Genomic DNA, 55913 nt, shown 5'->3' on the forward strand with positions numbered 1-55913 from the left:
CCTACTGGCTGCTCGGCGAGCTCCTGAAGAACCCGGTGCTTCCCCGGGGACTGCGCCCCGCGGCGTACGAGGCGCTGGCCCTTGTGCCCGGCGTCAAGACGATCCCGGGAGTGAAGGACTCCGCCGGGCGGACCGGGGTGGGGATCGCCCATACCGAGCGCGGATCGTCCGAAGGCAGGTACCTGATCTTCGACCCGGCGTCGTATGAATTCCTGGGCTTCCGCGACGAGCGGACCTCGGCTTCCGGGAAGAAGAAGTACACCCAGCTGTCGCACGTGGTGGACTGGGGGATCGTCGACCGGGTGAAGCAGCGCCCGTAGGCCGCCGTCCCGCGGCCGGGACCCGCAGGGCCGCCGGCACCGGCATATCTCGCCGGCGGCCCTGGGGGTTGCCTCCGGGAGGTCGGTGGGGATGCCGCAGCCGAGGACCTCGCCGCCCGCGTCGCGAACGCCGCGTCGATACGGCGGTCCGGGGTTGAAACGGCATGTCGCTGACGCTGTCAGGGACGAAGAGCCCCAGCTCGGCACGGCAAGGGAATGCGAGGGGGGGCCAGCGCGGCCGGCGCGGCTATATTCCATGCGTGGACGACGATCACGGGCAACTCCTCGCGGGTCGCTACCGGTTGAGCCGACTGCTCGGCCAAGGTGGCATGGGCGCCGTCTGGCAGGCCCACGATGAACAGTTGGGGCGGGACGTCGCCGTCAAGGAGTTGCGGCTGCCCGAGCATCTGGGCGAGGCCGAGCGGCAGAACTGGATCGCCCGGCTCGACCGCGAGGCCCGCGCCGCCGCACGGCTGAAGCATCCGGGGATCATCACCGTTCATGACCGGATATCCGGCCCCGACGGACGGCCCTGGATCGTCATGGAGCTGGTGAACGGCGGGTCCCTGGCCGACCTCATCGAGGCACAGGGCGCGCTCACGCCCCAGCGGGCCGTCGACGTCGGGCGGCAAGTGGCGGCTGCGCTGGGTGCCGCGCACCGGATGGGGATCACCCACCGCGACATCAAGCCCGCCAACATCCTCCTGGAAGAGGACCGGGTCGTCCTGACCGACTTCGGGATCGCCGCCCTCGAGGGAGACGCCACCCTCACCGCCACCGGCATGATCATGGGCACGCCCGCGTTCATGGCGCCCGAGCAGGTCCGTGGCCTGCCCGCGACGGCCGAGTCCGATCTGTGGTCGTTGGGTGCGACGCTGTACGCCGCGGTGGAGGGCCGCCCGCCGTTCGCGGGGACGGCACCCAGCGCGGTCCTGGTCGCGGTCGTGACGGAGGAACCCGCCCCGGCGGTGCGGGCGGGGGCCCTCGGCCCCGTACTCGACGGACTGCTGCACAAGGATCCGGCCGCGCGCCTCACCATGGAGCAGTTGCAGGCCCGGCTGAACGAGGCCGCCGGCATGGCGGCGGCCCCCGCCATGGCGGGGGCCGCCGCGTTCCCAACCCCCACGATGCCGGCACGGAGCCCCGCTGTGCAGCAGCCGGCGGCGCGGCCCACCGCCGGCCCGGGGCCCGCACGGCGCCGACGTCTCCCCCCGTGGGCCAAGCTGGGCGTGACGGTACTGGTGATCGCGCTGGTCTCGTATGCCGGGTACTTCCTCGACCAGCGGCCCGGCAACAGCACGTACGAGTCCAACCGGAGTGTGGCCGACGCGCTGACCGCCCCCACGGGCTTCTCCCGGCAGAGCACGACCCGCATCGACCAGGACCGGGCACAAGTGACCTACACGTGGCCCGACCCGTGCGTCGATCACTGCGCCGACCAGGTCGCCCTGGTCGAAGAGTGGATGATGCAGCAGCCGGGCGTCGCCCGGGTCGACACCCTCGGGGCCGAACTCGGCGGCTGCCTCGACGACGAGCATGGCTGCCCCCTCCTTGTCGAGCCGGTGCCGTCGTACAAGGACCCGACCCTTCAGGGCGCCGCAGTCCAGACGGAGGGCGACCGGCTCTCCTTCCGGGTCAACGTGGGCTGACAGCCGCCGCCCGCTTGTCCTCCTGACGGAGGGTGCCTCAGTGGGGTCTGTTCAATCGAGCGGACCCGTCGCACTTCGGTGGTCTTCCGCGGCTTCGGACCGGGACGCGACGCCGGGTGACGACGATCCGGGGTTCGTCAACGGCACCCCACCCTTCCGCGGGGACCGCACACCCCTCGCCTCCGGCCAGGGCCCAGTACCCCGAAGCCCGGCAGGACGTCCTGCGGGCGGCCGGCCGCGAGAAAGCCTCACCGGCAAGGCATCCGGCAAGCCCGCTCGCCGCCCCGAGCCGGAACCTTGGGCCGGACCGGCCGCGGGGCCCACCACGGAGCAACCGGAGTGACCCACTCCGATAGGCGGTGCCTATCCTGTGCGGGTGCAACTGCATCAGCTCCGCTATTTCACCGCGGTCGCGGACACCCGGCACTTCACCCGCGCCGCGGAACTGCTGCACATCGCCCAGCCCTCCCTCTCCCAGCAGATCCGCACCCTCGAACGGGAGCTGGGCGCCGAGCTGTTCCACCGCGCCCGCGGCCACATCACCCTCACCGACGCCGGCGAGGCCCTGCTGCCGCTGGCCCGGCAGATCCTCGCCGACACCGAGACCGCGCACCGCGAGGTGCAGGAGGTCGCCCAGCTGCGCCGCGGCCGGGTCCGGCTCGGGGCGCCGCCCAGTCTCTGCGCCAGCCTGGTCCCCGATGTGCTGCGCGCCTTCCACCACCGCTACCCCGGCATCGAACTCCTCGTCGACGAGGGCGGTTCCAAGGACCTGGTGCGCACCCTGGCCGCGGGGGGCCTGGACCTTGCGCTGATCATCACCCCGCTCGCGGGCGGCGCCCCGGCGCTGGCCACCACGGAACTGCTGGGCGAGGACCTGGTGGTGGTGTCCGCGCCGAACGCCCCCGCCCCGGTGCGCCGCACCCGGATCCGGGTGACGGACCTGGAGGGGCGGCCCATCGTGATGTTCCGGCGCGGCTACGACCTCCGCGAGTTCACCATCGCCGCCTGCCAGGCCGCGGGCTTCGAGCCCGCCTTCACCGTGCAGGGCGGGGAGATGGACGCGGTGCTGGGGTTCGTCCGGGCCGGGCTGGGGCTCGCCGTGGTGCCCGGCATGGTGGCGGCCCGCTCAGGGCTGCGGGTCACCCCGTTCGCCGCTGACCAGGGCATGCGGCGCACCATCGCGATCGCGCACCGCAAGGACGTGGCCCCGACCCGGGCCGCCCGCGAGCTGCGGCGGGTGCTGCTGCACCACCTGGGCGCGGGCGAGGACTGACCGCGGACCGAGCCGGGCGCGGCCCCGGGCGCGGTTCAGCCCCAGAGCGCACGGGCCAGCTCCGTCCCCGCGAAGGCCGCGCCCAGCCCGGCCAGCACACTGCCCAGCACATTCGCGGCAGCGAACACCCGGGCCCCGCTCTCGGCCAGCCGCAGGGTCTCGTAGGAGAAGGTGGAGTACGTGGTGAGCGCTCCGCACAGTCCGCTGCCGAGCAGCAGCTGAACCCGGGACGAGGCCGCCCCGGCGGCCACCGCGCCCGTCACCAGGCCCAGCACCAGACTGCCCGCCACGTTGACGACGAAGGTGCCCCAGGGGAAGACGGAGTCGTGGCGGCGCTGCACGGCGCGGTCGGCGAGGTACCGCAGCGGGGCGCCGGCCATTCCGCCGAGGACCACCAGCAGCCAGTTCACGAGGCGTCGCCCGGGTCGCCGGGTGGCGTCCGCGGGTCGGCTGGCGGGTCTTCGTTCGCTGGTGCGCGATCGCGACCGTCCCGGTGCCGGCCCTCGGCGCCCCGGACGATCTCCACCGGGTCGAGGGTGATCAGACCGTCGTCGACGAGACCGGTCACCTCCGGCAGGAACGCCCGTACGGCCTCCTCGGTGTCCACGATCACCACCGCCACCGGCAGGTCCTCGGCCAGCGACAGCAGCCGCGCGGTGTGGATGCGGGAGGACGCCCCGAAGCCCTCGATGCCGCGGAACACGCTGGCCCCGGCCAGCCCGGCACGGTGCGCGCGGTGCACGATCTCGCTGTACAGCGGACGGTGCCGCCGGACGTCGGCCGCGCCGAGCAGTACCGTCAGCCGCAGTCCGGGCCGGTGGGTCCCGGTCATGGCCGCCTCCCGCTCGCCGGTCCTTCGAGGGGCGCCGCCCGCCTGCCCGCGACGGCCCGCCGGGTGACCGCTGCCGCCAGCCACACGGCGGTCAGCGCGGCCACCACGGTGGCCGCCAGGTAGGCCAGCCCGGTACCGGCGCGCCCGGCCCGGGTCAGCCGCTCGATGTCCACCGCGTAGGTGGAAAAGGTCGTGAAGCCGCCGAGTACCCCGGTACCGAGGAACGGACGCAGCAGCGGATGGGCCGTGCCGGTCTCCGTGACGAGTACCAGCAGCACCCCGATCGCCGCGCAGCCGACGGCGTTGACGGTGAGGACGGTCCACGGGAAGGCGCCCGGCGGGTCGGGCCGGAGCAGGAGCGCGCCGTACCGCGCGGCCGTGCCGATCCCGCCGCCGACCGCCACCGCGATCACCGTCTGCGTCCGTACCGTCCCCATGACCGCCGTGTCCTGTGCTTCTGCCGTGGCAGTCCAGGCTATCTCCGCCCCCCCGACGGGGCCGGACGAGGCCTTATGGTTGATCCGGCTGCGGTGCGGAACGCCCCACAGCACCGGTCTCACAGCGGGGAGTACGAGATGGGGAAAGCCGGCGCGAAGGACCCCCACATCACCGGGCGGGGTCCGGACCCGAGGGCGGAGCGCAGCCGGGCCGCCGCGCTCGCGGCCGCCAGCGACCTGCTCATCGAGAGCGGCTGGGCCGGGGTGACCCATGTGTCCGTGGCGGCCCGCAGCGGGGTCGGCCGGACGACGCTGTACCGGCACTGGCCGGAGTCGGCGATGCTGATCCAGCAGCTGCTGGCCGACCTGTTCCAGGTGGAGCCGGTGGAGCGCACCGGTGAGCTGCGCGCGGACCTCATCGGTGAGCTGCGGCAGTTCCTCGGGCTGCTGCACAACCCCCAGTCGGAGCGGGCCCTGCGGGTGATCATCGACCAGGCGCCGCTCGACCCGCGCTACGCCGAGGTGCTCGGGGCGTGCAGCCGCAAGGGCACCGACGGGCTGCGGGAGATCGTGGACGGTGCCAAGGCGCGGGGTGAGCTGCCGGCGGACCTCGACACCGACGTCGCCATCGATCACCTGCTGGGCCCCCTGGTGTTCCGCAGGCTCATCTCGGGGACGGCGTTCGAGGACCGCTATGTGCCCGACCTGGTCGACGGCTTCCTGGCGGCGCGCGCCCCGCGGGCCTGACCGGCCCGCGCACCTGACCGGGCGGCGGGCCTGACCGGCCGACGGACCTGACCGTCCCGCGGGCCCGGCCGACCGGGGGACCTGACCGGCCGGCGGACCGGACACCGGAGCGGCGCGGCGGCCGCGGGGGCGGCGGCGCCGCGCCGGCCGGGCGTCACCGGTCCCGGTACACCGCGGCCTCCGCCATCGCCTGGAGCTCCGCCGCCCAACGGGGGGACAGCGACGCCGCGACCGCCTCGTTGGCGACCTTCAGCCGTTCCGCGATGACCCCTTCCACCCGGTCGCGGATGCCGGTCCGGATCAGCAGGGCGTGCAGTTCGTCGGGGTCGGTGCCGGGCAGGTCGTCGCCGACCAGGGCGCGCACCTCCGGCTCGTCGGCCAGCGCGAAGGACATCAGCAGCGTCATCTTGTGCTGCTTGAAGTCGAGCCGGGCGGGCTTGCCGGTGGTCTCGGCGCTCCCGAAGGCGTCGAGCAGGTCGTCACGGAGCTGGAACGCCTCCCCGAGGGCGAGGCCGTACTCCTCGAACGCCTCCTGCAACCCCGGGCCGCCCTCGGCCAGGGCGGCGCCGACGGCCAGCGGCCGCGCCACCGTGTAGCGGCCGGACTTGAACAGCGCGATCCACCGGGCGAGCCCCGGGTCGGGGCGGAACCGGGCGGCGGCCCGGACGTCGAGGAACTGCCCCACCATCAGCTCGGTGGACAGCTCCCCCCAGATCAGACGGCAGCGCTCGGTGCGGGCCGCGGCGGACATCAGCCGGTCCGCGTAGACCAGGGCCAGGTTGCCGGCGAGCACCGCGACGCTCTCCCCGTACCGCCGGGCCTCTCCGTGCCAGCCGCGGTCGGTGTGCAGCGTGGCGTGCCGGATGTGCGCGGTGGGCTCGTTCCGGCGCAGCTCGGAAGCGTCGAAGACGTCGTCGTGGAGGAGCGCGGAGGTGTGCAGCAGCTCCAGCGCCGCGGCGGCGTCGACCACCGCGGACGACTCGGGGTCACCGCCCGCGGCCAGGTACGCGGCGATGCAGAAGGACGGCCGCAGCCGCTTGCCGCCGCTGGCGACCATGTCCGCCACACAGTCCACCAGCTCCACCGCGTCGGGGTTGGACGCCGCCCAGATCCGGCGCTCCTCGGCGAGGAAGCCGGCCAGCCGCCGCTCGACCCGGGCCAGCAGTGCCGAGCGCTCGTCGTGCGGGCCGGCGGCCGTGGCCGGGCGGTACTCGTTCGCGGTCACTGCGGGCTCCCTGGCGTGGAAGTGGACGATGTCCTCGGTTGTGGTGGCGGTGGGGCCGGCGCGGCCGTCCCCTGGTCCCGCGCGCCGGGCCTCCCCGGTGCGGGGCTCCCCGGCCGCCGGCTCCGAGGGCCGGGCCGGCCGTGCGCCCGCCTCTCGGCCGGCTCCGGTCCGGTGCGGAGACGTCGTCGGCCGGGCGGTACCCGGTAGCGGGCCGGGTCGTCGGCTGCCGCCGTACGGCCGGATCACCGGGTGCCGGAGCCGAAGGCGCGGACCGGTCCGGCCACGCCGGCCGGCCACCCGGCCCCGTGTTCGGCCGGTTCCGGCCCGCACAGCATATGCCGTCCCGGCCGGCTCCCGGGCAGGGTCCCACGCCGCCCCGAGCGGACGGAACCGGCGGCTCCGGCAGCTGCCGGGAGCCGCGCCGCCGGGTGACCGGGGAGCGGGGGCCGGCGCCCGGGCAGGGGAGCAGGAGAGCGGACGGAGGGGAGCGGGCCGGTGCCGGCCGGGCCGGGGGGTACCGCCCAGGACGTGGCACGCCGGGAGGCGGGAGCGGGGCCGGAACGGGGCACCGGCCCCGGACGAGGCGCGCCGGCGGGGACGGGAACGAGGCGGGCCGGCGGGGACGGGAGCAGGGTCTGGAGCGGGTCGGTGCCGGCCGGGCCGGGGGAACCGCCCCGCACGCGGCACACGGGTGGGGACGGGAGCGGGGGCCGGACAGGCCACGGCACTGCCCCGCACGCGGCACGCCGGCCCGGACGGGCGTGTGCCTGTCCCGGCCGGTCGCGCGCCGCCCCGGACGGGTCCGGCGACCTTCCCGGACCCCGGGAGCCCGCCGATGGCGCGGCGGGTGCGGAGCCCGGGGTGACGATGGTCATGGGGACGCACGCGCCCCGGGGCGCCCGCCGGGCGGCCTCTTCCGGTGAACCGGCACCTGGCCGGTCAGACCACCACCGACCCGTCGTCGGTCGCCGCACCGGGAGAACACCGTATGGACCCCGTCCACAAGCTCCACCGCGCCCTGCTGATCCTGATCGTCGGGGGGCTGGTCACCTACCTGGCCTTCGTCAACCCGCTGCTCGGGGTCGCCCTCCTGGTCGGAGCCGGTGTCGCGACCCTTCTCCACCAGGTCCTCGGCTGACCGGCGGACCGGGTGGCGCCACCGGCCCGGGGCCTCGCCGGCCACCACGGCGGGGGCCCGCTCCGGGCGGCCGGCCGAAATAACCGGGCCCGGATGCGCCACCCGGGCCCGCTCCGCACGGCATGGCCGGGTGGGAGCCGTACAAGGTGGTGCTCCCAGTCGAGTCGGTCGAGTTACGGGAAGGACTGGTCCCCATGCGCAATGCCCCCGATGTCCGAGGGCCGACGGACCCACACGGCCGGGCGAGCACGACGCGGGGGCTGGTCCCCGCGGCGCGTACCTCGCCGGAGGCCGGGCCGCGGCGCCGTCTGACGGAGGAGCAGGTCGCCGAGTTACAGCGGCTGAAGCCGTTCCTCGAGGGCATGGTGCGCCGGGCGCGCATGGAGTACCTGATGGAGGACCTGGTGCAGAACGGGGTGCTCCAGCTGGTGCGCGCCTGGTCCAGGCCGGACTTCGTCCTGGACCGGCGGGACGGCGGGCGGGCCTTCGCCCGCAAGGTGATGCGGGACGTCATCGCCGACGCCGCACGGAGCAACGACCGGGACCTGTCGTCCACCGTGGACGAGTTCCCGGAGGTGTCGGTCGAACCCGACGAGGGCCTCCACGCCCGGGTCGACCGGCTCAGGTCCATCGACGCGTTCCTCGCCGCCGAACTCCCCGAGAAGCTGTACCAGGTCGCCCGGCTCGCGATCATCGAGGGCTTCAACCAGGCCGAGATCGCCCGCTGCCTGGGCATCGACCGGCACACCGTCGCCCGTCGCTACACGAAGGTGCGCGAGGTGCTGGAGCTCCACAAGGACAAGATCCATGACGAGGTGCTGGGTGACGTGACGAGCTAGTGCCGCGACTCGGACTCACGGGAGGAGGCCGGCAAGCCGCCTCCCGTGAGTCCAGGTTGGGTCCTAGTGACCCGTACGACAACGACAGCGCTTGAGGGTGCAACCGACAAGCGTCCACACGCACACGCACCGGGAGGGGCATACGGAATGTACGACACCTTCGAAGTACTCCGCCGCGCGGCGGAGGACAGCCGAGAGGCTGATCGGCAACTGCACGGCGGGATCGACCCCGTCGGCTGGGAAGCGCTTCTCGATCGAGTCGAGGATCAACTGGAAGGGGACGACCGGGAGGGCGACGCGGTCCCCGAGCCGCTCGCGCCCGCGTTACTGCGCTCCGGTGCGCGGCGGGAGCCCCTGCTGTCGCTCCTCGCGAACGGGCGACGATTCGCGGTCGGAGGAGGTGGCGTCACGGTCCTGTAGGGGCCGGCCGGCCGGAGCGCGTCACGCGCCCGGAGCGGCACCCGGGAATGCGGCCCGGACAGTGGCTGACACCGGGTCTTCACGGGGGGAGACCGGGCGTCCGGCGACAGGCGTGACCATCGCGGTCGGGTCCGGGTAGAGAGGCGCTGTCCCCTCGAACACGGGGACGAGGGGGCAGCGCGCGCGGCTCCGGTGGCCGACGGCCGGGGCGGCGGCGTGCGGAGAACCGGTGGCGAACCGCAGGCGCGGTGGCGCGCGGAACCGGCCGCCAACGGCCGGGCGGTGGCGCGCGGATCACCGTCACACGGGCCGACGGGGCGGAGCGCAAGGTTCCGGTGGCCTGGGCCCAGACGGGGACGATCGGAGCCGAAGCGGCCGGCCTGACGGCCCGGGGCCGAGGGACGGACGGATGGATGGAGGGGCCGGGGCCCGGGGGTCCGCCCGGCGCACCCAGGGCCACCCGGACGCGTCCCGCCGGCGCTCACCCCGCATCGCTTACGCCATCGCTACGCCGCACTCGCTAATGTCCCGCTGAACAGCAGAAACGCCCTCCCGGAAGGGAGGGCGCGCACACCGTACGGGCAGAGCGCCCCCGGCAGGACTCGAACCTGCGGCCAAGCGCTTAGAAGGCGCCTGCTCTATCCACTGAGCTACGGGGGCCGGTGGTGGTCAGGAACGGTAGCCCCCGGGTGCCCGCGGTTCCGACCGGGCCGGCCGGACAACCGATGGCCGGGCTCGGTGGATCCGTGACCTTGCCGGGGACAAGGATAGGGGCCCGTGCGCCTCGTCCCGGTTGCTTCACCTCCGTGGCACGTTGTGGAGGTTCGGTGAAGCGGTCCTGATAATCGCAGGCAGGTACGAATCCTGCATCGTTTTTCACGCCTCCCGGGACGGGTGTTGTGCACTCGTTATGCCCGGCCCCCCGCCGACCCTGCCGTTCTGTGCCCATGTGGGGTGATCCGGGTGGGTTTGATCGCCGCGTGTGGACGGGCATAAGCTTCAAAAAGCCACCAAAATTGTGCATTCTGCACACGTGGCGATCTTGGACGTACGGCCCCGACTGCTCGACACGCTGTCCGCACTGCGCGACCGCGTCGACGCCGCACGTTTTCCGCTCCCGCTCCCCGGCGTCGGCCGCGCCCGCCGGAACCGCGCCGAACTGCTCGCGCAGCTGGACGACTACCTGCTGCCCCGGCTCCGCTCGCCGGAGGCCCCGCTGCTCGCGGTCATCGGCGGATCCACCGGCGCAGGGAAGTCCACCCTGGTCAACTCGCTCGTCGGACGGCGGGTGACCGAGGCCGGCGTGCTCCGGCCCACCACCCGCACCCCGGTGCTGGTCTGCCACCCCGACGACCACCACTGGTTCGCCGGCCAGCGGGTGCTGCCCCGGCTCACCCGGGTGTGGGTCCCGGCCCAGGGCGACGCGGGTGAGCCGGGCTTCGAGGACTACCCGGACGAGGAGGCGGCGGAGGCGGCGTCCCGGCAGATCCGGATCGAGAGCGACGAAGCGCTGCCCCGTGGCCTGGCCCTCCTCGACGCCCCCGACATCGACTCCCTGGTGGCCCGCAACCGCGAACTCGCCGCCGAGCTGATCTGCGCCGCCGACATCTGGGTGCTCGTCACCACCGCCACCCGGTACGCCGACGCGGTGCCCTGGCACCTGCTGCGCACCGCCAAGGAACACGACGCGACCCTGGTCACCGTGCTGGACCGGGTGCCGCACCAGGTCGCCGCCGATGTGTCCCGGCAGTACGCGGCCCTGCTCGGCGCGGCCGGCCTCGGCGACGTCCCCCGCTTCACCATCCCCGAGCTCCCCGAGTCCGCGGGCGGCGGCAGCGGCCTGCTGCCCGCCACCGCCGTCGCCGCACTGCGCGGCTGGCTCACCCAGTGCGCCCGGGACCCGCAGCTGAGGGACTCGGCCGCGCAGCGCACCGCGGCCGGCACGATCGCCTCGCTGCGGTCCCGGGTCCCCGCCCTCGCCGCGGCCGCCGCCGCCCAGCACTCCGCCGCGGTACGGCTGGTGCAGCGCGTCGACAGCGCGTACCGGACGGCGGCCGAGCGGGTGCGGCGGGAGATCGGCGCGGGGGCGGCGCTGGCCGGCGGCGCCCTCACCCACTGGCACGGCTACCCGGAGGACAGCAGCGCCGACGAACTCCTCACCGGACTGACCGACGCGCTGGCCGTCCTGGTACGGAGCGCGGCGGCCGCCGCCGACGAGCAGATCGCGGCCGGCGGCGCCCGGGACTCCGCCGCCCGGGCCGGGCTGGCGCCGCGCGACGCCGCGGGCGCGGCCGACCGCATCGGGGTGGCCGCCCGCCGGTGGCGCCGGTGCGTCGAGGAGATCGCCGAGGAGGAGGCGCGGGAGGCCCGCACCTCCGAACGCGGCGGCATTCCCGACCCGGAGGGCATCGCGGCCCTGCTGGTCGCCGCGCTCCTCGGCGGACGCCGCGCCCGCGCGGCGGGCGAGACCCTCGCCGAGACGCTCGGCGTGCAGGGCGCGCTCCGGCTGCGCGACCGGGGCGGACAACTGCTCGACGACTACCTGGGACAGACGCTGGACACCGAACGGGACCGCCGGCTGGCGCCGCTCGACGCGCTCGACATCACCCCCGAGCACCAGGTTCAGCTGATCGCCGCGCTGTCCGTACTCCAGAAGGAGAAGGAGAGGTGAGCGAGGTGACCACCACCGACCCGTACCGCGGCGACCGGCCCGGCGGCCCGCTGCCGCCCGCCGGCCGGGCCGGCGACCACGAGGCCCAGCCGGGCGGACGGCCCGGTGACCACCCCGACGGCCAGGCCGGCGGCCACCCCGGTGACCGGGCGGCCGGCCGGCCCGGCGAGGGGACCGCGGTGCCCGCCCGGGCCGCGGAGCACGCCGGAGCGCACCTCGGCGACCGGGCCGCCGGCCGGGGCCGGGACGAAGCGGCGGGGGCGCCGGGCGACGGCCCGGACGGGCCGGCGGAGCCCGGCCCGCCGCCGGACGGAGCGGAGACCAGGACGCCGGGGCGGTCGGCCGCCGGGCGGGACGCGGAACCGCCCGCCGGGAGCCGTCCCGACCCCGGCGCGGGGTCGGCGCCGGGCGGGACCCCCCGCGAGGCATGGCCGCAGAGCGCGGCCCCCGGCGGCCCGGGGGCGAGGCAGGCATGGGACGACGGCCTGATCGCCCGGCGGGTCCACCCGCCCGAGGGGACGGCGTGGTCCGAGGAGACGGAAGGGGCCGGGGAGATCGAGGGGATGGCAGAAGGCCAGGAGGCGGAAGGGGCGAAGGAGACCACCGCGCCCGGACGGACCCCGGGGAAGGATCCGCAGGCCCCGAGAACCGCGGAGGCCTACCGGGCTGACGAGGCCCGCGAGGCCGAAGAGCCCGGTGAGGCCCGGGAGGTGGGCCGGAGCCCCGGAGGCCATGAGGCCGCGGAGGCGACCCCCGACCGGGCGACCGGCGGCCACCCGGTCGGCCCGGTCGCGGCCGGGCACCCGCACGGCGCGCCGCTCCCCGGCCGGATGCCGCTGCCCGGCCGGCCGCCGGGGCCGGCCCACCGCGGGAACGACGGGGAACTCCCCGCGCCGCGCGGCGCGGACGGAGCCGACGGCCCGGCGCCGGGAGCGGGCCGCACGGGCGGGCCGGGAACGGAACGGGTGGCCGGCCCGATGCCCGGGACCCCGCCCGTGGCGGCGGACCGCGGATACCCGGCGGCGTTCCCCGGCACCGGCCGGTACCCGGGCCGGGCCGGGGACACCGGGACGGCCGGGCGCCGGGAACGGGCCGCCGGCCCGGGGCCCGACGGCCCGTTCGGACCCCGCGGCGGCCCCGCCGGGCCCTCCGTCATCCCCGGCGGCACCACCGGGATGCGGGACGAGCCGCCCGGCGGCCACGACGAGAGCGCCTGGGAGGACGGGCCCGGCGGCGGCGGAGTGTTCGGCGGGTACGACCCGCACCCGCGGCCGGGCGGGGCCCGCACGCTCCGGCCGCGGCTGGACGCGCTGCGCGAGCTGATCGGACTCTCCCGCAGCCGGCTCGACCGGCGCGCCCTCGCCGAGGCCGGGCGGGTGCTGGACGAGGCGGCGGCCCGCGGCAGGTACTCGCTCGGGCACACCGTGGTGGCGCTCGCCGGGGCCACCGGCAGCGGGAAGTCCTCCCTGTTCAACGCGCTCGCCGGGGTGGAGATCTCGCGGGCCGGGGTACGGCGGCCGACGACCGCGGAACCGGTCTCCTGCGCCTGGACCGACCACGCGGACGGCCTGCTGGACCGGCTGGGCATCGCGCCGCGGGCCCGGCACCGTCCGGTCGACCCCTACGACCAGGCGCTGCGCGGGCTGGTCCTGCTGGACCTGCCCGACCACGACTCGGCGGCGGCCGGGCACCGCGAACGGGTGGACCGGCTGCTCGGGCTGGTCGACGCGGTGGTGTGGGTGGTGGACCCGGAGAAGTACGCGGACGCGGTGCTGCACGAGCGCTATCTGCGGCCGCTGGCCGGCTACGCGGAGGTGACCTTCGTCGTCCTCAACCAGGTGGACCGGCTGCCCGGCGACGCCGCCGACCAGGTGCTGGACGACCTGCGGCGGCTGCTGGACGAGGACGGCCTGGCCCTCGGCGAACACGGCGAACCCGGGGCGACGGTGATGTCGGTGTCCGCGCTCACCGGACGCGGGGTCGGCGAACTCCGCGAGACGCTGGGGCGCTTCGTGGGCGAATGCGGCGCCGCGGAGCGCCGGCTGTCGGCCGACGTGGACGGTGCGACCGGCCGGCTGCGGCCGTGCTACGTGGTGGACGGCGGCCGGGCGGGGCTGACCGAGCGGGCGCGCACCGACTTCGAGGACCGGCTGGCGGACGCGGCCGGCGCGGGAGCCGTCGGCCAGGCGGCGGAACGCGTCTGGCTGCGCGCGGCGCACCGCGCCTGCGGGCTGCCCTGGGGGAGGCTGCGGCCGCGGCGGGGCCGGCGCCGGTGGCGCGGCGGGGCCAAGGACCCGGGCGGAGCGATGGCCGTACCGCCGGTGACGGCCCGGTCCGCGGTGGACGAGGCGGTGCGCACCCTGGCGGACGAGGCGGCCACCGGGCTGCCGGGCCCCTGGGCGCAGGCGGTGCGCGACGCGGCGCGGCGGGGCGCCAGGGGACTGCCGGAGGCGGTGGACGAGGCGGTGGCGGCCGCGGCGCCGAACGGTCGCCCGGACCGGCCCGCCTGGTGGACCGTCGCCGCCTCGCTCCAGGTGACGCTGCTGGTGGTGCAACTGGTCGCGGTGGGCTGGCTGCTGGGTGTGGTGACCGGCGGGATGGACGGCGGGTGGTGGCTGCCCGCGCTGCTGTTCGCGGTGAGCGCGGCGGGCGGTCCGGCCGTGGCCTGGGGCTCGGCGCTGGCCGCCCGGGGACCGGCCCGGACGTACGGGGACACCGTGGAACGGCGGCTGCGGGACGCGGCCTCCGGGTGCGGACGGGCGCGCGTACTGGAGCCGGTGGCGGCGGAGTTGCTGCGCTACCGGGAGGTCCGGGAGAAGTACGCCGTCGCGGCGGCCGGGTGAGCCGTCCCGGCCCGGCGGGACGGGGACGGCGCCGCGCCCGGGGCCGTGCACCGGACGCCGGCCGTGCCGCGTTCGGCGCGGGCGGGCCGCCCGCGCGAACTCCGGGCGGTTCACCTCCGCGCCCGGGCGGCGGGGTGCCCCGTCACCCGGTCGGGCGGCCGGGTTTTCCCCAACCGCCGCCTCGTCCACAGGCCCCGGCCGGATCCGGCGGATGCGGTCACCATGGAGCCACATCAGCGGGGAGACCGACGAGAACGGGGAGGCGGTCCGGTGAACGACACCTTGGTGACCGTGGTGGGAAACGTGGCGACCCGGCCGGAGTACCGGCAGACGGCGACCGGGGCCTCGGTGGTCCGGTTCCGGCTGGCGGTGACGGCCCGGCGCTGGGACCGGGTGCGGGACGGCTGGGTCGACGGACCCACCAGCTTCTACACCGTCTGGGCGTGGCGGAGCCTCGCCGAGAACGTGGCGGCGTCCGTCAGCATCGGCGAACCGCTGGTGGTGCACGGCAAGTTGCGGGTCCGGGACGAGCGGCGCGACCGGGGGCCGGCGGGCGGGCAGCGGCCCGGGTCGGGCGGGCGGCGGGACGGCCCGGAGGCGGCGGCCGCGGAGGGCGGCACCACCGGAGCGAGCGCGGGCGGGGGCGGGGGCGCGGCGGAGGACCGCGACGGCACGGCCGGGGCGCGGGGCGGGAGCGGCGAGGGCGTCCGCTGGGTCTCGGCCGAGATCGACGCGGTGGCGGTCGGGCACGATCTGGCCCGCGGTACGGCGGCGTTCCGGCGGGTCTCGCACCTCAAACCCCAGCTGACCGGGGCAACAGCCTCATGATGCCCGGAGATTTATCGATATTGCCGGGCCGCGGATCGATCTTGGCGATAACGATTCCGATTCGGATCGGTTAGCCGTTCGGTTTCCTGGGGATCACGCTCGGCTCGCTCCTTAGGATCCCTGAGTGTCAACGGGGGTTTCGGAGCCTTGAGTTCGCCGGGAAGGCGCGCCGCGATGACCCGTGCTCGCCCGAAGGGGAAATCATGATCTCTGCCAGGAGGCGGGGCGCCGCCCGCCTTGCCGCCGTGGTGCTCGTCTCCGGGCTGGCCGGGGCGGGCGCCGTAGCGGGGGCCGGGGAGGCCGTCGCGGACGACGTCGTCCCCAATCCGGGTGGCGCCACCGCCACCCTGACCGGACTCACCGTCTCCGGGCAGGCGGTCGTCCAGAGCGACGGGACGCGGCAGCGGATCAGCGCCGGCCTCTTCCAGATGGCCGTGGACGGCGGCGGCACCCTCCAGACCTACTGCGTCGACCTCCACAACCCGACGCAGGACCAGGCGAAGTACCAGGAGGAGCCCTGGTCCGCGACCTCCCTGCACGGCAACGGCGACGCCGGGAAGATCCGCTGGATCCTGGGCAACTCCTACCCGCAGGTGAACGACCTGTCGGAGCTGGCCGCCACGGCCCGATCCGGTGAGCTCACCGAGGAGACCGCGGCGGCCGGGACCCAGGTCGCGATATGGCGGTTCTCCGACCGGGCGAAGGTCGAGGCGGTCGACCCGGCGGCCGAGAAGCTCGCCGACTACCTGGAGCGCAAGGCCCGCGACCTGCCGGAGCCCCGGGCGTCGCTGAGGCTCGAGCCGCCGGCGGCCTCCGGCAGGTCCGGCGAGCGGCTCGGCCCGGTCACGGTCCGCACCGGCGCCGGGAGCGTCACGGTCACCCCGGCCGGGGACTCCGTCACCTCCGGCGTGCGGGTCGTCGACACCTCCGGCAAGCCGGTCAGCAGCGCGGTCGACGGCAGCCGGCTCTACTTCGACGTCCCGGACGGCGCCCCGGACGGCGTCAGCTCGCTGACCGTCCAGGCCGCCACCAAGGTCCCGGTCGGCCGGGCGTTCACCAGCGAGACCACGAGCCAGACCCAGATCCTGGCGGGCTCCAGCGACAGCGCGGTCTCCGCGACGGCCACCGCGAACTGGGCCGAGCGGGGCCCGGTCCCGGCGCTGTCGGCCGAGGAGAACTGCGCCGAGGGCGGGGTGGACATCACCGCCGTGAACCGGGGCGACGCACCGTTCACCTTCGAGCTGGCGGGCACCCGGCACACCGTCGAGGCCGGCGGGTCGGAGACCATCACCGTGCCGGTCCGGGAGGACCAGCCGTACAGATTCACCATCACCGGCCCGAACGGGCTGGAGGAGACCTTCTCCGGAGTCCTGGACTGCCGGACCGCCGGCAGCGGTGCCGAGGCCCAGGACAACGCCCCGACCACCCGGCTCAGCCCGGCCTCGCTGGACGGCACCGTCGGCGGCGAGACCAGCGGTGGCGACCTCGCCGAGACGGGCGGCGGCGACAACACCCCGCTGATCGTCGTCATCGCCCTCGCGCTGGTCACGGTCGGCGGCGCGGCGGTCTTCGTCGTCCGCAGGAAGAAGGCGTCCGGCGACGAGTGACCACCGGGTCACGGCCCGGAACGGCCCACCGGCCGCGGCCCCGCCGTGGCCCGGCAGCACCCTCGCCGTGGCCCGGCAGCACCCTCGCCGTGGCCCGGCAGCACCCTCGCCGTGGCCCGGCAGCACCCCCACCGTGGCCCGGCAGCACCCCCACCGTGGCCTGGCAGCACCCCGCCGCGGCCCGGCCGCACCCCGGCCGCCGGGGCGGCCAGGCGTGATCGCCGCGGATGGCGGGTCTCCGCGCGCGGCGGTGACGAGACCGGACCGCGGGCCGGCGCCACCGCTACCGCAGGAATCGGGCTGCCATCCGTGGCGCCTCGGCCGCGTGCTGGGGCAGCATCTCCGCATGGTCGACTACGTGCCCTCCCCTGACGAGGTGGCCGCCGCGCGGACCCCCAACGGCGGCTGGTCGAAGAAGCAGCTTGCGGAATGGGGTGTCCCCTGGCCTCCGCCGACGGGCTGGCGCAAGCACCTGGAGGCGAAGTGGAGGGGCGAGGACGTCGGCCCGCTGCCTCGTGAGGAGCCGGACCAGGACACCCTGTTCTGACGGATCACCGGGATCACGGAGCGTCCAGGCGCACGATCCGACGCCAGGTTCCTCAGCCTCCGAACCGACCCTGGCCGGGTGTCGCGGTGGGCCGGCATGTGAGCGGAGTCGCCTGCCCACCTCACGGATACAGGGGGTGACGGGCGGGCGGCCGAACGGTTCCTCATGGTGATGGCCGGTACCCGGGGCGGAGCTCACCGCTGCCCCATCGGACCTGGTCAGCGGGCTGGGCGGCACGGCACCCGGGCCGTCTGCGGGCCGTCTGCCAGCCGTCTGCGGGCCGACCGAGACCGGCCGGCGAGGGCCGATGACGACCGGCAACGACCGATACCGGGGGGTAGCGGGCCCAGATGGATCGCTGGTCAGGGCCCCTCGCCCTATCCATTTCCGTCCCGGGCTTGTCGTGCGGCAAGATGGGGTGTTAATGGCCGTGCGCCCGGAAAATGGGCCCCTGACCTGCGGTGGAACAGGACCAGGGGCCCATTTCATGCAGCCTGGGCCGTCTGTGGGCCGTCAGGCTCCGCGCGGGCCGTGCGAAACACGCGGCTGATGGCCTTTCGGGCCCGCTCTTCGCTGTTGGGCATTAGGTGGGTGTACACGCGGAGCGTGAACCCGGGGTCGGAGTGACCAAGGTACTGACTCAGAGCCTTGATGTTCTCCCCCGCGTCGAGCAGAACGGACGCGTAGAAGTGCCTGAGCGCGTGCATACCGTCCTCCGGGGCCGCCGCGTACCGTTTGCCCCGGGTCCGCTGCGGGATGACGCCAGCGGACGCGAGAGCGGCTTTCCACACGTAGTCATCGAAGTAGCTGCGCCAGATGGCGCCGCCCTTCCGGGGCGTGGTGAAGACCAGCTTCCGGGTGACCGGTTTGCCGTCGGGCGTACGCCACGGCAGGGTCACATCGACCGGAGGGAATCGGCGAATGTGCTCCGCCAGGGCGGCGGCAACTTCGGGGTCCAACGGCACGTCCCGGAGCTTCCCGCGCTTGGGCGGGGCGAACACGAGTGAGCCCCCGACCCGCTTCACCTGCTGCCGCACGTGCAACCAGCCGGTGAGGAAACCGATCTCGTCCACCGGTAGGCCGAGGATTTCCCCCTGACGGAGCCCACAGCCGCCGCCTACGTCGACCATGGCGCGGTACCGTTCCGGCAACCCGGCCCGCACAGCGAAGACCCGTTCAGAAGTCCAGGGCCGCACCCGTGTGGGTTCCGGCTGCGGGGGCTTGACCGACCGGGCATGACACGGGTTCTTGGGCAGTTTCCTGTCGTCCACGGCGGCGTTGAGGACTGCGGAGACGCTGTCGTAGATGGCGCGCCGGTAGGTGGCGTTCGGTACGGCCTTTTCCAGGTCGCTGAGCCAAGCCCGGATGTGCTCAGGCTGGAACGAGCCCAGCGGCCGGGCGCCCAGGTGGGGGAATGCGTGCAGCCGGAGACGACCGGACACCGCGTCGCGGCTCACGGGGTCGGTGGTTAGCTCTTTGAGCCACTTCTCGGCGTACTGCCGGAAGGTCATCCGGCCGGCGGCCGGGTCAACGTACTGGCCCGTGTCCATGTCGGCCTTGATCTTGGTGAGCCATTTTTCGGCGCGGCGCTTCTCACCATCGGGGAACGATGCGCTCTTCTCGGTTCCGTCGGGGCCGACGTAGCGGGCACGGTAGCGCTTGCCGGTGCCGTGGCGGTCGGTCTTGACCCGTCGCTTCTTGCCGTCGGGGCCGGTCTCGGTCTTGTACCAGCGGTCTTGGATGTGGCCTGCCAAGGAGGGTCCTTTCAGGGACGCGGGCAGGGCTGCCGGAGGGGCGGCCCTGCCCGCGTGTGGCGGTGGTGCGGTACGAGGTGGTTGTCAGGCGGCCATGTCGATGGCCATGCGGTCGTTGGTCCAGCGGGCGACGGCGGCCGGGTCGTAGCGGAGGTGCTTGCCGACGCGGAAGCCTGGCGGGCCGGTGCGCTTGCGGCGCCACTGGTAGACGGTCTCCAGCGGGACGCCGAACAGTTCGGCGATGTCGTCCGGGGTGAGGTAGCGGTCCGGGAGTCCGGCCCGGAGCGTGGAGACGGCGGGTACCGATGCCATGGGCCCTCTCTCTGTTGAGTTGTTCGGGGACCCCCCTTCCGGCAAGTCCGCTACATCCGCCACGGCTGCTACGTCGCAGGTCAGGGGCGGGTTTTGCTGTAGCGGGTCGGCGGGGTGTAGCGGATGGGTCCGCTACAGGGGTGGGTGGCTGTAGCGGATCGGGGGGTGGTGTAGCGGGGGTGTAGCGGGTGCTGTGCGTAACACCCGCTACACCGTTGTTCCTGGTCAGGGCCGGTTTAGTCGGCGTCTGTGGCGGGTGTAGCGGCTTCGGCCGGGGCGGGGCAGTAGCGGCGCCATGCGTCGTGCAGGTCGGCGGCGTAGTAGCCCTTGACCACGCCGGTGCCGGTGCGGATGTTGCGAGCCTTGATGGGCTGGTTGTCGGCGGTGACGTACTCGCCGAGCCGCTTGGCGAGCTGCCGGGAGTCCAGGGGCTTGCCGCCCATGTCGGCCCAGGGTGCCTCGTCCATGGCGATGAGTCCGGCGATGATCTGCGCGGTGGGCATGCGGTCGGCCCCGTTGAACACCACATCGCGCAGGTCGGTCAGCAGCCGGATACCAAGCGATGCCTTGTCCCCAGCCGCCGCCGCGGCGACCAGTTCCACGCACGCGTCCCGGGCCCGCCGCGGCCACTCGCCCCCGGCAGCGTCCGCGACCGCCAACAGCGGCTCCCACACGTCCGCCGGCCGGTCGGAGACGCCTTCGGGCATCTCTGGGAACGCCCCTTCCACGCTGTCCCGCACGGTGTCGGCCCACGCGGCGAGGCGGTCGCGCAGCGCGTGGCCCTCAGGCTCGTGCAGGCGGCTGCGGAAGGCTTCCACGTGCTCGTTGGGGGCCCGGCGGCGCATGCGGATGACCACCGAGCGGGTCAGGATCGTGTCGGGCAGCCACCCGAGTCCGGCGACAGCCACAGCCGCGTACGAGGGGAAAGCCTGCACGGTCTGCTGCCCGCCATCCCCGACACACCGGTAGGACACCCCGGTCCGGCGATGCCCGGCGTTCAGCAGCCCGCGCAGTTCCTCGTTGTCCTTGGCCTTGGGGCCGAACACTGTGTCGATCTCATCGAACAGGATCGTTGGGCGGCCCGCCTCCATGCCGGAGACTGCCCGGAACAGGGCGGCGGGGGAGGCGTTGACGGCCACCATCGGGTGCGGGACGAGCGTCCCGCAGATCTCCAGTCCCCGGGTCTTGCCCGACCCCGGTTCCGGGGACAGGAACGCTAGACGCGGGGTGGACTCGAACGCGTCCAACAGGTGCGTGTGGGCGTTCCACAGCACGACGGCCACGTAAGCGGCTTCCGTCGGGAACGCGTTGAAGCGCCGGTGGAACGCCTCGATCTCGTCCAGCAGGGCGGCGCCGTCCTCGGCCGGTGTGGGGGTGTGCTGGGTGGTGGTCATGCGGCGTTCCTGCCTTCCTGGGCAGCGTGGTGCGGGGCGCGGTGGGGGCAGTGGCCGACGCGGACGCGGTCGGCGAGCTGGGTGACGGCGGCGCGGCCACGGGCTCGTTCGAAGTGCCCGCAGGCGCACAGCCAGTCGGCCTGCGGGATGCCGGTGGTGCGGATGGTCAGGCCCGGGGTGATGCCGCTGACGGCGACCCGGCGCAGGTCAGGGCGAAGGGCTGAAGGGACGCCTTCGGCGACGCCTTTCGGGGCGCCCACGCGCGGGTTGTGGCGCGGCCTGGATGGCGGCCTGCGGGCCGCTGGGTGCCTTGGTGGGGCATTCCAGGGGGTGGGGCGGCGGGGGCTCATACCGCCTCCCGGGGCCGGGCCGTGCGGGCGGACCAGTTCAGCGCGCTGCGCACGGTGGTGCGGCACTCGGGCGACGGCAGTCCGATCGACTCCCCCGCCCCCTGGAATGCCTCCTCCACCACGTGCCGGGGGAGGTCGCCCCACGCGACGAACCGCCCCACCTTGCAGGCGGACTTGTACAGCGTCGCGTTGCGCTGGCCCTCTGGAGCGGCCATGACCGCAGCACACTCCCGCTCCAGGGCCACCTGGGCACACCGTGACGCGTCCCGCGGCACCGCGATGACCGTCGCAGGTGCGGGCAGGGTCTCGGGCTGGAGCTGCTGGGCGAGCCAAGCGGGCAACTGAGCCACCGGGGCCGGGTCGGCGATCTCGTAGGAGCCGGCGGGGGTGGTGCTGCCCGGGGCGACGACGTAGCCGCCCCATGCCCGGGTGTCGATGCGGGTGCCGAGCGTCCCGGCGGTGTTCCTCAGCCGGATCCCGTCCGGGGCGGTGAAGTACAGGTGGGTCCCGCCGCTGGGGGTCCGCACCCGGTAGGTGTGGGGGACGGCCTGTCCGGCGCGCTCGCAGAGCGCCTTGAAGGTGGTTACGCCGTCAGGCGTTCCGATCAGGTCTTTGGGCTTGAGCGTGTCCAGGTCGACCACCACCAGGCGGGCCGGGCCAGTCGCGATGGCCACGTTGTAGGGCCGCTTGGACCATGCGGCCCGGATCAGGTCGGGGTCGGTGGTCGCCCGCTGTTCGGGGGTGCGGTGCCCGCCCGCACAGCGGCCCGTGCCGGGGCACCGGTCCTCAGCGTGTCCGGCAGGTCGCTTGCCACCGGGCCGGAGGGGGAAGACGGGCCACCCGCGCTCAGCGGCGTCCAGGGCGGCGGTCAGGAAGTCGGCGCTCATGCCGCCGTCACCGCCTGCGAGCGGGTCAGGAAGGTGCGCCCGATCCATTCGGAGTAGGCGGGCGGGATGGCTTCGCAGACGCCTCGGATGGTGGTGATCCAGGGGGTGCCCATGGCTTGGGCGGCGGCGTGCCGCCAGGCTCGGGAGTGGCGTCCTCCGGTGATCGTCATGAAGGGGCGTTCGGGGGTGGGGAGGTAGCCGTTGCGGGTGCACCGCGCGGTGTGGGCGGGGTGGTGGGGTGGGGTGAGGGGGAAGCTGGTCTCGAACAGGCGGTGGCGGTACATGCGCAGGCCGAACATGGGGCCGCACAGCATGATCGGGTCGACCATCTGATGCCGGGCGGCTTCGACGTTCTCGATCACGTACGGCCGGCCGGTGGACCGGATCGCATCCCGGGCGGGTGCGATGAGTTCGGGGTAGGTCTTGTGGTTGTAGGCGTTGAGCGGGGACCACGCCTGGCAGGGCGGGGAGGCGTGGATGAGGTCGAACTCCGTGCCGTGTGCGTGGACGTAATCGATGGCGTCGGCCTGGACGAAGGTGAAGGGGTAGTCGGGCTGGGGCTCGATGTCTACGCCGACGACGTCGAAGCCGGCGAGATGGAAGCCCATGCCCATGCCGCCCGCGCAGCAGAACAAATCCAGCAGACGCGGCCGGTAGGCCACTCGCCGGATGTCGGTGGGGTGGGTCATGCTGGAGACCTCCACAGGTCTATAGGTGGGCAGGTGGATGAGGGCGGCCCCGGTTCATTGGCGTGAGAGGGGGCCGCCCTTCGCCATCGCGGCGTGGCGATAGCCGCCCGCAGGCGCGGCGGGATCGTCAGTGGCTGTCTGTACGTTGACCCGAAAAAGTGGCCGCACCGGCCCGCGCTATCGCGCGGTGGTGAGGCGAACGGTGTTCGGGTGGTGTGAGGAATCAGATGACGGCTTGGCTGATGTACCTGGGTGAGGACCCCAAGCGCGTGGGCGGTGGATACGACGACAGCAGCTCCAGCCACTACAGCTGGGACAGCCGGGTCCCCAACGCCGCCCACGTCCAGGTCGGGGACGTGATCGTGCTGTGGGATGGTCAGACCCTGCTGGGCCTGTCGGTCATCGAGGACATCGAGACCGGCAGCGGGGTGAAGGACGTCAGTTCCTGCCCCGCATGCGGTAAGGCGGATATCGCCGCGCGCAAGACAATGACGCCGAAGTACCGCTGCTGGAACCAGAAGTGCAAGGCCGAGTTCCCCGACCCGAAAGTGCAGACCGTACCGGTCACCACCTACCGCAGCCGCTACGAATCCGGCTGGATCGACCTGCACGGCACCGTCAGCGGCAAGGAACTGCGCCAGCTGTGTGAGGAGCCCGGTTCCCAGAACGCGCTGCGCCGGCTGCGCTGGGATGACTTCCGCAACCGCGTGGAGACCGGCAAGAACGCCACCCCGCTGGACATCATCGACACAGCCCGCCAGGTCATCGCCGGCGGCCACACCAAGGCCACCGTTCGCGTCCGCAAGGGACAGCCAGCCTTCCGCGCGACGCTGCTGGAGACCTTCGGCGAGGTGTGCGCCTTCGTGGGCCCCATGCCCGCCTACGTCTTGGAAGCCGCCCACCTCTACAGCTACGCCGCCAACGGCAAGCATCACCCCAGCGGCGGACTCCTGCTGCGCCGGGATGTGCACCGCCTGTTCGATCTCGGGCAGATCGCTATCAACCCGGCCACCCTCACCCTCGATGTCGCCCCGAAGACCCGGGCCTACAGCGAGTACGGCAAGCTGCACGGTCAGCCGCTCAAAGTGACCACGACCACCGCCCACAAGAAGTGGATCGCCAAGCACTGGGAGATGCACCGGCCCAACCCCGAAGCCGCCTCCATCCCAGCGCAGAACCCCGGGGAGCAGACGGCGCCGACCGTCTAAGACGGGCACGTGGGCGGCCGGCTTTGGCGAGACGCGGGCCGCCCTTGCTGTGCCTGAAACGGCTGTGAAAGGGGTTCCGGCGAGGGGCTGTGGGCCCCCTTTACCGGCCTTACCTTGCAGGTCAGAGCCCTTTACCACCCCCCTTACCGGGGTAGAGGGCCCCCACTACCCAGCGCCCGTGCCGGAGGGTGCGCTTCGGGGCGGTGCGCGGGGTGGCGTGGCGGGGTGGGGTAAGGGGTCCCCCCTTTACCCGGCCGGGGTCTGGAGGAGGATTTCTGCGGGAACGGCGCCTTCGATGTCGCGCCGCTGGTATCCGGCGCCGTTGCTGCCGGAGATCTTCACCTGCTTGCTAGTGCGCTTGACGCCGGCCGCCTCCAGCTCGTGCGCGAGGCGTTCGGCGTTGAAGTCGCCGTAGGTGTCCTCATCGAGGTTGACCAGTCCGGCGAGCAGGTCGGTGGTGAACATGCGCGGGGAGTGCCGCATCACCTCCAGCACATCGGAGATGATCGCGGGCACGGTGATGCCCTGTGCCTCGGCCGCGGCGGTGACGTCGCCTGCGGCGTCGCCGGTGAGCTGCCCGATCTCGGCCCGCAGGGCACGGCCCTTGTTGCAGATGGCGGCGAACCCGGGCCCGTCGAGGTAGTCCGCGCGCACGGTGACGTAGGAGGCGGGGCCGGTGACCAGCACGCCGACACCCTTGTGTTCCTCGGACAACACCGAGGCGTCCGCGCCCTGGGCAGCCTTGCCCTTGCCCAGCACCATGTCACTGCTGACCCGGTCCACCACCTGCGTGGAGTACCGCAGGGTGATGATCTCCCGCAGCTTCGGCGGCACCGACTCGGCGTCCGGCCGCTGGCTCGCGAAGTTGGACACGAACCCGGCGGCGGGGCCGCGGCGGGCGATCCGGCACAGGTTGTTGATGACCTCCTCCCGGTCGTCCTTGTCCATGGCGGTGAAATACTCCTGCAGCTCGTCGATGGTGACGAAGATGACCGGGAGCTTGTACTTCTCCACGATCGCCGGAGTCAGCTTGCCCTCAGGGCAGATGGAGGTGGGCAGCTCCCGCAGCAGGGCGAAGCGGCGTTCCATCTCAGCCAGCAGTTCCGCGAGCATGGCCTTGAGGGCTTCCACGGCGTCGTCCTCGGCGCCCATGACCAGGCGGTGGGCGACGGCCTTCATGGGCATCCAGTCCGCGCCGCCCTTGCCGTCGGCGACGTAGTGCCGCACCCACGGGTCGAGCAGACCGGCCGCGGTCATCAGCCGCTGGGTGAAGGTCTTGCCGCGGCGGGGCAGACCACCGAAGAACATCGACTGCCACATCACGGGGACGTCGATGCGGTTGCCGCGGGCGTCCTGCCCGAACGGGATCGGGTCCCACACGCTGAACCGCTCGGCCTTCTCCAGCGGTGAGGGGTTCGGAGTGCCGAGGTAGGGGTCATCGTCGGCGACCCACATGCTCACGCGGCCGGCGTTGCCGCCCTTGGCGGCGCGGACGCGGGACATGATGACCTGGATCTCGTCCACCCCGAGTTCCTGGGCGATGACTTCCCGCTTGGCGAGCACGTCGGAGGCGGTCTTGCCGCCTCCGCGGGGGAGGTCGAAGATCACCGCCCAGCCACGGCCGTCACGAACCGGGCCCATGGTGCACGTGACCTTCGGCGCGTCCTGGCCTTCCTTGCCGCTTTTGAGGAGGCCGGCGGCCCGGAGCGCGTCGTTGAGCTGCTGGGCGGACATGTCCACCCGCAGCGGCGGCGCGGCCTGGTCCAGCAGCCGGGTTTCCTTCCCCCGGCCGAGGTAGGCGAGCGGGGTGATGACGGCTGCGGCCATGCCGGTCTGCCACACCGGTTCGGCGAGCACGAATCCGGTCGCAGCGGCGGCCACGGCGACGGTGGTGGCGCCGAACCGCAATCGACGGGCGGTGGTCCGGGCGGCGTGCGCCGCCCGGAGCTGGGCGGCGAGCGTGGCGTCTTCGGGGTGGGCCTTCACCTGCGCTTTCAGCGCGCGTACGGCGGCGGTGTGGTCTTGGGCGGACAGGGTCGGCCACATGCCGACCACGGCCCGGAAGAGACCACGGCAGGCCAGCAGCATGGCCTTGGCCAGGTACTTGGGGGTGCGGATGCCGTGGTAGCGGGTGTGCCACCAGGCCAGACGCCCCAGTGCCGTGGTGTTAGCGATGATGGACGCTTTCGAGCGGGCCCACACCGGCAACAGCGGCTGATCGGGGACCGTCAGCCAGTCGGCCAGCGGGTTGTCGGGCCGGTCCACCGCTTCTACCCCGGGCACGGTGCCCGGTTCCGGTGCGGTAGCGGGCCCCGGGGTGGTGGTGTCTTTGATCAGGCTCACCGGGGTGGTGGCCGCGGTCGTGCGGGCGGCCCGGTGGGCGTCGAGGTGGTGAATCGTCCCGATGTCGGGCACCTGCGGCGCGGGTGCGGTCATGATGGTGGTCTCCTGTCTCGCTCGATGGGCGGACGGGGTGGGCCCGGGGCGGCCGGTCGCTTGGCCGTGGACGGCCGCCCCGGGGCGTCACTTCTTGGCGGCCTTCTCTTCGCGCTTGCGGGCGCCGTCGATGATGCGGTCGATGCGGCGTTCCAGGTCACCCTGGTAGACGTCCTCACCGGCGACCCCGCGCTTGCACATGCGGGCCACCAGCACGGCGACCTTGGCCTTCTCGGCGGCGGTGAGCTTGGGCTCGTGCTGGGCCATCGCGATCCCTTCCGGGGCCGGTCTGTCCGGCTCCCCTCGACTCCGCCCGTACGGCACAGGTGGCCGGACGGGCGGAGCGGGCAGTCGTCAGACCGTGTCGAGCGGGATACGGATCTCGTTGTCGTCGTCCTCCGGGTCGGTGGCGAGCACGACGGCGGTGGCGGTGGTGATGCGGGTCATGGGTTCCTCTCCGGGCCAGACTGTCCGGCTCCCCTCACCGCCCGGCGCGGTGCCGGGCGGATCAGGCAGCCGTCAGGCCGTGTCGCGCCGGCCGGGAGGGGGGAGGGTCAGAGCGGCGTTGAGGATCTCGGCGTGGTCGAACGCCAGATGAGGCAGGCTGTCGCGCCGCCACCAGCGGGCAGCGCGGGCGTCGTCCCCGGCCACGATCGTGGTGCCGCTGGGGACGGTGGCGAGGTAGGCGACGGTGACGTACCTGCCGCGCGGGTCACGGCCAGGCTGGTCCCAGACACCGATTTGGCGCAGGTCCGCGGCGGCCACGCGCACGCCGGTCTCCTCGGCCAGCTCCCGGGCAGCCGCCGCACGGCTCGTCTCCCCGGCGTCCACATGGCCGCCGGGCAACGCCCACAGGCCCCCGTACGGGTCCCAGTTCCGCTCGATGAGCAGTACACGACCATCGCGGGTGAGGGTCACCACGTCGGCGGTGTAGCGGATGGCCTCGCAAGTCTCGGTCATTGCGGTTCTCCTTCCTGTTATCCGCGCTTGCGTGCCTTGCCGATGGTTTCGGCCGCGGCCTGGCCCTCGGGTCCGCCGACCGACCGCACGATCTGGACGAGGGTCCAGCAGATGATTCCGACGACCAGCGCGGCGATGGCCAGGCTGATGGCGATCGATGTCATGGCGCCGACCAGCAGCGGGCCGAAGTAGACGCCGGCCGCGACCGTGCCGCCGCCCGCGCCGGCGCCAAGCGCGGCGCGCTGCAGCGTGCGGTCCGGGGGTGCCTGATGGATGTGCTGGTGCACGATCTGCGGCCCGGCAACGGGCATGGTGGGGATGGCGGGGAGGTTGGCCGGGTCGGCGTAGACGTACCGGCCGTCAGGGAGCTGCACCACACGTGGCAGCTCAGGCATGGGCAGGTTGTCCATGGGGTGTCCTCTCACGTGGTGAGGTCGGCCGCGTGGGCGCAGGCGCCGCACATCCCCAGTGAGCGGGGGACGCAGTACCCGACATCGGTGCGGCACTCGGGGCAGGTGCGGCGGGCGGCCATGGCGGCGGCGAGCGCCCGTGCCCGGCCCGGGGTCATGGGCCGGACGGGGCGGGCAGCGTCGATGCGGTAGAGGTAGGCGGTCAGCGGCTCGTCCCGTCGGCGGCGTGGCCTGAGGACCTGAGCGGCGACCTGCTGACCGCCGGGCCGGAGCCCCAGCAGCCGGAGTTGGCGGCGCGTGGCGTACCCGTCGGGTGCCATGCACCAGGGGAAGGTGGGTATCCCGAACCGCTCCCCGGACGGGTCGAAGCAGTCCGGCAGGGTCAGTCGCGCCATCACGCCACCTCGGTGACTACATTGGCGCGGGCGGCGGCGTCGGCGCGTTCGGCGCGGAGGGTGTCCCGCAGACCGCGGGCCCGCTCCGCCGACGTCCGCATCACCCGCCGGATGGCTTCCGCGGTCAGGTCGGCGTCCGGCCAATCGGCCGTCGCCGACCGTGCCTCGGTCAGGAGGTCGGCGGCGGTCCGTCGCGGTCGGGTGCTGCGGGCGGCATCGGGTACCCGACCGGTCGCCCGCCGCGGGCGGGTCGACTCTGCGGCCACCGCCGTGACGACCGCTACCGGGCGGGTCGACTCCGCCCCGATCGGTCCGGGGTCCGTGTCGGCGGGATGGTCCGGGTCGGTCGACTGGTCGGCGGCCGGGTCCGGCACGGCAGTCAGGGGCGGCGGGGTCGACTCGTCCAGGTCAGAGGTCGACCGATTCACATCGGTCTGTGTCGATTCCTCCGCTACTGCGGTGGTTTCGGGTCGGTGGTGGAGCACCTTGGCCACCAGATCGGACCCGAAGTAGATCGACCCGACCGGCAGCGAGGTGGCCAGCAGCACCAGGGCCCAGTTCGCCGGGTCCCAGTCGGCCAGTCGACCCCAGTCGACCGACGCACCGTGCAGGCCAGGCACCAGGCCGTGAACGTAGTTCAGCACCAGGGACGCGACCGTGTAGGCGGCCAGCACGCGCAGGGCGAACCGCCGGTCGTCGCCGACCAGCACCAGCGTGGCAACCAGGGCCAGCGCCATCAGTCCGTCGACCACGAACGGGTACAGGGTCGCCGCGGTCGGGTCGGCCCCGATGGCGCGGGCGATGTCCCGCAGCGCGTTCCAGGACACCCGGAACGCCATGCCGACCACCACGACCAGCGCCAGGACAAGCGCACCCTTCGCCTTCCTGTTCACGGCGCACCCCCCGCCGGCAGCTCGCGCACGTCGATCCTGGCGATGAGCCACACCGCGGAGCGGTCGTCGCCAGGGGTGGCGCAGTCCTCAATCCAGACCCACTTCGACCCGGGGACCGACTCGTAGCCAAGGGCGGCCAGCGCCTCCTGCCGCTCGGCCGTGGTCGGCACGGGAGCCGTCCGGGGCCAGCGGAACTCGGGCCACTCAGGCTCACCCAGCAGCACCACGTACACACGCCACTCTCCGCCGTTGGCGGAGCACTGCGCGGTCAAGGCCATCACGCCACCACCGGCCCGGCCGCAGCGGCGGCCCGGTTGCTCAGAGCCCGCCGCTCGGCCAGCACGCGGCGGAGCGCCCGCCGGAGGCGCTGGGCGTCCAACTCGGTCACCGGCCGGTCCAGAACCATGATCTGCGCGTCAAGCAGGTCGACCTGCGCCCGGATCAGCGGCATCTCGACCTCGATTGCGTCCAGCTCCGCGGCCGTCGGCTCACGGTCGAACCCGGCGGCCGTAACAGCCGCCGGAACGGTCACGATGTGACTCATTGGGTCGTGCTCCCTTCAGCAGGAACGACCCGACAGCGGCCCCGGTGTTGCAGCACCGGGGCCGCGCCTGTGTGGGTCGCCGGCCGTGCGGCCGGATTGCCCCGAGCGGGATTCGATCCCGCACCATCACGGCTGCATCGGGGCTGCGGTGCGGTCAAGCAGCGGCGCGGGTTGATCAGTCGCGGCCCACTCGGCAGCCCTCGACCCGCCCGCCGGGGTTCTCAGCCAGCGCGACGGCCTCGGCCGACCGGCGCGCTTCCGAGGGGCTCGTGCCGGTGTCCCCGTAATAGGTCCGCAGGTCGCCATCGGTGGTGCGGACGTGGACCTCAGCCCAGTACTGGTTGCTCACGGCGTCTGTCTCCTTCAACTTCTCGTTTCGCAGTGGGACGGCCCGACAGTGGCCCCGGTGTTGCAGCACCGGGGCCGCGCCTGTGTGGGTCGCCGGCCGTGCGGCCGGAGTGCCCCGAGCGGGATTCGATCCCGCACCATCACGGCTGTGAGTCGGGGCTGACCGAGTGGTCAGGACAGCGCTGCGGCCTCGGCCACCAAGCGCTCCGCAGCTTCGATCGCGGCGGTACGGCGGGCGGCGAGAGTGGCGGCGTCCGGCGCCGCACGCAGGGCGTAGGTAGCGCGGGCCGCGGCGTCCGCGGCCGGTCCGAGTTCAGGGGCGAGCACGGTCACGGACGCCAGCGGCGCGGTGATGGCGGCACGGGTGGCGTGACTCTCGGCCCGCGCCGCCTCATACGCGGCATCCGGCGCCTCGGACAGGCGCAGGTCTTCCCGGACCCACATGGCCCGGCGGTGGTCGGCGAGCGCAGCAGCTAACGCGGTGACGGCGTTCAACCGGTCCCGGCGCTGCTCCGCCTCGCGAGCTTCGACGCGGTCCCGACGGGCCGCGCGCTGCTGCATCAGACCGGCGGTGACGGCTCCGGCCAGGGTTCCGATGACGGCGATGATGCTGGTCAACATGGGGACTCCATCCGAGTCGTGGTGAGTGCTCCGGCTCCCCTCAACCCCGCCCGTACGGGCGCACGTGGCGACCCGGACGGGCGGAGGAGGCAACCGGCCGTCGCAGTACAGGGCGGCGGAGAGGTCGGAGAGTGCGCGGTTCTTGCTCCGCGCGGGCCGCCTTCTTTGAGCTGAGGACAGGCGGTAGTTCCTCGGTCCACTGTTCAGTTCTCAAGCAACCGGCGCTTCCTTTCACCCCCTCGTGAGGGGCTTCCGGGCGCAGAGGTGCACTCCAGGTGGTGGCCTTGGGAGCCATCTGGTGCGCACCAGAAGCATGGCATCTGGTGCGCACCAGATGCAAGCCCTGGTGTCCGAAGTTCTGGCCGAGCACCCTCCGGACGACTCCCAGGAAACGGCTGAACACCCATGCGCGTGTAGCCAACAGGGGTTAATCTCGGGAGAGTTAACCCACCCTGACCTGCGGCGAAGCGTCACCACAGGTTCAGGTGCGGCAGTGGCAGCGGAGGTCGACGCATGGGCGGCAGGGGACTTCGAGCAGCACGCACCGCCCGCGGGTGGTCGCAGGATCGCTTGGTGCGGGAGATTCAGAGATACGCGGAGAAGCGCCTTCTCGATGTCGCGACGACGGCGAGCCTCCGCGTGTATGTCTCCGAGTGGGAGAACGACCGACGGGCGCTCTCACCCCGGTACGCGGCCATACTGCGGCCCCTGCTGGGAGTTACCGACGACGAGCTGCGCGGCGACTCCGCCCCGGCTCAGCCGCTTCTCACTGACGGCTATGGCGACTTGCTCAGCCGGATTGACTCGGCGCGCAGCATGAGTCAGTCCATGGTGAAGACCTTCATGGACCAGACGGAACTTCTCCGCACCATGGACAGGCAGATGGGGGCCGCAGGCTTGGTCGACCAGATGACCGGCCACATCGCGGCACTTGAAGACGCGCTGACGTTCGCCGTACTGCCGGATGCTCGAAAGCCTGTCGCTATCGCGCTCGCCGGTGCCGCCACCCTGGCAGCCTGGCAAGCGCTGGACGCCGGGGCGGTCGAGCGCGCTTGGCGCCACTACGAACTGGGGAAGCGCGCTGCCCAGGAAGGCGATGCGCCGATGTACCTGGCGCACGCCATGGGGGAGCAGGCGTACGTGTTGTGCGACGCGGGGCGCCCCGAACTGGCCGTGGACCTCGTCAGAGATGCCCAGCGTGCAGGCGGCCAACGGCTAACCCCGCGGCTGCGGGCGTGGCTGTACGCGGCCGAAGCGGAGGTTTGCGCCAAGGCGGGGTTGCCTGACGACTGCCGGAGAGCGCTGGACCAGGCATCCACGTGTCTCCCAGAGGGCGAAGACGTGCGGGACCCCGACATGCTGAGCATCTTCCTCAACCACAGCCACCTGGCACGGTGGCGCGGAAATGTCCTCGCATCCCTGGGCGATGCGGACGCTGTCGAGAGCCTGTACGCCTCGCTGGCTGCCACAGACCCGACGTTCGTGCGCGCCAAGGCTGGACTGCACTGTGATCTCACTCAGGCGCACCTGGTCCGTGAGGAGTTCGACCAGGCTCATGACCACTTGCGCCAAGCCCGACTGCTGGCGAACCGCACCGGATCGGTTCGCCAGCGTCGACGCGTCGATCAGCTCACCGAACGGATGTAGGCGAGTTGGCGAGCAGGTGCAGCAGACCGACAAGCGTCCCTGAGCCCATGAGCTTGCCGTCTGCCATCAACCCTGGGATGTCCCTCAGAGGCACCCATTCGACGTGGCCGGCTTCCTCTACGTCGGTGGGCTCGCCGACCAGGTCGGCTCCGCGGCCGGCGAAGATTTCGTGCGGGGAGTCGACCATCCCCACCATGGGCTGATAGGTCACGACGTGATCCAGTGACCGAGGGCGCCAGCCAGTCTCCTCTTCGGTTTCGCGTAGCGCGGTAGTGCGGGGGTCTTCGCCTTCGTCCACGATGCCGCCAGGGAGCTCCCACCCCCACCGCTCGGGAACGAAGCGGTATCGCCACAGCATGAGCACGCGGTCGTCGTCGTCCAGCACCGCGGAGACCGCCACGTGGTGGAGACGGACAACGTGATGCTCGAAGCGCTCCACCCCCGGTGGCTCGACATCGACCAGATCAAGGCTGACCCATCGGTTGTCGTAGATCGTGCGGCTGCCGTGGATCTGCCAGGACTCCCCTTCCGGCGGAGTCTCGACGCTGACACCGCCGACCACGCGGTACGAGCTGCGCCCGTATGCCACGATCAGACGTTCACTGGACAGCCGTGCCAGTACCTGCCGGAGCGCGGTGCGGCCGATGTCGAGATCGGCCGCCATGGTGCGCTCTGAGGGCAGCTTCTCCCCGGGGCCGAGCTTCCCGGTCGTGATCCATTCTCGGATCGTCTCGTAGACCCTGGTCGACTTGGGACCCATCCGCAGAGCACTCCCCTGGTTCGTCGGCTGGCGCGTACCAGCGTATCCGGGGTGATAAACGTCGGACAGAGTCATGGATTGGCCTGCCTTTCGAGACGGAGCCGACCCCGGCTGAGCGCTGCGGTGGGTCGGCACGCGGAGTGGGACCCCGGTCGGCCCCACCGATACAGCCGGCGACGGCGGGCGTCGTTCCGGTTGCTCAGGGGGTGTGCCGGTGTCTGGGGGAAGAGATCGCCACCGCCCATCGGGCTTGGTCAGCGTGCTGGTCGGCGGCAACGCTCGGGCCGTCTGTGGGCCGTCCGAGGACGGCCGGCAACGGCCACTGACGACCAACAACGACCAGGGCCCGAGATGGCGGGCCCCGGTAGATCGCTGATCAGGGCCACTCTCACTACCCATTTCCGTCGCGGGCTTGTCGTACGGCAAGATGGGGTGTATCTGCCCTCGCGCGGCTCGACGGCTCGACCGCGTTTCGAACACCTACAGATGCCGGACGGTTTCTCTTGGCTGAGTACATCTACACCATGCGCAAGACGCGCAAGGCGCACGGTGACAAGGTGATCCTCGACGACGTGACGCTGAGCTTCCTGCCCGGCGCCAAGATCGGTGTCGTGGGCCCCAACGGCGCCGGTAAGTCCACGGTGCTGAAGATCATGGCCGGCCTTGAGCAGCCCTCCAACGGCGACGCCTTCCTGTCGCCCGGCTACACCGTCGGCATCCTGCTCCAGGAGCCACCGCTGGACGAGTCCAAGACGGTTCTGCAGAACGTCCAGGACGGCGCCGCCGAGATCATGGGGAAGCTGAAGCGCTTCAACGAGGTCGCCGAGCTCATGGCGACCGACTACTCCGACGCGCTGATGGAGGAGATGGGCAAGCTCCAGGAGGACCTGGACCACGCCAACGCCTGGGACCTCGACGCCCAGCTGGAGCAGGCCATGGACGCCCTGGGCTGCCCGCCCGGCGACTGGCCCGTCACCAACCTCTCCGGTGGTGAGAAGCGTCGCGTCGCGCTCTGCAAGCTCCTCATCGAGGCCCCCGACCTGCTGCTGCTCGACGAGCCCACCAACCACCTGGACGCCGAGTCCGTGCAGTGGCTGGAGCAGCACCTCGCCAAGTACCCCGGCACCGTCGTCGCGATCACCCACGACCGGTACTTCCTGGACAACGTCGCCGAGTGGATCCTGGAGCTCGACCGCGGCCGCGCCCACCCCTACGAGGGCAACTACTCCACCTACCTGGAGAACAAGGCCGCCCGCCTCAAGGTCGAGGGCCAGAAGGACGCCAAGCGCCAGAAGCGCCTCAAGGAGGAGCTGGAGTGGGTCCGCTCCAACGCCAAGGGGCGCCAGGCCAAGTCCAAGGCCCGTCTCGCGCGGTACGAGGAGATGGCCGCCGAGGCCGACAAGATGCGGAAGCTGGACTTCGAGGAGATCCAGATCCCGCCGGGCCCGCGTCTGGGTTCCGTCGTGGTCGAGGTGAACAACCTCTCCAAGGCCTTCGGCGAGAAGGTCCTCATCGACGACCTGTCCTTCACGCTCCCGCGTAACGGCATCGTCGGTGTCATCGGCCCGAACGGCGCCGGCAAGACCACGCTCTTCAAGATGATCCAGGGCATCGAGGAGCCGGACTCCGGTTCGATCAAGGTCGGCGAGACCGTCAAGATCTCGTACGTCGACCAGAGCCGCGCCAACATCGACCCCAAGAAGACGCTGTGGGCGGTCGTCTCCGACGAGCTGGACTACATCAACGTCGGCCAGGTCGAGATGCCGTCCCGCGCCTACGTCTCGGCGTTCGGCTTCAAGGGCCCGGACCAGCAGAAGCCGGCCGGGGTGCTCTCCGGTGGTGAGCGCAACCGCCTCAACCTGGCGCTCACCCTCAAGCAGGGCGGCAACCTGCTGCTGCTCGACGAGCCGACCAACGACCTCGACGTCGAGACGCTGTCCTCGCTGGAGAACGCGCTGCTCGACTTCCCGGGCGCGGCGGTGGTCGTCTCCCACGACCGCTGGTTCCTGGACCGGGTCGCCACGCACATCCTGGCGTACGAGGGCGACTCCAAGTGGTTCTGGTTCGAGGGCAACTTCGAGTCGTACGAGAAGAACAAGATCGAGCGTCTCGGCCCGGACGCGGCCCGCCCGCACCGCGCCACGTACAAGAAGCTCACCCGGGGCTGACATGGCCCGCCACATCTACGCCTGCCACCTGCGCTGGTCGGACATGGACGCGTTCGGCCATGTCAACAACGTGGAGTACGTCCGGTACCTGGAGGAGGCCCGGGTCGACTTCATCTGGCGGCTGGCGCCCGGTGACGGCAGCGATGCCTTCACCGGTGGGGTCGTCGTGGCCCGGCACGAGATCGACTACCTCAAGCCGCTGGTCCACCGGCACGAGCCGGTGACCATCGAGACCTGGGTGACGAAGATCAGCGCCGCGTACCTGAACGTGGCGTACGAGGTCAAGGACGAGGAGCACGTGTACGCACGGGCCGCCACCACCATCGTCCCCTACGACCTGGAGCTGGGCCGCCCGCGCCGCATCACGCGCGAGGAGGAGCAGTTCCTGCAGAAGTACCTGGAGCCGGGCACGTCCGCCAAGGCGGCCAAGCCGGTGGCGAGCGCGGTCGGCAAGCAGGACCGGCAGCCGGAGGGGGCCGTCGTCGCATGACGGCGCCCGTCCTCCACTTCGCAGACGGCCGGGAGGCGGCGGACCTCGCCGCCTTCCTGGCACGTCTGATCCACTACGACCGGGCGGCGGCGGTACGGCTGCAGGCGGGCGGCGGCGTACTCGCCGTCTTCGGGCGCCCGCCGTCGTTCGAGGTGCTGGCGATCCGTACGGCCCGGCTGGCGGATCCGGCCGCGCAGGCCGACATCACCGTCTCCGCGGGCCGGTTGGCGGACGCGGTGGACGCCGCCCGCTCGGAGCGGGACGGCGCCGGACCCTCCGGTCCCGGCGCCGCCGCCCCGGTGCCGGGCGGGCTCGACGTCCCGGTGCCGGAAGCGGTCACCGGCCCGCCGTGGACCGGGGTGCTGCCGCCGCGCGGCGGGTGGCGCCGGGTCGAGGGCCTGCCCGCCGGGGACGCGATCCGGGCGGCGGTGGGCGCCGCCGTCGCCGAGTTCCGGGCCCGGGACGAGAGCCTGCCGGCGGAGCAGCGGACCCGCGCCCAGCGCGACCGCATCGGGCGGGAGATCTGGTCGCGGACCCTGGGCGACACCGGGCTGCCGCTGCGTGCCGTGCACGCCGCGCAGTCCCTGGGTTTCCTCCGCCCGGTGCGGGTGCCCGCCCGGACGGCCGCGGCCGGGGCGGGACAGCCCGCCGGTGGCACGGGCCCGGCGGGTCCGGGTGGATCCGGCGCGGCGGTGCTGGCTCCGGTGGCGGCCGAGGAACAGCTCGCGCTGCTCGCCGCGGCCGGCTGGCTGCGGCTGCGTACGCCCTACGGCTCGATCGCCGTCCGCACCGGAGGGCTGTCGGCCCTCTCGCTCACCCCGGCCTGACCGCCGGGGCCGGGCGCGCCCATCGCCGCGCAGCCGCCGGGCGACCCCGGCGGCTGCCGCACACACCGCCAGGTGAGGGCACCGCGCCGACCGCGGCACAAGCGGACCCGCCCGGCCGGACCACCGGTCGCGCCCGGCCGGACCGGTACCCGGTCCGGCCGGCTCGGTACCGGGTCGCCCCGTCCGCGGCCCGTCCGGTTCAGTCCGCGGTGTTGATCATCGATGCGGCGGCGTAGGTGAGGTACTTCCACAGCTGCTGCTCGTGCTCCGGCGCCAGCTCCAGCTCGTCCACCGCGTCACGCATGTGCCGCAGCCACGCGTCGTGGGCGGCCCGGTCCACGGTGAAGGGCGCGTGGCGCATGCGCAGCCGCGGGTGCCCGCGGCCCTCGCTGTAGGTGCGCGGGCCGCCCCAGTACTGCATGAGGAACAGGGCGAGCCGCTCCTCGGCCGGGCCGAGGTCTTCTTCGGGGTACATCGGCTTCAGCAGCGGGTCCTCCGCGACGCCCTGGTAGAAGCGGTGTGCCAGGCGCCGGAAGGTGGGTTCGCCGCCCACCTGCTCGTAGAACGTCTGCTCCTGAAGCGTGCCGCGCGGAATCTCCATCACCCCACCATGGTCTCAGATGACCGGCTGAGGACCGTAGCCCTAAGACCCCGGCAGCCCTGAGACCCCGGCGGCCGACCGCCCACCGCCCCGCCCGGGCCGACCGCCCCGCCCGGGCGCACCACGGCTCGCCGCGGACCCGGCCGGAACGGCGGCGGGGGCGGGCGTCCGCCGCACCGCCGCGGTGGTGTCCGCGGTCCGGGCGCCGCCCCGGCGGGGCCGGCCCGCCGGGTGACGGGCCGGGCCGGGCCGCGGCGGGCCGTGCGACGGCTCAGCCGCGCCGAACGGTGATGGTGGTCCAGGCCCCGACGTGGACCCGGTCGCCCTCGTTGAGCGGGACCGGCACGTACGGCTGGATCGGTTCCTCGGCGCCGTTGATGGTGGTGCCGTTCGTGGAGTCCTGGTCCACGACCGCCCAGCTTCCGTCCGGCTGCTGGACGAGGACGGCGTGCTGGTGCGAGACCCCGGGGTCCTCCGGCGGGCGGGCCAGGTCGATGTCGGGGGACTCGCCGGTGCTGTGCCGGCGGCGGCCGACGGTGACCTGGTGGCCGGTGAGCGGCAGCTGCTGCTCCGGGGAGTACGCCGGGAGGTTCAGCCCGGCGGCCTCCGGGCCGCTGCGGTGCATCATCGCCATGAAGTACTCACGGTCCGGCGCGATGACCGCGATCCAGCCGCCGCCGGACGGGGCGGGCCCGGCGCCGGGCGGGAACTGCGCCGGCTGCACCGGCTGCGGGTGCGGTACGGCGGTGCTGGGCAGGTCGTCGTTGCCGAACGGCGGACCGGCCGGCGCGGGGGCCGGGAACTGACCCTGCCCCGGAACCGGACCGGGACCCTGACCCGGGACCGGCCCCGGACCCTGGCCCGGCATCGGACCCTGCCCTGGCATCGGACCGTGGCCCGGCACCGGGCCCTGGGCCGGGCCCGGACCGGGGAACGGGCCGTGGCCCGGCACCGGCCCCGGACCGGGAACGGGTCCGTGGCCCGGCATCGGCCCAGGGCCGTGGCCCGGGACCGGACCGGGCCCCTGGCCGGGTGCCGGGGCGCCGGGCGGCGCGGGGGCGGGGGCCGGCGCCGCGCCCGCCTGGCCACCGGGCGGCGGCAGCGGCCAGTCGTCCTCACCGTCGGGGAACGACCGGGACGGCGCGAGGCCCGGGGCCTGACCGGGCAGCGGGCCGCCGGGGCCCTGTCCGGGGCCGGGGCCCTGGGCGCCGGGGCCGGGCAGCGGCCCACCGGGGTACTGGCCCGGGGCCTGGCCGGGCAGCGGAGCGCCGCCGGGGCCGCCGGACAGCGGTTCGGCCGGCCGGTTGATCTGCGAGGGGCCCGAGCCGGGGAACTCACCGCTCTGGCCGGGCGGCGGCATGGGCGGCCGCGGGTGGGTCAGGGACGGGGGCTGGAAGCCACCGGGGCCGCCGGGCGGGGGCGGCGGCGAGTACGGGGAGGGGGAGTGGGTCAGGAAGTTGTAGCGGCACTCCTCGCAGAACGGCGTCTGCCCCTCCCGCGGCGTACGGCACTGCGGGCACAGCTCCGCCTGGTAGGTGGCGTCCGGCTGCGGGCCCGGGTAGCCGTATCCGCCAGGGCCCCCCGGTCCCTGGGGCGCTCCTGGGATGGGTGGCGGCGGCGGTATGGCACCGGGGGGCATGGGTGTCCCCGACATCCGGTGGCCGCATACCTCGCACCAGTCGTCGGCCGCCGACTGGTGGCCGTTCGGGCAGGTCGCCATGTCGGTGTTTCCCCCTCTTGTGCCGTTTACTTGTTACTTGGCTTTTGCCGAAACGTTCGCGGTTGTCCGTTACTTCTTGACGCGTACGGTCTTGGTGGAACGCGTTTCGAGTGTCATCTCATCCGCCTCCGCGACCTTCGCCTTCAGTCGCACAGTACCTGCCGCTGCGTCCACCACGTCCACCACCTTCGAAAGCAGTTTCGCGGTATCCGCGTTTCCGGAGGCGCTGGCCAGCTGAACGGCCCTCCCCAGTTTCGCCGTTGCGCTGTCCCAGTCGCCCGTCTTGCGCGCGTGCAGGCCCTGCTGGATGGCCTGCGCCAGTTCGGCCTGCCCGGTGTAGTGCGCGACCTGCGGATTGATGGACGTGGAAGCGGCCATGTCCTCGGTCCACACGGCGCGTACCAGCCCCTGGGCCAGGGTGGTGGGCGCGCCGCCGGCCCGGCCCGGCAGGACCAGGGCCACCCGGGCGGCGAGCATCTCCTGGCCGACCCCGGCGGCCGGCACCCGCACGCACACGTGGTAGTCGCGGGACTCGTCGCCCCAGGAGCCGGTCGGATAGTCCCCGGCGCGCGGCCCGGCCTCGGTGCGGCGGCCGGTGAGGTCCTCCACGGTGGGCGCGACCTGCTTGACGAACCGCACCTCGGCGCCCTGCGGCGTCCACAGCCGCAGCGCCACGTCCGCGACCCCCTTGCCCATCGCGGTCTCCATCATGCCGGTGAAGTCCGCGGCCAGGCCGGCCGGATCGGCGACGATGTCGGCCGTGCCCAGCAGCGCGGACGCGATGCCGGTGACCTCCTGGACCTCCCAGTCGGTGCCGACGCCCCGGGCGTCACAGGTGAACCGGCCCGCGCAGGCCGCCAGCGCGGCCCGCAGATCCTCCGGGCTCTCGTGCTCGTTGCGGCCGTCGGTGAGCAGGATGCCGTGCCGGATCGCGGCGTCGGCCGGGGCCAGCAACTGGTCGGCGAGGCGCAGCCAGGTGCCGATGGCGGTACCGCCCGCCGCCTCCAGCGAGCGCAGCGCCTCCTTGGCCCGGGCCCGGGTGGCGGCGTCGGCGACGGCCAGCCGTCCACCGCCGGGGAACACCTCGGCCGCCTTGTGGGTGCCCGCCACCACGGCGAACGCCACGCCGTCGCGCAGCGTGTCGATGGCCGCGGCGGTGGCCTCCCGGGCGTTGCGCATCTTGGTCGGCGGGTAGTCCATCGAGCCCGAGCAGTCGACCATGACCACCACGGCGGCGGCCGGGGCCGGCAGCCCTCCGGTCGTCCCGCCGCCGGTGGAGGTGACCGTGACGATCGAGTGCACCTCGCGGCCTCCCTCGGGGAGGTACTCGTTCTGGTAGACGTCCACCGAGAACCGCGGCACGTTCGACTTGGAGAAGTTGGCCATCTGATCCGCTCCTTGGCACTCCACTTGGACTGGCGCACTCCCCGGTGCGCGTGCGGAGCGTCGCCCCGCGTGCGCCCGCGCCAGGTCGGCACGTGCGCTCCGCCCCCCCTCGGGCCGTCAAGCCGATACTGCCCCTCCCGCCGGTGCCGGGAACGGCAGCACCGCCACCGTTACGTTGTCGTGGCCCCCGCCGTCCAACGCATGGTCCACCAGAACGCGCGCGCTGTGCAGGGGGCGGGAGCGGGCGTCCGGCGGCACCGCGACGGCCATCTCCGCGGCGGATTCGGCGTAGTTCCACAGGCCGTCGGTGCAGACCACGACGACGCCGGGGCGGTCCGGCTTGAACGACGCGGTGTGCGGGTCCAGTTCGTACGCGTCCGCGCCGAGCCAGCCGGTGATGGCGTGCGCCCGCTCGTCCGCGTACGCCTCCTCCTCCGACATCAGCCCGGCGGCGACCATCTGCGCCGCCCAGGAGTCGTCCTCGGTGAGCCGGGCGGCCGGGGTGGTGCGGTCGTCGGGCACCCAGTAGGCCCGGCTGTCGCCGACCCAGCCCACGGTGAGGATGCCCCCGGCGACCACCGCGCCGACGATGGTGCAGGCGGGGGAGTTCTCCTGGCGGTGGTGGTCGTGCGGCCGCTCCACCGGCTCCCGGGCCAGCGCGTCGACGGCCTCGGCGGCGGCCACGATGGCTTCGCGCATCGCCTGTTGCGGATGCGTGCCGCGCGGCAGCGCCTCGACCAGCGTGCTTCCCGCGGTGGCCGCCGCGGCGGCGGAGGCGTCGTCCGGCCGGGTCGCCGAGGAGACGCCGTCGCAGACGACGGCGACGGCGGCGGGCGAACCGTCCGGCAGCGCGGCGGCGGACACGGTGAACGCGTCCTCGTTGCGGTGGTGGCGCAGCCCGCGGTCGCTGGCCGCGGCGACGCCGGTCACTTCGTACTCCATGTGGTCCCGTTCCCGGGGCTGGGCGTGGCCGCAGTTCTCGCAGTAGCCGTCCTTGTCGATCAACCCGGCACGACAGGAGGCGCAACTCCGCACCGCCCCGGGCCCGGCGCCCGGAGCCGGGCCGCCCGCCTGCGGGGCGGCGGCGGGCGGGGCGGCCGGTTCCGGTTCGCCGAGCGCGGCCCGGGGATCGGCGGCGGCCGGGACCGACCCGGGCGGCGCCGGCGCGGGCAGCGGGTAGTCCTCCGGCTCCTCGGCGCCGGCCCGCGGGGCGGCCGGGTCAGGGAGCGGTTGCGCCACCGGCGGCGGAGGCACCGGGCCGGCCGGCCCGGCCGCCGCGGCCGGGCCCGCCGGCGCGGGGCTCACCGGCCCCAGGTGCAGGGTGCCGCCGTCCGCCGGGGGCGTCGTACCGGCGGTCCCGGCCGCCGGGTCCGGGGTCCGGCGCGCGGGACCGGCGAAGCCGTCCGCCGCCGGGGCGGTGTCCCCGGCGGCGGGCGCGGGCACCGGACCGGGGGCCGCCCCGGGGCGGGCCGCGGTCGGCCCCGCGGCGCCCGCGGGGTCCGGGCCGCCGTCGGCAGCGGCGCCGGGCGCGGTGCCGTTGGCACCCGCCGTCCCGGTCCCTCCGGTGCCGGCCCGGGGGGCGGGGGCGGTCGGCGGCGGCGCGGCGGTGGAGACGTCCACGCCGCATCCGCCGCAGAAGTTGTCACCCGACTCCAGCGGTTCGGCACAGCTCGGGCAGGCGGTCAGCCGGGGCAGCTGCGGCATCTGCGACATCGATCACACCCACGTCCTGGGGCGGAAACGGTTTGCCCGTTCCACCAGTTCGATCCTCTCCTCGCCACGCTGCGCGAGCCTGGCGAGTGTCCGGTACGAGCGTTCCAGCCCGAAGCGCAGCCCACGCTCGTCCAGGCTGCTGCCCAGCAGTACCGGGCCGGGTGGTCGTTCGGGGGAGCCCGGGCCGGCTGCCGCCGGGCCCGGGGGTGTACCGGTACCGCCGGACAGTACCCAGTCCAGCGCACTGCCCAGTACCTCGGTGCACAGCCGCTCGCGGCGCACCGCGTCGAGCCCGAACTCCCGCAGCCGCTCCACCTGGTGGGCGGCCGCGAGCAGGTCGTCCAGGAGCGGCTCCGGGGCGGGGCCGGCGGTGCCGGACGGGGGCGCGCCCCGTCGCAGCCGGGCCCGGACCGCGGCCACCCGGGCCGCGGTGTAGTGGATCGAGGCCTCCGGCACGGACTCCAGGGTGCGGACCGCGCCGACCCGGTCGCCGGCGCGCAGCTGGACCCGGGCCAGGCCGAACGCGGCGCTGACGAAGCCGGGGTCGGTCGTCCACACCAGGCGGTAGTACTCGGTCGCGTTGTCGTACTGGCCCAGCACCTCGGCGCACACCCCGAGCGCCAGCTTCGGCGCGGGCTCGCCGGGGAAGGCGTCGTAGACCGCGTCGAAGGACACCGCCGCGGTCGCGTGGTCGCCGGTCGCCAGGGCGTGCAGCCCCCGGTACCAGACGATCCGCCAGTCGTCGGGGTACGCCTCGGCCAGTGAGTCCAGGATGGCGCCGGCGGCCCGCTCGTCGCCCAGTTCCAGCCGGGCCCGCACCCGGCGCAGCCGGAGTTCGGGGGAGTCCGCCGGGGCGGCCCGCAGCGCGGCGTCGAGTTCGGCCGGGGCGGAGGTGGCGAGCAGACCGGCGAGGAAGCCGGCGTTGGGGTCGGCGGGGTCGACCCGCGGGACCGGCAGGGCGAGCGCGACGGCCCGGGTGTCCAGCGGCCGCACCGCGGCCGGGTCGCCGGAGCCGGGCGGCGGACCGCCCGGAACGGCCGCGGCCGTCCGCCCGCGGCGGCGGGAGCGGGCGCCGAGCGCCGACGGGTCGGCCTCCCGCTCGGTGAAGACCTCGGTGTCCACCACCCGCAGTTCCGGCCCGAAGAGCGTGGACAGGGCCGGGCGGGGCCGCCCGGTCTGCAGCGCCACGACCTCCCGCAGCACGCCGGTCAGCTGGTCCGCCATCTCCTCCGCCGAGCCGAACCGGCGCCCCGGGTCCGGGTCGGTGGCCCGCACCAGCAGCCGGTAGAACGACTCGTAGGCGTGGAACACCTCGATGTTCTCCGGGTCGGGGAGGCTGTCCACGAAGACGTTCGTGTAGCCCTGGAAGTCGAAGGTGAGGACCGCCAGGGTGCGGGCCACGGTGTACAGGTCGGAGGCGACCGACGGGCCGACCTCGGCCACTTCCGGGGCCTGGTAGCCGACCGTGCCGTATATGGCGCTGTCCTCGTCGTCCAGCCGCCGGACCGCGCCCATGTCGATCAGCTTGAGCTGGTCCTGCTGCTGGATGGCGTTGTCGACCTTGAAGTCGCAGTAGAGCAGGTTGCGGCTGTGCAGATGGGCCAGCGCCTCCAGCGCCTCGATGCCGTACGCGCAGGCCTGCTCGACCGGCAGCGGATCGCGCCGGCCGTCGGGCGTGCGCCGCTCGTTGGCGATCTCCTTGAGCGACTTGCCGCCGACGTACTCCATGACGATGTAGCCGTCGAGGCTGCCGGTGCGCTGGTCGAGATGCTCGACGAAGTTGTAGATGCGGACGATGTTGGAGTGCTCGATCTCGGCCAGGAAGCGGCGCTCGGAGACGGCCACCGCCAGCGCGTCCTCGTCGCCGGTGTCCAGCAGGCCCTTGAGCACGACCCAGCGGTCCGACACCGCGCGGTCGATGGCCAGGTAGATCCAGCCCAGCCCGCCGTGCGCGAGGCAGCCCACCACCTCGTACTGGCCGTGCACCACATCGCCCGGGCCGAGCTTCGGTACGAACGAGTACGGGTGCCCGCACTTGGTGCAGAACCCCTCGGTGCGCCCCGGCCGGCCGCCGCGCGCCCGGCCCACCGGCGCCCCGCAGTCGCCCTTGCTGCAGAACCGCTTCCGCTCCGGCACCTCGGGAAGGGCGAGCACCGCGGTACGCGGATCCGGCCGCGGGACCTCCGGCATGCTGACCAGACCGGCGCCGAGCCGGCTGCGTGCGGACGAGGAGGCGCCGGAGGAGGAGCTGCGCACCGACACCGACGGGGAGGTCGCCTGCCCGGACAGGGAGCGCGACAGCCGCCCGGACACCGAGCGGCGCGAGGACCGGGAACTGCCCGAGCGGGCCGAGCCCCGCGAGGAGGACCGCGACGACGAGCCGCTCCGCCCGGAACCGCCGGACGTCCCGGCGCCGCCCCGGGCGGCCGAGGTCAGCCCGGTGGGCGGCGAACCCACCGGCCCCGCCCCGCCCTCCGGGCCCGGCCCGGGCGCCGGGGGCCGCGCGGCGACGACGGGCGCCAGCCCGCAGACGCCGCAGTACAGCTCGCCGCCGCCCATGTCCTCGTAGGCGCCGTCGCAGCCCGGCCGCTGGCACGACTGGTTCGGAGTGCTCACATCGTCCCCCTCGTCACCGCGCCGGGCCGTCCTGCGTCGGGCCGCCCCGCGTCGGGCCGGATCGCGTCGGGCCGTCCCGCACCGGGCCGTCCCGCGCCGGGCGTGCTCGCGCCGGACCGGATCGCGCCGGACGCGCCGCCGCCGGACCGGCTCGCAGAGGGGCGCGCCGCGCCGGAGCCGGTCACCGCTCGTCCCTCCGGTCCTCCGGCTCCGCCCGGCCCGCGGACAGCGCCTCCGCCGCGGCCCGCTGGTAGCGCAGCACGGCGTTCTCCGCGGCCCGCAGGTCGCACGGGGCGGTCCACAGCATCCGGCGCGCCACGTCGTACCGCTCGATCAGCAGCGGGTCCTCCGCGAGCCCGTGCCGGGCCACCTTCGCCTTGTACGCGTCGAGCCGGCCGCGGAGTTCGGCGCGGACCGCCAGCGGCGCGGTGACCGCGGTCAACGACTCGCGGGCCCGCAGGAGTTCGTCGTCCGCGCGCTGCTCCAAACTCTCCAGCAGCGGGGAGAGGCGGTGCCACTGGGCGCGCCTGCGGTAGTCGGCGGCGGTCACCAGCTGCTCGTGCAGCGCGGTCGGCGGGCCGCTCACCGCGGGCACCTCCGACGCGGCGATCTTCGACAGCACCTCGACCCGGGCCTGCCGGGCCTCGGTGAGGGTGCGGTCGGCCCGGGACAGCACGTCCCGCAGCCGCATCAGCCGCTGTTCGGCGTCCTGCCGCACGTCGAGCACCGCTTCGATCTCGCGCCGGACGTCCTCCAGGGCTCGGGCGGCGTCGTCGTAGCGCGCGGTGTCCGGACGGCCGCCGCCCGGCGCGGAGCTGCCGGTGGCCGGGTTCCAGAACGCCAGCGGGTCGGACACCACCTCCGAGCGGAGCGTGGTCAGTTCGGCGGTGATCCGCTCCAGGTCGTCGCCGGCCGGGTGCTCGCCCGGCCGCACCCCGACCGAGTGCGCCAGCGAGCGGGTGCGGCGCAGCTCGGCGGAGAGCATGTCGATCCGGGCCGGCAGCGCGGACCACACGGCGTCGGCGGTCACGATCACGTCCAGCGCCTCGGCGTACCAGCGGTTCATCCGGGACACCAGCTCGTCGAGGCTCAACTCCTCGCTGAGCAGCGGCGTCCCGGTGAGGCTGCCGCTGCTGGGCAGGGTGACCGCGGTGCCGCCCAGCAGCTCGCCCAGTTCGGCGAGTTCGCCCTGGGTCGGCCAGCGGTGGCGGCCGCGCACCTCACGGGCGGTGGCCAGGGCGTCGGTGTAGGCGTCGAAGTACGTCCACAGCAGGGCTATGGCCTGCTCGGTGGTGGCCCAGCGGTCCTTGGTGATCCCGGTCAGCCCGGCCCCTTCGAGGAGCCGGCGGCCGGCGTGGTCCTGCAGGGCCAGCAGCGAGGACTCGATGGCCTCGTGCTCGGCGCCCAGTCGCGCCAGCGCACGGTCGACCTCCTCCCGGCTCATGGCCGGCGCCTGGGGTTTCCCCGCGGAGCTGGGGAAGGATCCCGCGACCCCCATCGATCACCTCTCCGAGTGCGTGCACGCCTGTCCGTGCCGTGTGGTGGTACCGGCCGCGCGGCGCGTGTGCGGCGCGCGGTCCCACGCTGCGACCAGTTTCGCTGTCAGTCCCTGTACTTCGGCCGGGGCGGCGTCGGATTCTCCTCTCCGAGATCATCGGCGAGCCACTTGTCGTAGGCCTTCATCCAGCGGCTCTTCCGGCCGCCCTTGCGGTAGTCGTCCAGCACCTTGTTGACCCGGCGTACCAGGTCCTCGTCCCGCTGGTTCATCGCCACGCCGTAGAGCTCGGTGGTGAACGGCGCGCCCTTCAGTTCGACGGTGGGGTCCTGGGCGGCCTGGCCCGCGGCGAGCGCGTTGTCGGTGACCACCGCGTCCACCTCGCCCAGTTGCAGCCGCACCAGGCAGTCGAGCTGGTTGGGCACCGGGACGACCCGCGCGCCGTGGCTGTCCTTGGTCAGTTCGGCCTCGGCGGTCGAGCCCCGCGCGGCGCAGACCCGCCTGCCGCGCAGCGACCCGTCGTAGCCGGTGATCTCCCGTTCGCCGTCGGCCAGCAGGTCCTCGCGGGTCGCCAGCACCTGCTGGCCGGCCCGGAAGTAGGCGGTGGAGAAGGCGACGTCCTCGGCCCGCTCGCAGTTGATGGTCATGGTGCGGACCACCACGTCCACGTCGCGGTCCTCCAGCGCGCCGACGCGCCGGCTGGTGGGGATGGTGCTGTAGACCACCTTGCCGTCCTTGCCGAGGATGTCGTCGGCGATGGCCCGGACCAGGTCGATGTCGAAGCCGGTGAGTTCGCCGGTGGCCGGGTTGCGGTAGCCCCAGTTGTAGCTGTTCTGGTCGACCCCGGCCCGCAGCACGCCGCGCTTCCTGATCTCCGCGATGGCCCGGCCGCTGCCGCGGGACGGTCGCAGGCTCGCCTCCGGGGTCTCGCAGCTGTCCGCCGCGGAGTCGACGTCGTCCCGGACGGTCCCGGTGACGGGCCGGCCGGCGCGGTCCCCGCCCGCGTCGCCGCGGTGGGCGGCGGCGGGCACCAGCACCGCGGCGCCGGTGGCGAGCGCCGCCGCGGCCGCGATCAGCCCCGGCCGGCGCCACCGCCGCACCGGGCCCGTTCCTCCTGCCGGTCGCATCCCCCTGACTCCTCTCATCGGTCTCACCGGTCTCATCGGTCTCACCGGTACTCCGACAGCCGGCGGCCGATGCCCAGGACCGCGCCCAGCGCGCCCAGGACCGCCAGCACCCCCGCGCCGACGGCGAGCCCGGTGAAGGCGCCGCGGGCGCTCTTCGCCGCCGTCTCGAACTCCCGCTGCTCGTGCGTCCGCGCCTCGGAGAGCGCCTCGTCCACGCGGGAGAAGGACTCGTCGGTGCTGCCCTTCCGGCCGATCACCAGGGAGAGCGCCTGGTCGTACTCGCCCTTGTCGCCGGCGGCCAGCGCCTTGGTGTGCCGGTCCTGCCACTCCCGGGCGGCGCGGGCCGCCCGGTCCACCGGCGCGCTGCCCTCGGTGTCGTCGGCCAGCGCCTCCGCCCGGGCGAGCAGGCTCTCCGGCCGGGCGCCGCCGCCGGTGCCTCCGGTGAGCTGCTTCATCTGCGCGGCGTAGCGCACTTCGTAGGCGTCCTTGCCCTGGTCCGGGCCGTCCGGCACCACGACCGCGCCGCGCGCCACCAGCGTGAGGTTCTCCGCGCCGCGCGCCTGCAAGGCGCTGATCTGGGCGGCGTTGAGCACCCGCAGCGACCGGGCGCCGTGCTCGTCGGAGTCGGTGAGGTGCACCCGGGCCACGCTGTGCCCCACCACCAGCCACACCAGCATCGCCAGGCTGGCGCCGGTCGCGCCCAGCACGCCGAGGTTGACCACCCGGTTGGTGCGCAGGTAGTCACGGCGCTGGGCCCAGACCAGCGCGCCCAGCGCGAGCGCCCCGGCGGCCAGTGCCACCCACGGCCACGCCTCGGCGTCCGCGTAGTCCTCGTTCAGCCGGGCCGACTCCGTCCGGTACAGCTCGTCGGCGGCCCGCAACAGGTCGTCGGTCATGGTGTCGTTGGCGTACCGCAGATAGGCGCCGCCCAGCGGCAGGCCCTGCCGGTTGGCGGCGCGGGCGGTCTCGATCAGCCCGGTGTACACCGGCAGCCGCTCGTTGAGCTTGCTGATCTGGGCGCGCGCCCGGGCCGAACCCTCGGTGTTGGCCGCGGCCTTGGCCAGGCTCCGGGACGCCTCGGCGATGTCCCGCTCGTACCGTTCGCGGGCGCTGTGCGGTTCCTTGCCGCCGGCCAGGAAGCCACCGGCGGCGGTGGTGTTGGCGTCCGCCAGGTAGCGGTAGATGTTCGCGGCCTCGGCGCTCAGCGGCTGACTCTGCCGGTGGACCGCGCGGGCGGCCTGCTGCCGGTCGGTGACCTGCCACGCCGTCACCGCGCCGAACAGCAGCACCAGGGCGGCGAGTGCCGCGCCGATGATCCGCAGCCGACCGGGCTCGGTCACCGCGGCGGCGCGCAGCTGGTCCAGCCCCTCCCGCCAGGCGGTCTGCCGGGGGGCGGCGGGTTCGTCGGGGCCGGCAGGAGAAGCCGGGCCGCCGGGGGGCGCGGTGGCCGGCGGTACGGCCGGGGCGCCGGGGACGACCGCCGCGAAGGGCGCGGCGGGTGAGGTGCCGGGCGGGCCCGCCGGCCGCGGGACGGCCGGCGCGCCCGGGGTGCCCGTCGCCGGTGCCCCCGGGCCGCCCGTCGCTCCGGTCGCGCCCGGTTCTCCGCTCGCGTTCGGTGCGGGTCCGCCCGTGGTCGGCGGCTGTGACACGAGACCCCTCCCCCTCGGTCGCCGGCGGTCCGTCGCCCGGTGCGGTGGGGGACGGGTACCGGCAGCAGTATGGCCGCAGCTCCGGCCAATCTCACCGGTATTGCCCGGATCTTGTTCGGATCGCGATCTTTGCCGAGTCTCGCGCCGGTCCTTGTCTCCCTTCACGCGCGTACCGGCCGTTTGGTTCCGGTACGAAATTCTGACGAATCCTCGGCGGGGGTGAGACAGGCCCCTGACACGCTCACCGACGTGCGACGACATCGGCGGCAGCGGAACACCGGCCCCGGCGGACGGTTCGAACCCCCGCCGGGTTTCGGGCCGGGCGCCCTCTTCGTCCGGGCACCGCAGCGCTTCGACCGCGCCGTGCTGGCCGGCCACGCGCTGCGCAACGCGGGGCCGCTGTGCCTCATGGCCGGCGGCGTCGCGGCGGGCCTGCCGTTCGTCTACCCCGTCCTCCTCGGCGTGGTCTTCGGCCCGCTGACGGTCCGGCCCGCGCTGCGCGACCTCCGGCTGATGCGCGTCGCCCGGGACGCACCGGACGCGGTCGGCCTCGACGAGCGCGGGGTGCTCGTCCGCTGCGAGGGCCGGCGGGCGTTCCAGGTGCCGTGGAGCCGGGTGCGGCGGCTGGACGCGGGGGCCGGCCGGGAGGCGGGCTGGCTGCGGCTGTGGCTCGTCCGCGACGCCACCGTCCCCGAGGTGGACCGGCTCCCCGGGCGCCGGCGGACCGGCGAGGGCGCGGTCCTGGTGGTGCGGTTCGGCGACGGTGCGGACCGGGACGAGCTGGCGCGGGCGGTGCGGCGGTTCGCCCCGGCGGGGATCCGCGTGCGACTGTGAGCGCGGCCCGGTCCGGAGCCGGTTCCTGCGACCCGGTCCGGAGCCGGTTCCGGCGCGCCCGGCCAGCCGGTTCCGGCACCGGGCGCCCGGCCCGGGTCACCCGGTGGCCGGGTCCGGGTCGCCCGGTGGCCGCGCGGTGAAGTGCCGCCGCAGCCGGGCGTAGGCGGCGGCCGGCGCCCCCAGGCGGTCCAGACCCAGCAGCGCCGCGCCGAGCACCGGCGGGGCGGTGACCACACGCGGTTGTGCGCCGGGGGCGCGCTCCGCGAGCAGGTCGTGCACCGGGCGGTCCAGCAGCGGATGGCGGGCCGCGAGCACCCCGCCGCCCAGCACCACCGGCAGGCGCGCGCCCAGCAGGCCCAGCCGGGACAGCGCCGCGGTGGCCATCACCACCACCTCCTCGGCCTGCCGGGCCACGACGGCACGGGCCACCGGGTCGCCCGCCTCGGCCACCGCGAAGAGCACCGGGGCCAGTTCATGGCGGCGCCCGGCCGGCAGGTGACCCAGATGGAGCGCCTCGATCAGGGCGTACATGTCGGGCAGCTTGAAGTGGGCGGGCAGCGCCCGGGCCAGCGCGGTCGGCTCCCCCCGCCCGTCGGAGGCGCGCGCCGCCCACCACAGCGCCTCCTCGGCCAGATGGCCGCCACCGCCCCAGTCACCGGAGATCCGGCCGATCGCCGGGAACCGGGCGGTGCGCCCGTCGGGCGCCAGCCCCACGCAGTTGGTGCCCGCGCCGCACACCACGGCCACCCCGGCCGGCGGGCCGTCGTCGCCGAGCCCGGCGCGCAGCAGCGCGAAGGTGTCGTTGGCGACGGTGACCTCCGCACCCCAGTCACGGGCCCGCAGCAGCTCGGTCAACTCCCGTTCCTCCACCGGGAGATCGGCGTTGGCCAGGCAGGCGGACACCTGCCGCACCCGGGGCGGCGGCGCCGCGCCCGCGCCCGCCGCCGCCCGGGCGACCAGCGGGGCGAGGTCCGCCACCGCACGGTCGGCGCCGGTCACCGGCGGCCGGAAGCCGCCGCCGCGGGCGGTGCCCAGGACCGTGCCGTCCGCCGCCACCAGAGCGACGTCGGTCTTGCTGTTGCCCGCGTCGATGGCGAGCACGGCGGCGGCCGCGGCCGCCTGCGGGGCGGCCGGCACGTCGGCGCCGTCCGCCGCGGCGGTACCGGCACCGGGGCCGGGTCCGGCCCCCGCGGCCGGCCGGGGCGCCGGGGCGCGGCCGGCCGCGGCCTCGGGGGGACGGCGCTCGCTCAGGCCCACGCCAGGTGCTCCCGGTTGTGCGCCAGCAGGGAGTCGGCGAGCCGGTCGGCGTACTCGGTCTGACCGATCAGCGGATGGGCCAGCAGCGCCCGGAAGACCCGGTCCCGGCCCCCCTTCAGCGCGGCTTCGAGCGCCAGCAGCTCATAGCCGGTGACCCCGCCGACCAGCCCGGCGAACAGCGGTTCCAGCGGACGCTGGGGCAGTGGCGCGGCGCCGTGCGGGCCCACCACGGCGGGGACCTCGACCACCGCGTCGTCCGGCAGGAACGGCAGGGTGCCGTCGTTGCGGGTGTTGACCACCAGCACCTCGCCGTCCACCGGCCCGGCCGCCGGGCCGCCGCCCCCGGGGGCGCGGGGCCGCAGCAGGGCGGCGGTGAGGTCCACGGCGGCCTCCGAGTAGAAGGCGCCGCCGCGCCGGGCCAGCAGTTCGGGCTTCTCGTCCAGTGCCGGGTCCGCGTACAGCTCCAGCAGCCGCTGCTCGATCGCCGCCACCTCGGCCGCCCGCGAGGGCTTCGTCCGCGACTCCCGGACCACCGCGTCGTGCTGGTAGAAGTAGCGCAGGTAGTACGAGGGGACCACCCCGAGCCGGTCCAGCAGCGAACGGGGCATCCGCAGGTCGGCGGCGATCGCCTCGCCGTGCTCGGCGAGCAGGCGCGGCAGGACGTCCTCGCCGTCCGGGCCGCCCAGCCGCACCCCGCGCTCCCAGGTGAGGTGGTTGAGCCCGACGTGGTCGAGCGCGACGTCCTTCGGGGGGACGCCGAGCAGCCGGGCGAACTTGCGCTGGAAACCGATGGCCACGTTGCACAGGCCGACCGCCCGGTGCCCCTCGGTGAGCAGGGCGCGGGTGACGATGCCCACCGGGTTGGTGAAGTCCACGATCCAGGCGCCGGGGTTGCGGCGGCGCACCCGTTCGGCGATGTCCAGGACCACCGGGACGGTGCGCAGCGCCTTCGCCAGCCCGCCCGCTCCGGTCGTCTCCTGGCCCACGCACCCGCACTCCAGCGGCCAGGTCTCGTCCTGGTCGCGGGCGGCCTGTCCGCCGACCCGCAGCTGGAGCAGGACCGCGTCGGCGCCGTCCACCCCCGCGTCCAGGTCGTCCGTCCAGGAGATGCGGCCCGGGTGGCCCTCCCGGGCGAAGATGCGCCGGGCGAGCGGGCCGATCAGCTCCAGCCGGTCCCGGGCCGGGTCGACCAGGCTCAGTTCGGTCAGCGGCAGGACGTCGCGCAGCCGCGCGAAACCGTCGATGAGTTCGGGTGTGTAGGTGGAACCGCCACCCACGACCGCGAGCTTCAACTCCTTGCTCCTCTCCATACGGGACCGTGCGGGACGCTGCGCGGGCACCGGGTGCCGCGCGCACCGAGGTGCGGCACCGGGCCCGCGGAGCGGCGCGGTGCGATCTGCATCGAACTGGACTGAACCGGACCGAACCGGACCAGACCGGATCGGCCCAGACCTGACCAGGACGGGTCGGACCGGAGCAGACCGGATCAGGCGGGACGAGGCCGGGCCGGGCGGCATCGGGTCGGACCAGGCCGGATCGAATCCGGGCGGGCCGGGGTGGGCCGGACCGGATCGGCTGGGGCGGGGCGGCCGGTGGGGCGCGACCGCGGCGGACGGGACGGGGCGCCCGGGCGGGCGCCGGGCCGGGTGCCGACCGGGCCGGGCGCGGGTGCCCGGCCGCGGGGCGCTGGGTCAGGCCGTGTCGAACACGGAGTCGCGGGCCGCCGCCAGGGCGGTGCGCAGCGCGCCGGTCAGGATCGGAGGGCCCTCGACCGCGCTCAGCCGCAGCCGCGGGGCGGGCAGTGCCAGTCCGGCCAGCCCGGCCTCGACCAGCTCGCGCAGCCGTTCGCCGCCGGCCTGCGCGGTCCGCCCGGAGAGCACCACCAGCCCGGGGTCGACCACGGCGATGACCGCGGCCAGTCCGGTGGCGAGCCGGGACGCCAGTTCGCCGAGCACCCGGTCGCCCCGGCCGGGGGTGCGCAGGGCCGCGCCGACCGCGTCCGCGGCGGTGGGCGCGGTGATGCCGTGCGCCCGGGCCAGTTCGCGTACCGCGGCCGCGCCCACCAGCCGCTGGAAGCCCCCGCCGCCGTCCGGTGCGGCGGTGGCGTCCGGCCCGCCGCGGGCCAGTGGGGCACCCGGCAGCGGCATGTAGCCGATCTCGCCGGCGCCTCCGGTGGTCCCGCGCAGCGGCCGGCCGCCGAGCACCACGGCCGCTCCCACCCCTTCGTCCGCCCAGACCAGGACGAAGTCGTCGGTGCCGCGCGCCGCGCCGTGGTGCCGCTCGGCGACCGCGGCGAGGTTGACGTCGTTCTCGATCACCACCGGGCCGCCCAGCGCGGCGGCCAGGTCGGCGCGGATCGCCGGGGCCTGCCAGCCGGGCAGGTGGGGTGCGTAGCGCAGCTCGCCGGTGCGCGGGTCCAGGGCGCCGGGCATGCCGATCACGGTGTGGTGCACCCCGCCGGGCGCCAGCCCGGCCGCCGCCAGCGCGTCGCCGACCACCTGGGTGACGATCCCGGTGGTCCGGGCGGCCACCGCGGGATCGGTCGCCGGCGCGGTCACCCGCCGTCGGCCGAGCACCCGGCCGGTGATGTCGGCCACCGCCGCGGTGATCCCCGCCGGGTCCACCGTGAGGGCGGCGACATGGGCGGCCGCCGGGTCGATCTCGTACAGCCGGGCGTTGGGCCCCGGGCGTCCGCTCGCGGTCCCGGTGGCCCGGACCAGCCCGGCCGCCTCCAGCCGGGTGAGCAGTTGGGAGGAGGTGGGCTTGGACAGCCCGGTGAGTTCACCGAGCCGGGTCCTGGTCAGCGGGCCGTGGGCGACCAGCAGTTCCAGCGCGGTCCGGTCGTTCATCGCACGCAGTACGCGGGGTGTACCCGGAGTGACCGCGGTACCCGCCATCGGCTCTCGCCTCCGCCCGGGGCTCTGTTAGGAAAGTTTCCTGTCGGTTGCAGACGGTACGGGGGCCACAGCGGCGGGTCAAGAGTGTCTGCCGGGTGCGCCTGCCCGGCACCGGGCCCAGCGGGATGGATGTCCCGGGCCGGCCGCGTTCACACGGCCCCGGGCCCGGGAACCGCCGCGCGCGGAGCGTCCGAGGGCGCGCCCCGCCCGGGGTGCGCGCCCTCGTGCCCGGCGCGCCCCCAGGGGCGGAGCGCGCTACTTCTGGGTGGGCGGCGCCGGCAGCTGCGGCGCGATCGGGCTCGCCGCCATCGCCTGCGGAGAGGTGGGGTTGGCCATCGCCGAGGGCGCGGCGACGCCAGCCGTGGGGTCGGGGGCCTCCTCCATCTCCAGGTCGGCCTCCGGCGGCCGGCCGACGATCCGGATGCCCTCCGCGTCCAGCGCCCGCTTGATCCGCCAGCGCAGCTCCCGCTCCACGCCCAGCGCCTTGCCGGGCATGGTCTTCGCCGACACCCGGATGATCACCGAGTCCAGGAACACCGCGTCCAGGCCCAGCACCTCGACCGGCTCCCAGAGCCGCTCGTTCCACGGCTCGTCCTTCGCCATGCCCTCACCGGCCGCGGTGATCACCGCGCGCACCCGGTCCAGGTCCTCGTCCGCGCGGACCTGGACGTCCACACCGGCGGTGGCCCAGCCCTGGCTGAGGTTGCCGATCCGCTTGACCTCGCCGTTGCGCACGTACCAGATCTCGCCGTCCGCGCCGCGCAGCTTGGTCACCCGCAGCCCGACCTCGATCACCTCGCCGCTGGCGACGCCCGCGTCGATGGTGTCGCCCACCCCGTACTGGTCCTCCAGGATCATGAAGACCCCGGAGAGGAAGTCGGTGACCAGGTTGCGGGCGCCGAAGCCGATGGCCACGCCCGCGACACCGGCACTGGCCAGCAGCGGGGCCAGGTTGATCTCCAGCGTGGAGAGGATCATCAGCCCCGCGGTGCCCATGATCAGGAACGACGCCACACTGCGCAGCACCGAGCCGATCGCCTCCGAGCGCTGCCGCCGCCGCTCGGCGTTGACCAGCAGCCCGCCCAGCGCGGTGCCGTCCACGGCCTGCGCGGTGCGGTTCATGCGCTCTATCAGCTTCGTCAGCGAGCGGCGCACGATCGACCGCAGCACGAAGGCGATCACCAGGATCAGCAGGATGCGCAGGCCGATGCTGAGCCAGGTCGACCAGTTCTCCTCGACCCAGCCGGCGGCGTTGCTGGCGCTCTGGTGCGCCGCGTCGAGGCGGTCGGGGCGGGTGGAGCCGGGACGGGGCGTCGAGTCTGCGGCCACGGCAGCGGACCAGAACACAGCATGAACCCTTCGTGAGCGAGATGCCCGCGCGGATGGCACACGGGCAGACTCACCACACTAACGGGGCACGCCCGCCTCCCCGCTGCCGTGTTCGAGAGATAACCGCCTCACTGCGGGGGATGAAGACCGTGTGGTCGAAAACACTTCCAGGCCGTTACCCGGTGGTGGTGGCGCGCCGACCAGGGATCCGGAGAGACTAAGGGGAGATCGTCCCGGCGCGAGCCACGCGCCGCCGGCGTATTAGGAGGCACCGTGCCGCACGTCCTGGTCCTCAACGCGTCGTACGAGCCGCTCGGCGTCGTACCGCTCCGCCGCGCGCTCGTCCTCGTCCTCAACGACAAGGCCATCAGCCTTGAGGACTCAGGCGCCCTCATGCACAGCGCAACCCGCGTCATACCCGCCCCGAGCGTCGTGAGACTCAAACGCTTCGTGCGGGTGCCCTTCCGCGGCCCCGTCCCGCTCACCCGCCGCGCCCTGTTCGCCCGCGACGGCGGCCGGTGCGCGTACTGCGGTGGCGTCGCAACCAGCGTCGATCACGTCATTCCGCGCAGTCGCGGCGGCCAGCACACCTGGGAGAACGTGGTGGCCGCGTGCCGCCGCTGCAACCACGTCAAGGCCGACCGGCACGTCGCGGAGATCGGCTGGCGGCTGCGCCACCAACCCGAGCCACCATCCGGCCTGGCCTGGCGCATCATCGGCACCGGGCATAGGGACCCGCGTTGGCTGCCCTACCTGCAGCCGTACGGCGCGGACGACGCGATGGCCCGGATCGACGGCAGATCTGCCTGAGGACCGGGCC

General features: G+C 74.2%; 52 protein-coding genes and 1 tRNA gene (1 of these 53 running past the window's edge). 19 read left to right on the forward strand and 34 right to left on the reverse strand.

All coding sequences use genetic code 11. From position 1 onward, the window contains the following. From ACH4B3_RS18520 to ACH4B3_RS18530, 3 genes are all read left to right on the forward strand, one after another. Positions 1–320, forward strand: partial view of a CU044_5270 family protein gene (locus ACH4B3_RS18520; protein ID WP_398463931.1) — the final stretch only. 652 nt of this gene lie to the left of the window's left edge; only the last 320 of its 972 coding nucleotides appear in the window; its start codon lies beyond the left edge, outside the window; the stop codon is at positions 318–320. Positions 321–580: 260 nt separating this feature from the next. Then, entirely contained in the window at positions 581–1969 is a 1389-nt protein-coding gene (locus ACH4B3_RS18525; protein ID WP_398463932.1) for a protein kinase, read from the forward strand. Positions 1970–2345: 376 nt separating this feature from the next. Then, on the forward strand, positions 2346–3242 hold the full coding sequence (locus tag ACH4B3_RS18530; RefSeq protein ID WP_398463933.1) for a LysR family transcriptional regulator: 897 nt from the start codon (positions 2346–2348) through the stop codon (positions 3240–3242). Positions 3243–3277: 35 nt separating this feature from the next. On the opposite strand, the gene crcB (ACH4B3_RS18535) is transcribed toward ACH4B3_RS18530, so the two are convergent. From crcB (ACH4B3_RS18535) to crcB (ACH4B3_RS18545), 3 genes are read right to left on the reverse strand one after another with little or no spacing between them, the layout of a single operon-like run. Then, positions 3278–3652, reverse strand: a complete 375-nt coding sequence (crcB, locus tag ACH4B3_RS18535) for a fluoride efflux transporter CrcB (protein WP_398463934.1) — start codon at positions 3650–3652, stop codon at positions 3278–3280. After that, positions 3649–4074, reverse strand: coding sequence for a DUF190 domain-containing protein (locus tag ACH4B3_RS18540; RefSeq protein WP_398463935.1), 426 nt, complete (start codon positions 4072–4074; stop codon positions 3649–3651). Before ACH4B3_RS18540 ends, crcB (ACH4B3_RS18535) begins: the two co-directional genes overlap by 4 nt. Next, the gene (gene crcB, locus ACH4B3_RS18545) at positions 4071–4511 is read right to left on the reverse strand and encodes a fluoride efflux transporter CrcB (RefSeq protein WP_398463936.1); all 441 of its coding nucleotides are present in this window, start codon (positions 4509–4511) and stop codon (positions 4071–4073) included. The genes ACH4B3_RS18540 and crcB (ACH4B3_RS18545) overlap by 4 nt, the downstream gene beginning before the upstream one ends. A 138-nt stretch (positions 4512–4649) precedes the next feature. Here crcB (ACH4B3_RS18545) and ACH4B3_RS18550 point away from each other — a divergent pair, with 138 nt between their 5' ends. Next, positions 4650–5258, forward strand: a complete 609-nt coding sequence (locus tag ACH4B3_RS18550; RefSeq protein ID WP_398463937.1) for a TetR-like C-terminal domain-containing protein — start codon at positions 4650–4652, stop codon at positions 5256–5258. A gap of 154 nt (positions 5259–5412) precedes the next feature. Here the strand turns inward: ACH4B3_RS18550 and ACH4B3_RS18555 are convergent, their stop codons facing one another. Further along, a complete protein-coding gene (locus ACH4B3_RS18555) occupies positions 5413–6483 on the reverse strand; it encodes a polyprenyl synthetase family protein (RefSeq protein ID WP_398463938.1) in 1071 nt (356 codons plus the stop codon). Between the two features lie 988 nt (positions 6484–7471). Between ACH4B3_RS18555 and ACH4B3_RS18560 the strand changes: the two genes are divergently transcribed. The 3 genes from ACH4B3_RS18560 to ACH4B3_RS18570 all read left to right on the forward strand — a co-directional run bounded on the left by ACH4B3_RS18560 (position 7472) and on the right by ACH4B3_RS18570 (position 8880). Beyond that, the gene (locus tag ACH4B3_RS18560; protein WP_398463939.1) at positions 7472–7621 is read left to right on the forward strand and encodes a hypothetical protein; all 150 of its coding nucleotides are present in this window, start codon (positions 7472–7474) and stop codon (positions 7619–7621) included. 194 nt (positions 7622–7815) lie between these two features. Continuing rightward, a complete protein-coding gene (locus ACH4B3_RS18565) occupies positions 7816–8460 on the forward strand; it encodes a sigma-70 family RNA polymerase sigma factor (RefSeq protein ID WP_398463940.1) in 645 nt (214 codons plus the stop codon). Between the two features lie 147 nt (positions 8461–8607). Beyond that, positions 8608–8880: a hypothetical protein gene (locus ACH4B3_RS18570; protein WP_398463941.1), complete on the forward strand. Its 273-nt coding sequence runs from the start codon at positions 8608–8610 to the stop codon at positions 8878–8880. 587 nt (positions 8881–9467) lie between these two features. Here ACH4B3_RS18570 and ACH4B3_RS18575 read toward each other — a convergent pair. Then, positions 9468–9540, reverse strand: a tRNA-Arg gene (locus tag ACH4B3_RS18575). A 373-nt stretch (positions 9541–9913) separates the two neighbouring features. Between ACH4B3_RS18575 and ACH4B3_RS18580 the strand changes: the two genes are divergently transcribed. The 5 genes from ACH4B3_RS18580 (at position 9914) to ACH4B3_RS18600 (ending at position 17376) form a co-directional block, all read left to right on the forward strand. Further along, positions 9914–11551, forward strand: a complete 1638-nt coding sequence (locus tag ACH4B3_RS18580; RefSeq protein ID WP_398463942.1) for a dynamin family protein — start codon at positions 9914–9916, stop codon at positions 11549–11551. After that, positions 11548–14394: a GTPase gene (locus tag ACH4B3_RS18585; RefSeq protein ID WP_398463943.1), complete on the forward strand. Its 2847-nt coding sequence runs from the start codon at positions 11548–11550 to the stop codon at positions 14392–14394. The genes ACH4B3_RS18580 and ACH4B3_RS18585 overlap by 4 nt, the downstream gene beginning before the upstream one ends. Positions 14395–14664: 270 nt before the next feature. Beyond that, positions 14665–15222 (forward strand): single-stranded DNA-binding protein, encoded by a 558-nt coding sequence (locus ACH4B3_RS18590; RefSeq protein ID WP_398463944.1) that lies wholly within the window; start codon positions 14665–14667, stop codon positions 15220–15222. Between the two features lie 203 nt (positions 15223–15425). After that, positions 15426–16829, forward strand: a complete 1404-nt coding sequence (locus ACH4B3_RS18595) for a Cys-Gln thioester bond-forming surface protein (RefSeq protein ID WP_398463945.1) — start codon at positions 15426–15428, stop codon at positions 16827–16829. Positions 16830–17175: 346 nt separating this feature from the next. Beyond that, positions 17176–17376, forward strand: a complete 201-nt coding sequence (locus ACH4B3_RS18600) for a hypothetical protein (RefSeq protein WP_398463946.1) — start codon at positions 17176–17178, stop codon at positions 17374–17376. Between the two features lie 485 nt (positions 17377–17861). On the opposite strand, the gene ACH4B3_RS18605 is transcribed toward ACH4B3_RS18600, so the two are convergent. From ACH4B3_RS18605 to ACH4B3_RS18630, 6 genes are all read right to left on the reverse strand, one after another. Next, positions 17862–19130 (reverse strand): tyrosine-type recombinase/integrase, encoded by a 1269-nt coding sequence (locus ACH4B3_RS18605; protein WP_398463947.1) that lies wholly within the window; start codon positions 19128–19130, stop codon positions 17862–17864. Positions 19131–19214: 84 nt separating this feature from the next. After that, positions 19215–19442 (reverse strand): helix-turn-helix domain-containing protein, encoded by a 228-nt coding sequence (locus ACH4B3_RS18610; RefSeq protein WP_398463948.1) that lies wholly within the window; start codon positions 19440–19442, stop codon positions 19215–19217. A 236-nt stretch (positions 19443–19678) separates the two neighbouring features. Continuing rightward, a complete protein-coding gene (locus ACH4B3_RS18615; RefSeq protein WP_398463949.1) occupies positions 19679–20836 on the reverse strand; it encodes a DUF3631 domain-containing protein in 1158 nt (385 codons plus the stop codon). Further along, positions 20833–21096, reverse strand: a complete 264-nt coding sequence (locus ACH4B3_RS18620; RefSeq protein ID WP_398463950.1) for a hypothetical protein — start codon at positions 21094–21096, stop codon at positions 20833–20835. The genes ACH4B3_RS18615 and ACH4B3_RS18620 overlap by 4 nt, the downstream gene beginning before the upstream one ends. A gap of 86 nt (positions 21097–21182) precedes the next feature. Continuing rightward, on the reverse strand, positions 21183–22073 hold the full coding sequence (locus tag ACH4B3_RS18625) for a bifunctional DNA primase/polymerase (RefSeq protein ID WP_398463951.1): 891 nt from the start codon (positions 22071–22073) through the stop codon (positions 21183–21185). Then, positions 22070–22762, reverse strand: coding sequence for a DNA cytosine methyltransferase (locus ACH4B3_RS18630; RefSeq protein ID WP_398463952.1), 693 nt, complete (start codon positions 22760–22762; stop codon positions 22070–22072). The genes ACH4B3_RS18625 and ACH4B3_RS18630 overlap by 4 nt, the downstream gene beginning before the upstream one ends. A gap of 227 nt (positions 22763–22989) precedes the next feature. Here ACH4B3_RS18630 and ACH4B3_RS18635 point away from each other — a divergent pair, with 227 nt between their 5' ends. Beyond that, the gene (locus ACH4B3_RS18635; RefSeq protein WP_398463953.1) at positions 22990–23970 is read left to right on the forward strand and encodes an HNH endonuclease; all 981 of its coding nucleotides are present in this window, start codon (positions 22990–22992) and stop codon (positions 23968–23970) included. A gap of 246 nt (positions 23971–24216) precedes the next feature. On the opposite strand, the gene ACH4B3_RS18640 is transcribed toward ACH4B3_RS18635, so the two are convergent. The 10 genes from ACH4B3_RS18640 to ACH4B3_RS18685 all read right to left on the reverse strand — a co-directional run bounded on the left by ACH4B3_RS18640 (position 24217) and on the right by ACH4B3_RS18685 (position 30577). After that, positions 24217–26406, reverse strand: a complete 2190-nt coding sequence (locus tag ACH4B3_RS18640) for an FtsK/SpoIIIE domain-containing protein (RefSeq protein ID WP_398463954.1) — start codon at positions 26404–26406, stop codon at positions 24217–24219. An 87-nt stretch (positions 26407–26493) separates the two neighbouring features. Next, the gene (locus tag ACH4B3_RS18645; protein ID WP_398463955.1) at positions 26494–26673 is read right to left on the reverse strand and encodes a DUF6257 family protein; all 180 of its coding nucleotides are present in this window, start codon (positions 26671–26673) and stop codon (positions 26494–26496) included. Between the two features lie 252 nt (positions 26674–26925). Next, positions 26926–27366, reverse strand: coding sequence for an NUDIX domain-containing protein (locus tag ACH4B3_RS18650; RefSeq protein WP_398463956.1), 441 nt, complete (start codon positions 27364–27366; stop codon positions 26926–26928). A gap of 17 nt (positions 27367–27383) precedes the next feature. Then, positions 27384–27761, reverse strand: a complete 378-nt coding sequence (locus ACH4B3_RS18655; protein ID WP_398463957.1) for a DUF6251 family protein — start codon at positions 27759–27761, stop codon at positions 27384–27386. 26 nt (positions 27762–27787) lie between these two features. Then, complete coding sequence (locus tag ACH4B3_RS18660; RefSeq protein WP_398463958.1) at positions 27788–28171, reverse strand: RRQRL motif-containing zinc-binding protein; 384 nt, start codon at positions 28169–28171, stop codon at positions 27788–27790. Then, positions 28171–29010, reverse strand: coding sequence for a DUF2637 domain-containing protein (locus tag ACH4B3_RS18665; RefSeq protein WP_398464166.1), 840 nt, complete (start codon positions 29008–29010; stop codon positions 28171–28173). The genes ACH4B3_RS18660 and ACH4B3_RS18665 overlap by 1 nt, the downstream gene beginning before the upstream one ends. Positions 29011–29060: 50 nt before the next feature. Continuing rightward, entirely contained in the window at positions 29061–29342 is a 282-nt protein-coding gene (locus tag ACH4B3_RS18670) for a DUF6303 family protein (protein ID WP_398463959.1), read from the reverse strand. Beyond that, the gene (locus ACH4B3_RS18675; protein ID WP_398463960.1) at positions 29342–29608 is read right to left on the reverse strand and encodes a DUF6284 family protein; all 267 of its coding nucleotides are present in this window, start codon (positions 29606–29608) and stop codon (positions 29342–29344) included. Before ACH4B3_RS18675 ends, ACH4B3_RS18670 begins: the two co-directional genes overlap by 1 nt. 175 nt (positions 29609–29783) lie before the next feature. Beyond that, on the reverse strand, positions 29784–29957 hold the full coding sequence (locus ACH4B3_RS18680) for a hypothetical protein (protein ID WP_398463961.1): 174 nt from the start codon (positions 29955–29957) through the stop codon (positions 29784–29786). Positions 29958–30127: 170 nt separating this feature from the next. Next, complete coding sequence (locus ACH4B3_RS18685) at positions 30128–30577, reverse strand: protein kilB (RefSeq protein ID WP_398463962.1); 450 nt, start codon at positions 30575–30577, stop codon at positions 30128–30130. Positions 30578–31090: 513 nt separating this feature from the next. Here ACH4B3_RS18685 and ACH4B3_RS18690 point away from each other — a divergent pair. Continuing rightward, positions 31091–32224 (forward strand): XRE family transcriptional regulator, encoded by a 1134-nt coding sequence (locus tag ACH4B3_RS18690; protein ID WP_398463963.1) that lies wholly within the window; start codon positions 31091–31093, stop codon positions 32222–32224. On the opposite strand, the gene ACH4B3_RS18695 is transcribed toward ACH4B3_RS18690, so the two are convergent. After that, positions 32208–32984 (reverse strand): NUDIX domain-containing protein, encoded by a 777-nt coding sequence (locus ACH4B3_RS18695; RefSeq protein ID WP_398464168.1) that lies wholly within the window; start codon positions 32982–32984, stop codon positions 32208–32210. The two genes, ACH4B3_RS18690 and ACH4B3_RS18695, sit on opposite strands and share 17 nt — an antisense overlap. A 503-nt stretch (positions 32985–33487) precedes the next feature. Here ACH4B3_RS18695 and ettA point away from each other — a divergent pair. The 3 genes from ettA to ACH4B3_RS18710 are packed head-to-tail and all read left to right on the forward strand — an operon-like array spanning position 33488 to position 36469. Further along, positions 33488–35152 (forward strand): energy-dependent translational throttle protein EttA, encoded by a 1665-nt coding sequence (ettA, locus tag ACH4B3_RS18700; protein ID WP_398463964.1) that lies wholly within the window; start codon positions 33488–33490, stop codon positions 35150–35152. Between the two features lies 1 nt (position 35153). After that, entirely contained in the window at positions 35154–35642 is a 489-nt protein-coding gene (locus ACH4B3_RS18705) for an acyl-CoA thioesterase (protein WP_398463965.1), read from the forward strand. Then, positions 35639–36469: a hypothetical protein gene (locus tag ACH4B3_RS18710; protein WP_398463966.1), complete on the forward strand. Its 831-nt coding sequence runs from the start codon at positions 35639–35641 to the stop codon at positions 36467–36469. Before ACH4B3_RS18705 ends, ACH4B3_RS18710 begins: the two co-directional genes overlap by 4 nt. A gap of 199 nt (positions 36470–36668) precedes the next feature. Here the strand turns inward: ACH4B3_RS18710 and ACH4B3_RS18715 are convergent, their stop codons facing one another. The 8 genes from ACH4B3_RS18715 to ACH4B3_RS18750 form a co-directional block, all read right to left on the reverse strand. Beyond that, positions 36669–37073, reverse strand: coding sequence for a globin (locus ACH4B3_RS18715; protein ID WP_398463967.1), 405 nt, complete (start codon positions 37071–37073; stop codon positions 36669–36671). A 268-nt stretch (positions 37074–37341) separates the two neighbouring features. Continuing rightward, positions 37342–38790, reverse strand: a complete 1449-nt coding sequence (locus ACH4B3_RS18720; protein WP_398463968.1) for an FHA domain-containing protein — start codon at positions 38788–38790, stop codon at positions 37342–37344. 69 nt (positions 38791–38859) lie between these two features. After that, positions 38860–40176 carry a VWA domain-containing protein gene (locus ACH4B3_RS18725; RefSeq protein WP_398463969.1) on the reverse strand — a complete coding sequence of 439 codons (1317 nt, stop codon included), beginning with the start codon at positions 40174–40176 and terminating at the stop codon, positions 38860–38862. Between the two features lie 117 nt (positions 40177–40293). Continuing rightward, a complete protein-coding gene (locus ACH4B3_RS18730) occupies positions 40294–41880 on the reverse strand; it encodes a protein phosphatase 2C domain-containing protein (RefSeq protein ID WP_398464170.1) in 1587 nt (528 codons plus the stop codon). Between the two features lie 12 nt (positions 41881–41892). Beyond that, on the reverse strand, positions 41893–44448 hold the full coding sequence (locus ACH4B3_RS18735) for a tetratricopeptide repeat protein (RefSeq protein WP_398464172.1): 2556 nt from the start codon (positions 44446–44448) through the stop codon (positions 41893–41895). Between the two features lie 238 nt (positions 44449–44686). After that, positions 44687–46003, reverse strand: a complete 1317-nt coding sequence (locus ACH4B3_RS18740; RefSeq protein WP_398463970.1) for a hypothetical protein — start codon at positions 46001–46003, stop codon at positions 44687–44689. A gap of 104 nt (positions 46004–46107) precedes the next feature. Continuing rightward, on the reverse strand, positions 46108–47127 hold the full coding sequence (locus ACH4B3_RS18745) for a glutamate ABC transporter substrate-binding protein (protein ID WP_398463971.1): 1020 nt from the start codon (positions 47125–47127) through the stop codon (positions 46108–46110). A gap of 41 nt (positions 47128–47168) precedes the next feature. Then, a complete protein-coding gene (locus ACH4B3_RS18750) occupies positions 47169–48776 on the reverse strand; it encodes a hypothetical protein (protein WP_398463972.1) in 1608 nt (535 codons plus the stop codon). Between the two features lie 249 nt (positions 48777–49025). Here ACH4B3_RS18750 and ACH4B3_RS18755 point away from each other — a divergent pair, with 249 nt between their 5' ends. Then, positions 49026–49610: a hypothetical protein gene (locus ACH4B3_RS18755; RefSeq protein ID WP_398463973.1), complete on the forward strand. Its 585-nt coding sequence runs from the start codon at positions 49026–49028 to the stop codon at positions 49608–49610. A 96-nt stretch (positions 49611–49706) separates the two neighbouring features. Here ACH4B3_RS18755 and ACH4B3_RS18760 read toward each other — a convergent pair whose 3' ends face one another. From ACH4B3_RS18760 to ACH4B3_RS18775, 4 genes are all read right to left on the reverse strand, one after another. Next, positions 49707–50747 carry an N-acetylglucosamine kinase gene (locus ACH4B3_RS18760; protein WP_398464174.1) on the reverse strand — a complete coding sequence of 347 codons (1041 nt, stop codon included), beginning with the start codon at positions 50745–50747 and terminating at the stop codon, positions 49707–49709. A 110-nt stretch (positions 50748–50857) separates the two neighbouring features. Further along, positions 50858–52159: a 6-phospho-beta-glucosidase gene (locus ACH4B3_RS18765; RefSeq protein WP_398464176.1), complete on the reverse strand. Its 1302-nt coding sequence runs from the start codon at positions 52157–52159 to the stop codon at positions 50858–50860. A 399-nt stretch (positions 52160–52558) separates the two neighbouring features. Next, complete coding sequence (locus tag ACH4B3_RS18770) at positions 52559–53716, reverse strand: ROK family protein (RefSeq protein ID WP_398463974.1); 1158 nt, start codon at positions 53714–53716, stop codon at positions 52559–52561. 303 nt (positions 53717–54019) lie between these two features. Next, on the reverse strand, positions 54020–55111 hold the full coding sequence (locus ACH4B3_RS18775; protein ID WP_398463975.1) for a mechanosensitive ion channel family protein: 1092 nt from the start codon (positions 55109–55111) through the stop codon (positions 54020–54022). Positions 55112–55366: 255 nt separating this feature from the next. Between ACH4B3_RS18775 and ACH4B3_RS18780 the strand changes: the two genes are divergently transcribed. Then, a complete protein-coding gene (locus ACH4B3_RS18780) occupies positions 55367–55903 on the forward strand; it encodes an HNH endonuclease (RefSeq protein WP_398463976.1) in 537 nt (178 codons plus the stop codon). Positions 55904–55913 lie beyond the last annotated feature (10 nt).

Origin of the sequence: Streptomyces sp. NPDC018031, from assembly GCF_044327625.1 — a bacterium.
Taxonomy (GTDB): Bacteria; Actinomycetota; Actinomycetes; order Streptomycetales; family Streptomycetaceae; genus Streptomyces.

What these genes read in the sequence shown, in the direction of transcription:
- ACH4B3_RS18540 (WP_398463935.1), bottom strand. Translation starts at nt 4,074, where the DNA reads ATGACCGGGACCCACCGGCCCGGACTGCGGCTGACGGTACTGCTCGGC.
- crcB (WP_398463936.1), bottom strand. Translation starts at nt 4,511, where the DNA reads ATGGGGACGGTACGGACGCAGACGGTGATCGCGGTGGCGGTCGGCGGC.
- ACH4B3_RS18550 (WP_398463937.1), top strand. Translation starts at nt 4,650, where the DNA reads ATGGGGAAAGCCGGCGCGAAGGACCCCCACATCACCGGGCGGGGTCCG.
- ACH4B3_RS18560 (WP_398463939.1), top strand. Translation starts at nt 7,472, where the DNA reads ATGGACCCCGTCCACAAGCTCCACCGCGCCCTGCTGATCCTGATCGTC.
- ACH4B3_RS18565 (WP_398463940.1), top strand. Translation starts at nt 7,816, where the DNA reads ATGCGCAATGCCCCCGATGTCCGAGGGCCGACGGACCCACACGGCCGG.
- ACH4B3_RS18570 (WP_398463941.1), top strand. Translation starts at nt 8,608, where the DNA reads ATGTACGACACCTTCGAAGTACTCCGCCGCGCGGCGGAGGACAGCCGA.
- ACH4B3_RS18595 (WP_398463945.1), top strand. Translation starts at nt 15,426, where the DNA reads ATGATCTCTGCCAGGAGGCGGGGCGCCGCCCGCCTTGCCGCCGTGGTG.
- ACH4B3_RS18600 (WP_398463946.1), top strand. Translation starts at nt 17,176, where the DNA reads ATGGTCGACTACGTGCCCTCCCCTGACGAGGTGGCCGCCGCGCGGACC.
- ACH4B3_RS18610 (WP_398463948.1), bottom strand. Translation starts at nt 19,442, where the DNA reads ATGGCATCGGTACCCGCCGTCTCCACGCTCCGGGCCGGACTCCCGGAC.
- ACH4B3_RS18615 (WP_398463949.1), bottom strand. Translation starts at nt 20,836, where the DNA reads ATGACCACCACCCAGCACACCCCCACACCGGCCGAGGACGGCGCCGCC.
- ACH4B3_RS18625 (WP_398463951.1), bottom strand. Translation starts at nt 22,073, where the DNA reads ATGAGCGCCGACTTCCTGACCGCCGCCCTGGACGCCGCTGAGCGCGGG.
- ACH4B3_RS18630 (WP_398463952.1), bottom strand. Translation starts at nt 22,762, where the DNA reads ATGACCCACCCCACCGACATCCGGCGAGTGGCCTACCGGCCGCGTCTG.
- ACH4B3_RS18635 (WP_398463953.1), top strand. Translation starts at nt 22,990, where the DNA reads ATGACGGCTTGGCTGATGTACCTGGGTGAGGACCCCAAGCGCGTGGGC.
- ACH4B3_RS18640 (WP_398463954.1), bottom strand. Translation starts at nt 26,406, where the DNA reads ATGACCGCACCCGCGCCGCAGGTGCCCGACATCGGGACGATTCACCAC.
- ACH4B3_RS18645 (WP_398463955.1), bottom strand. Translation starts at nt 26,673, where the DNA reads ATGGCCCAGCACGAGCCCAAGCTCACCGCCGCCGAGAAGGCCAAGGTC.
- ACH4B3_RS18650 (WP_398463956.1), bottom strand. Translation starts at nt 27,366, where the DNA reads ATGACCGAGACTTGCGAGGCCATCCGCTACACCGCCGACGTGGTGACC.
- ACH4B3_RS18655 (WP_398463957.1), bottom strand. Translation starts at nt 27,761, where the DNA reads ATGCCTGAGCTGCCACGTGTGGTGCAGCTCCCTGACGGCCGGTACGTC.
- ACH4B3_RS18660 (WP_398463958.1), bottom strand. Translation starts at nt 28,171, where the DNA reads ATGGCGCGACTGACCCTGCCGGACTGCTTCGACCCGTCCGGGGAGCGG.
- ACH4B3_RS18665 (WP_398464166.1), bottom strand. Translation starts at nt 29,010, where the DNA reads ATGGCGTTCCGGGTGTCCTGGAACGCGCTGCGGGACATCGCCCGCGCC.
- ACH4B3_RS18670 (WP_398463959.1), bottom strand. Translation starts at nt 29,342, where the DNA reads ATGGCCTTGACCGCGCAGTGCTCCGCCAACGGCGGAGAGTGGCGTGTG.
- ACH4B3_RS18675 (WP_398463960.1), bottom strand. Translation starts at nt 29,608, where the DNA reads ATGAGTCACATCGTGACCGTTCCGGCGGCTGTTACGGCCGCCGGGTTC.
- ACH4B3_RS18685 (WP_398463962.1), bottom strand. Translation starts at nt 30,577, where the DNA reads ATGTTGACCAGCATCATCGCCGTCATCGGAACCCTGGCCGGAGCCGTC.
- ACH4B3_RS18690 (WP_398463963.1), top strand. Translation starts at nt 31,091, where the DNA reads ATGGGCGGCAGGGGACTTCGAGCAGCACGCACCGCCCGCGGGTGGTCG.
- ACH4B3_RS18695 (WP_398464168.1), bottom strand. Translation starts at nt 32,984, where the DNA reads ATGGGTCCCAAGTCGACCAGGGTCTACGAGACGATCCGAGAATGGATC.
- ACH4B3_RS18705 (WP_398463965.1), top strand. Translation starts at nt 35,154, where the DNA reads ATGGCCCGCCACATCTACGCCTGCCACCTGCGCTGGTCGGACATGGAC.
- ACH4B3_RS18710 (WP_398463966.1), top strand. Translation starts at nt 35,639, where the DNA reads ATGACGGCGCCCGTCCTCCACTTCGCAGACGGCCGGGAGGCGGCGGAC.
- ACH4B3_RS18720 (WP_398463968.1), bottom strand. Translation starts at nt 38,790, where the DNA reads ATGGCGACCTGCCCGAACGGCCACCAGTCGGCGGCCGACGACTGGTGC.
- ACH4B3_RS18725 (WP_398463969.1), bottom strand. Translation starts at nt 40,176, where the DNA reads ATGGCCAACTTCTCCAAGTCGAACGTGCCGCGGTTCTCGGTGGACGTC.
- ACH4B3_RS18730 (WP_398464170.1), bottom strand. Translation starts at nt 41,880, where the DNA reads ATGCCGCAGCTGCCCCGGCTGACCGCCTGCCCGAGCTGTGCCGAACCG.
- ACH4B3_RS18735 (WP_398464172.1), bottom strand. Translation starts at nt 44,448, where the DNA reads ATGGGCGGCGGCGAGCTGTACTGCGGCGTCTGCGGGCTGGCGCCCGTC.
- ACH4B3_RS18740 (WP_398463970.1), bottom strand. Translation starts at nt 46,003, where the DNA reads ATGGGGGTCGCGGGATCCTTCCCCAGCTCCGCGGGGAAACCCCAGGCG.
- ACH4B3_RS18745 (WP_398463971.1), bottom strand. Translation starts at nt 47,127, where the DNA reads ATGCGACCGGCAGGAGGAACGGGCCCGGTGCGGCGGTGGCGCCGGCCG.
- ACH4B3_RS18770 (WP_398463974.1), bottom strand. Translation starts at nt 53,716, where the DNA reads ATGAACGACCGGACCGCGCTGGAACTGCTGGTCGCCCACGGCCCGCTG.